Source organism: Enterobacter sp. RHBSTW-00901, assembly GCF_014103115.1.
Taxonomy (GTDB): domain Bacteria; phylum Pseudomonadota; class Gammaproteobacteria; order Enterobacterales; family Enterobacteriaceae; genus Enterobacter; species Enterobacter cloacae_P.
Genome location: NZ_JABXPB010000001.1, coordinates 3447044 through 3504714, shown reverse-complemented (window position 1 = coordinate 3504714; position 57671 = coordinate 3447044). Strand labels below are relative to the sequence as shown.

Here is a 57671-nt window from a genome sequence, read left to right as displayed (position 1 = left end):
CGTATTCCCGCGCTGCATGGCCTGCTGGTGGCCATCTCCAATACGGACGGCCTGCTGCCTGTTTCCCGTCCGAACTGGGAGCTAAGCGCGGAAGCGCCGCAGCATGATGAGCGCAGTTTAGCGCTCTACAGCCGCTGTTTTAACGCCCTGTCTCGCGCCATGCAGCACGAAAATAAACACCTGGTGCTGCGCGTTTTCCCGGCGGGGAATCATGATGTGGCTAACGTGCTGGATGCTATTCACCCGCTGCCGGAAAGCGTGAGCGTCTCCATCAAGCTGACGCCTGAACGGTTCTGGCCGTCGTTCCCGAATAACCCGGCGCTGCTGGCGGTACAGGAACGTGAAGTGTGGGCGGAGATCGATCTGGTAGGAGAAGAGGTGGGCTGGGGCGTGTTTCCGTTCCCGCGTATTGACGAACTGCAGGGGCGGCTGTTGTGGTGTCGCAGCAACCCGGCGATCCGCGGTGCAGTGTGCAAAGCCAGCTGGGAAGGGGTCGATAACCACTGGATCATCGGCACCCTGAGTGAATGCAATCTGGTGGCCTGTAGCCGCATGCTGGCGAGTGATGACACGCACCAGACGCAGGCGCAGCTGCTGACTCACTGGCTGGATGAGCGCTACGGCTGGCGGCCAGATGCGCAGACTTTTGAGACGTTCCAGGCGTTGCTGGAGCGAGCCGGACAGGTGCTTTACCAGGCTATCTACGTGCGCGATCACGTTTTTCATCGTCACAGCCAGGTACCCGAAAGCTACGGTCAGGCGGTGTGGAGCCTGTTCGGGCAGCTTAACCGCAACCACTGGCTGCCTGGTTCGGAGCGCGAGGTCTTTTTCAGCGCCCACGACGTTGAGGCGTCTGCCAGTTCCCTTTCGCGGATCGCTAAAGAGAAGGACGATGCGGGGGCGGCGTCTGCTGAATTGCGTGAACAGGCGCTGCGTTTTGCCGACACAGCGGCATTCCCGTGGGCGCTCAAACAGCGCTGACTGGAGGAGTGGCAGGGTTTTTCACTCTACTGCCTCCTGTTTTTACATGCGCAGAAAGCCTTCTTTACCCTGCGTTTTGCCCGTGAAGTGGAGAACAGCTGGAGCATGCGGGAAATTTGTCAGATCAACATTCAGGAGCTGTACCGCAGCGCCGCCGAGATGGACGACTACTGCGCAAAGCACGCTGATGCCTCCCCCGGCTTACACGTCTTGTTTGATGCATCCCGCGTTCGCGCCCTGGCCGATAGCCTGGGCGAGGAGCTGAAAGGGCTTAAGTAAGTCGACGGGCATCACATAAAAATCCCGGACTGGGGAGTTTGTGTGACGTTTGTCGCATCACGATTTTTCTGCCATCCGTCAGGTGTGATACCTGTCACGCTGTTCCCCCGGTGCCTGGCGGCTTTGTGATTGACCAGGCAGAACCTGATATTCGTCGGTGATGTTCCCTCGTTCTGTTTATCCCGTTCTCTGAAAATATCCGTGTTTTGTATGGATTCGTGAGATGAGGAAGCGATGTTCCAGGGTGAAAGGCAACTGACGCAGGGCGGGGCGCTGACGCGTTTTCGCGTATCTGCCGCAAAAGAAGAACGTTTTGCGGAATTTTATACCGGGGAAGTGTTTGACGAACGTATCCGCCATGCCCGCAGGGCACAGGATATGTCGTTTTGCCGCCGCATATTCCAGCACCGCTATGCCGGGCGGGGCATCGACCCGTTGCAGGCGTGGCCGCTGGATCATATTGCGGCGAGCGATGCAGACGGCGTTGTCTCTTTCTCCGCGTTTTGCCCTTTACCGTTTCATGTTCAGCGCTGGCTGGCGGTCGATGTTATCGCGCCACATGGCGGGGAATATGCATTTCGTCTCGGTACCTGCGGCGGCGTGCGTCTGTGGTGCTCCGGTACACTGGCGGCCTGCTTTACACCCTTTACCCGTAACGAAATGCAGTTTCTGGATGTCAGCCTCCCGTTTTGCCAGGGCGAAAACCGCGTGCTTCTCCATCTCGACCAATTGTTTGAGCGCGATACCCTCTGTGCGCTGAAAATGGTCTATCTCGGTGAACCGCCGCTGGGTGTTGTGTGGCATGAGGGTGAGGCACTTCCCCAAAGATCTGTGCCGCCGGAGCCTGACGCGGAGCGCCTGCTGACGCTGATGGCGCAGCGTGAATATGGCCCGGAGGCAGATGCCCTGCTGTATGGGCTGCTCAAACGGGTGAGCGCACGTGAGGAAGGATCTGTGTTTTCCCTGCTGACGCTGCTGCGGCTCTGGCAGGCGCACCGGAATGCCTGTTTCCCTGAACCGCTGTGGCGAAGGGTGAAATCGGCCATTCTGGGGTATCGCTACTGGCACGACGAACGGGGTTGCGATGTGATGGATTTTTGGGACCCAGGCCATGCTGCTGCGTTTCATACCGCCCAGCATCTTGCCGGACAGCTGTTCCCGGAGGCGCTTTTTATTGCCTCTTCACGTACCGGAGATCGGCAACGGCGGCTTGGCGAGATGCGGATGAAGGGAGGCAAAGCATGAACAACGAGCCGCTAATGAACACCCTGGAGCGCGTGGTACGTGGTTTTTGTCGCCTGAAAAATCTCGATGAAGTGGGCGCGGGGGACGGATTTACCATTCATTTCGAGGAGTGGGAATGGGAGGTGGGCGTGGGGCTGTACGGTTACTGGCGCTTTGCTGATTTCCGCAACGATACGGCGCTACAACGTGCCATTCTCGCGTGGTATGACGCGCAGATTGGCAAAGGTCTGCCGGAGGTGCAGATCAATACCACTGCGCCGATGATCGCGCTGGCGCTGGTGGCCGGGCACCATCAGCGTCAGGATCTGCTCGCCGTGGTCAACGACTGGGCCGATGCGTTGCTGCGTGAGTTACCGAAAACCGAAGAGGGCGGTTTCCAGCATGTGGTGAAGGAGCAGTCCAACACCGGGCAACTGTGGGACGATACGCTGTTTATGACGTGTCTGTTCCTCGGCGTGGCGGGGGTTGTGCTTGAACGCCGGCAGCTCATCGACGAAGCGGGATACCAGTTTTTGCTGCACACCCGTTACCTGAGCGACCCCGTCAGCGGTCTGTGGTATCACGGCTGGACGTTTATCGATAAGCACCATTTTGCTGGCGTATTCTGGGCGCGCGGGAACGCGTGGATCACCGTTGCCATACCTGAATTTATTGAACTGATGGGTGAGCATCTTGACGTGAGCGTACGCCGTTATCTGTCGCAGGTTGTGGCGCGCCAGGTGCGCGCGCTGTGCGAACTGCAGGCGGAGAACGGCATGTGGCACACGGTGCTCGACGACCCGTTGTCTCCGCAGGAATCTTCAGCAACAGCCGGTATTGCTTATGGAATGCTGCGCGGTGTGCGTATGGGGATCCTGAACGATGACGTGAGAGCACATGCTTTGCGCGCCTGCGACGCCGTGATGGCGCGTATCGACGACGACGGGCTGGTGCTTGAGGCGTCGCGCGGTACCATGCTCGGCTGGGATATCCAGTATTACTGCGATATCGCGGTTGCACCCGTGCCTTATGCACAGGCGCTGACCATGCTGCTGCTACTGGAGATGCAGCACCATCGGGAGCGGTAATGTTTCCATCCAATGTCATTTTCCTGACACGTTTATTCTTTACGGTGTTAGCTTCCCTTTATGGATGCTAACACTATGAAAAGAAAAATTATTCCCGCATTTATCGGTTGTGTTCTCTCTTCCTCTGCCCTGGCGGCGCAGCCCACTGCCGAACGCTATATCGTGAGTTTTCCCGAAGGTACACACGTGAAATACAGCGGTGCGTTTGCCAGTGCGTTCCCGAATGGACTCCCCGTTGGTATTGGTTCCGGCCTGCTGTTTACGGGCAAACAGGGTGATGCCCTGACCTTTGTCACCGTCACCGATCGCGGCCCGAATGCGGATTCGCCAAAGGTGGGTAAAAACGAAGCCAAAATCTTTGTGACACCGGATTTCGCACCGCTTCTGATGACAATTCGCGTACAGAACGGCAAAGCAGAGGCCATTGATGCCCGTCCTCTGCATGACGATAAAGGTGAAATTAACGGGCTGCCGCTGCAAAGCGGCGTGATTGGCTCCACCAATGAAGTGGCGTTCAGCGACACGTTAAAGGTGCTGAAGGGCGACAATCGCGGGCTGGATACGGAAGGGATTACGCCGGATGGGAAAGGCGGTTACTGGCTGTGTGACGAGTATGGCCCGTTTCTGATTAACGTCGACAGCAAAGGTAAAATCCTGACCGTCCACGGGCCGCAGGCGGCGGAGGGGGAAAAATCTGTCGCGGGTGGTTTGCCCAATATTATCAAATGGCGTCAACCTAACCGGGGCTTTGAAGGCCTCACCCGTATGCCGGACGGGCGTATTATTGCCGCAGTACAAAGCACGCTGGATATCGACGGTAAGAGTAAAAAACAGGCGCTGTTTACGCGTCTGGTGAGCTTCGACCCGGCAACCGGAAAAACTGCGATGTACGGCTATCCCATAGACAGTGCGGCCTACAGCAAAAACAGTGATGCCAAAATCGGCGATATCGTGGCGCTTGATAACCAGCACATCCTGCTGATTGAGCAAGGTGAGGGTAAAAATGAAGAGATGCGTAACCTCATCTACAAGGTCGATCTCAGCAAGGCGAGCGATTTAGCCGCTTTCGATAAGCCGGATGAGTACCCGGAATTTGATGATGAGAAGACGCTGGCGAAGCGCGGTATTACGCTTGCGGGTAAAACGCGGGTGACCGATTTGCGCGCGCTGGGCTGGCAACAGGAGAAGGCCGAAGGGCTGGCGCTGATTGACAATAAAACGCTGGCGGTGGCGAACGATAACGACTTTGGCGTGAAGGTTGCGATGCAAAACCCGGTCGAAGGTAAGAAGCTCAAGGATTATCGGGTGAATACCCAGGGGGCTCTCACGCTGGATGACAAACCGGTGACCACCACGCTCAGCGTGAAGCCGCTGAAGAAGCCGGAGTCAGACAGTGAACTGTGGATTGTGACGCTGCCGGAAGCGTTGAAGTAAGGACTGACCCTCACTCTAACCCTCTCCCCAAAGGGGAGAGGGAGCGCGGGGCGGTTATTTTTTCAGCCCCGCAAACTCTGCCCGGATCTCTTCTTCCGGCAGTTGCATACCAATAAACACCATTACACTGCGCGGCGTTTCCTCTCCCCACGGTCTGTCCCAGTCGGCGCTGTACAGACGCTGCACGCCCTGGAACAGCAGGCGGTTCGGTTCACTGTTGATCCACAACATCCCTTTGTAGCGCAGCAGTTTGTCAGCAAACGACAGCAGCAGGTTTTCCATTACGCGGGAGACGTCGCTGATATCCACCGGGTAATCCAGTTCGACCACAATCGACGACACATCGTTTTGTTTATCCGCCATAAAGTGGAAGCGCGGTTTTGAGGTGACGTTCTCTTCCAGCATAAAGCCGTTGGTGTTAAACAGCTGAGACAGGTCAATATCGCCGTGCGTGACGGTGTAAATCGGGGCGCGTGAATTAATGCGCGTCAGACGTTCGCGCAGTTTTTCGCTGGCACCTGCCACGTCGGTTTTGGTCAGCAGAATGCGGTCGGCGTAACCCACCTGTGACTGGGCGATAGTGAACTGGTTCATCTGCTCGTCGGCGTGAACCGCATCGACCAGGGCAATCACACCGTCCAGCAGATAGCGCTGGCAGAGGATGTCATGGGAGAAAAAGGTCTGAATAATCGGGCCCGGGTCGGCCATGCCGGTGCATTCAATCACCAGGCGGTCAAAGTCGATATCACCGCGATCGCGGCTGTCGAGCAGGTCGAGCAGGGCATCTTCTAATTCGTTAGAACGGGTGCAGCAGATGCAGCCGTTGGTCAGGGTTTTGATCTGCGTGGCGCGGTCGCCAATCAGCTGATCGTCCACCGGGACTTCGCCGAACTCGTTTTCAATGACGGCGATTTTGAAGCCATGCTGCGCATTCAGAATGTGGCGCAGCAGGGTGGTTTTGCCTGCGCCGAGGAAACCGGTCAACAGGGTGACGGTAATCGGGGTCATGATCTCTCCTTTAGCAGCAACGGATGCCGCCTTCTCCACTTCCGCCGTAGCGCGCTTCCTGGCGCTCACGGAAGAATTCGGTGTAGGTCATGTACGGCTTATCCGGATGGTTGGTCTTCATATGCTCAACGTAGTTGTCATAGTCCGGAATGCCAATCAGCATTTTCGCCGCCTGACCGAGGTATTTTTTTGCTTCGCCTAAGTTACCAAACATTGTACGTTCCAGACAGAAAAAGCCCGGTGGCGCTACGCTTACCGGGCCTACTGTACCGTTGTAGGGCGGGTCAGCGTAGCGCTACCCGCCGTTATTTTTAGTGGTGTGAAGAGGTCTTCACGCCGCCTTCCGGAACCGGTACATACGGAGTCTCTTTATCCGTACGACCTTCAGCGTTACGCACTTTCATCCAGGTTTTGATGCCGTAGAAGATGATGCTGTACACCACCACCAGGAACAGAATGCTCAGACCCGCGTTGGTGTAGTTGTTCACCACGATATGGTTCATGTTGGCAATCTGCTGCGCGGTCAGGTCACCGCTGCCTGCGGCAATCTTCTCTTTGTACTGGTTAGCCATGAAGAAGAAGCCTTCCAGCTGTGGGTTGGTGCTGAACAGTTTCAGACCCAGTGCCCAGGTGGTGCAGAGCAGCAGCCACATCGCAGGAACCACGGTCACCCAGATGTATTTGGTGCGTTTCATTTTCACCAGGACTACGGTACCGAGCACCAGAGCAACGGCTGCCAGCATCTGGTTAGAGATACCGAACAGTGGCCACAGGCTCTTCACGCCGCCCAGCGGGTCGACAACGCCCTGATACAGCAGGTAACCCCACAGGCCTACGCAGCCCGCCGTACCCAGCACGCCCGCGACCAGAGAGTCGGTTTTCTTCAGGAACGGTACGAAGTTACCGAGCAAGTCCTGCAGCATGAAGCGGCCTGCACGGGTACCGGCATCCAGCGCGGTCAGGATGAACAGTGCTTCGAACAGAATACCGAAGTGGTACCAGAAGCCCATGTCCGCCCACGGCAGCACTTTGTGGAACACGTGTGCGATACCGACGGCCAGCGTTGGTGCGCCACCGGCACGGTTTAGTACGGACGGTTCGCCAATGTCTTTTGCGGTCTGCATGATCTGCTCAGGCGAGATCACAAAGCCCCAGGAGCTGACGGTCGCCGCCGCATGGGCGCTGGCATCTTTAAGCTGCGCCATGATCATTGCCGCGTTGTCACCGCCCATCTCATGCAGGTTTGGCATGGTAATGCCCAGGCCCGCTGGTGGGGTGTTCATCGCGAAGTACAGACCCGGTTCGATGATGGAGGCGGCAACCAGAGCCATGATCGCTACGAAGGATTCCATCAGCATTGCGCCGTAACCGATCAGGCGTGCGTCGTTTTCATTCGCCAGCAGTTTTGGCGTGGTACCGGAGGAGATCAGGGCGTGGAAGCCCGAGACCGCACCACACGCGATGGTGATGAACAGGAACGGGAACAGCGCGCCTTTCCACAGTGGACCGGTGCCGTCGATATACTGCGTGACCGCAGGCATTTTCAGATCCGGGTTGAGGATCACGATACCCAGTGCCAGACCGACAATAACGCCGATTTTCAGGAAGGTTGCCAGGTAGTCACGCGGAGCCAGAATCAGCCAGACCGGCAGCAGGGCGGAGATAAATGCGTAACCGACCAGTGCGAAGGTGATGGTGGTGTCTTTGAAGGTCAGCGCCGGACCCCAGTACGGGTCGTGTGCAATCACGCCGCCGAAGTAAATGGACGCGACCAGCAGCACAATACCAATCACCGACACTTCGCCCACGCGTCCCGGACGCAGGAAGCGCATGTAGATACCCATGAACAGCGCAATTGGCACGGTTGAGCAGACGGTGAACACCCCCCACGGGCTTTCGGCCAGCGCTTTCACCACGATCAGTGCCAGCACCGCAAGGATGATGATCATAATCAGGAAGCAGCCGAACAGGGCGATCGTTCCCGGCACGCGGCCCATCTCTTCTTTGACCATCTCACCCAGAGAGGCACCGTTACGGCGAGAAGAGATAAACAACACCATGAAGTCCTGCACTGCACCCGCCAGCACGACGCCTGCGAGCAGCCACAGGGTACCTGGCAGATAGCCCATTTGCGCGGCCAGCACCGGGCCGACCAGCGGACCTGCACCCGCAATCGCGGCAAAGTGGTGACCAAACAGCACATAGCGGTTGGTGGGCACGTAGTTCAGGCCGTCATTGTTAATGACCGCCGGGGTAGCACGCGTCGGGTCGAGTTTCATGACCTTCTGCGCGATGTACAAGCTGTAGTAGCGATAAGCCACAAGATAGACGGAAACAGACGCCACCACGATCCACAGGGCGCTTACGTGTTCGCCCCGGCGTAATGCGACAACCGCCAGACAGAAAGCGCCGAGGATCCCGAGTAATGCCCAGGGCACGTGCTTCAGTAGTTTTTTAGTATCCATAGTAAGACCTGGTTTTTTATGTGAAGAAAAAAGGGTCAGGGTTCGTTGAGGAGGTATTGATTAATGCTGGAGCGATCGTGCCAGAGTGTCGCGTGTGTCAAGGACGGTAAATCGGTGAGTGGTTGAAAGCGATGAGTAAGCGGTCAAAGGTGGCGGCGAGTGGTTCAGACCCGCCGTCAGTGGATGAAATTATGTGATTGAGATCACCTGATTAGGGTGCAGACTCCTGTGCCAGATAGGCTTCCAGCGTCTTCACGAACTTCTCTTTCAGCCACACCGGCTCTAAAATCTGAATGTTCGGCAGCCAGTAGAAAAGCAGCGGCAGGATCTGGTTCTCATGTGCCGCCAGGCAGCGGAGCGTGACGCCACCGCTTTCCTCACCCAGTAGTTCTTGTTCTGGCAGTAAATTGCGGCGCTGGAAGTAGTGCGAAATATTACGATTGATAAATACTTTCACTTCGAAAGTACTCTCAGACACCCACGGATCGAGGCGTTTCTCCAGTAGCTCAATCACGTGCTCCTCAGGCATAAATGTGCTTTTCTGAATATCAAGCCAGCTAATCTGACTCAGGGAGAAGGATTTCAACCTGCTATTTTCGGTGGCTTGTAAATACCATATATTTTTTTGGTTAATGAGTTTGTATGGATTAATCAGACGGGTTTTGCCTTTATACACAATCTGGCAAACATTACGATTCTTAATCGATTTCTCAATTTTCGATAAATGGCGGCGAATATCACGCTGTACGGTATGCTCTGCATCATTTCCAAGAATAAGAATATGATTTTCGTCAACGCGGGATTCAAGTTTTTGCCAAAAATCTGTATGTCTTTCCGGGAAAAAATTATCAGCATTCAGGAAGTTAGAGATGGTGTGGTGCAGGCCTTGTCCATAAGTTGATTGTGCGGTGTGGATCAAACGATATAGCCCATTACCGGTATGTTCCACTATCGGGGAGAGCGCATTTAAATCACGGTAGACGGTACGCTCGGTAATTTTAAATTTTTCCATCAGCGCGCTGCGGTTTACCACACCGTTTAAATGTAGCTCCACCAGAATATCGACCAGACGTTCAGCCGAGCGGCTCCGCGTCGAATTAGCCATAAGGTATTCCTGTTTATTTAAGGGATATGCGCTGAATTATGCGGGTGGCACTGACAGGAAATGTCAGTATTCAGACACAGAAAATTTATCTTATGGTTATATAACGGCGTGATTTAGCGGAAACCTTAGTATTTTTTGCGGGAAACGCGCTGGCTGCGGGGTGCGCCAGCGCGTGGCAGATCAGACGGTTGCTTCTGACTCCATCATCACCGGGTGGAAGTTGCGTTTAAAATAGATCAGGCCGTGGCCCTCTTCGCTCAGAATGATGTTTTTAATTTCAACAAGATAAACCAGATGCGTGCCGATGGTTTGCACCTGGCTTATCTCCCCTTCAAGGCTTGCCAGCGCGCCTTTGAGCACGGGTTGTGTCAGCGGGCCTTTCTGCCAGCAGGAGAGGCTAAAACGCTCCTCCATCGTCATGCCGGTCATCCCGGCAAAATGGCGAGCCATGAGCTCCTGCTCATGGTTGAGCACGTTGACGCACAGTTTACCGTTCCCCTGAAACACCGGGTTCATCGCGCTGTTGGCGTTAATACAGACCATCAACGAAGGGGGCGTGTCCGTGACCGGGCAGACGGCGGTGGCGGTAATGCCGCAGCGACCTGCATCGCCCTCAGTGGTGATAATATTGACCGCCGCCGACAGGCTGGCCATCGCATCGCGAAAACGCAGGCGTTGTTCATTTGATTGCATTGAAACCTCCCGCTGCGTTATTTCAGCAGCTTATCCAGCATGTTGATATCGCTGTTGTTGTGCAGGTGTGGCACCGTCCAGCCGTGTTGGTCGTACTCGGACATGCAGCGGTCGACCATCGCCATCATCTTGTCCATGTTGCCGGAGCTCTGCGCCTGGCGCAGACACTGCAGGCGAATTTCATCCTGGCTGCCGGAGTAGTTGATCTCATACAGCTCGTGACGACCGCCAAATTCGCTACCGATGGCATCCCACATCAGTTTCAAAATCTTGATGCGTTCAACGTGATCCATGCCGTTGGAGCCACGCACGTATTTCGCCAGATACTGGTCAATCTGCGGGTTGTTCAGGTCGCGGGCGCTGGACGGCAGGTAGATAAGACCGCTGGTAACGTTACGTTCGATGATGTTCTTGATCTTCGCGTAGGCCATTGGGGCCATCACGCGGTAGGTTTGCAGCGCGGCATGATCCGGCAGATACGCGCCATTCACCCACGGGGTAGCTTCGGAGCACATGGAGTCACTCAGCGCCCAGAACATATTGCGCCAGGCCACCACTTCGCCCAGATCGGCCTGTACGCCGCGGAACTCCAGGGTGCCGGTACATTCCAGTGATTTTTTCAGCAGGGCGGTGATGAAGTCGAGTTTGACTGCCAGACGCACGCAGGCCTGCAGCGGGTACATCCGCGCAAAACCACCTTCCATCGTCCAGCGACGGCAGCGATCGAAATCGCGGTAGATCAGCACGTTTTCCCACGGGATCAGCACATGATCCATCACCAGAATGGCATCGTTCTCGTCGAAGCGGCTGGAGAGCGGGTAGTCGTACGGAGAACCGGTTGCGCCAGCCACCATTTCGTAGGAGGCGCGGGAGATGAGCTTCACCCCTTCGGCATCCATCGGTGCGACGAACATCAATGCGAAGTCCGGGTTTTCACCCATCACCTGCGCAGAGCCGAAGCCGATCATGTTGTAGTGGGTCAGCGCCGAGTTGGTCGCCACCACTTTTGCACCGCTGACGATGATCCCGGCATCGGTTTCTTTTTCCAGCTTGATGTAGACGTCTTTCACCTCGTCCGCCGGTTTATGGCGGTCAATCGGTGGGTTAACGATGGCGTGGTTGAAGTACAGCCCCGTTTCCTGGATGCGGGTGTACCAGTTGCGGGCGTTCTGCTCGAACTGGCCGTAGAAGGCCGGGTTGGCTCCCAGCGCGCAGCCAAACGCTGCTTTGTAGTCCGGCGTGCGGCCCATCCAGCCGTAGCTCAGGCGTGACCACTCGGCGATGGCGTCACGCTGCTGGCGCAGGTCGTCGGCACTTTTCGCCACGCGGAAGAACTTGTGGGTGTAGCCGCCGCTGCCGGTATCAGTGCCCCAGCACAGCGTATCCTGCATGTCGGGTTTGTGCAGCGCGTCGTACATCTGGGCGATGGAGGCTGCCGCGTTGCGAAACGCCGGATGGGTGGTGACGTCTTTGACGCGCTCGCCGTAGATATAAATTTCACGACCATCCTGCAGGCTTTTTAAATACTCTTCGCCGGTTAACGGACGTTTGGCATCAGCGCGGAAATCTTCAGGCTTCATAGGGACCTCGTAACGGAATAGGGTTGTTAAATTTATGTTTTGTTTTTGTTGTTTAATTGAAGCGTGAGAGAGGCGGCAGGTGAAGGGACGATTGGGACAACGACGGGTACTTTTCACGATAGATCGCAGAGTGTGATTTCCCTCACCCTAACCCTCTCCCAAAGGGAGAGGGGACGGTTACTCCCTCTCCCTTTGGGAGAGGGCAGGGGTGAGGGGAACAGGCGACACCGGTACTTTCTGCGCCCGATACGCGCTTGGCGAGCACCCTACCAGACGATTAAAAAACCGCGCGAAATAGGCCGGATCTTTAAACCCCAGTTGCCAGGCAATTTCACTCACCGGGCTGTCGGAAAACAGCAGCAGCCGCCTGGCTTCACGCAGCTGCCGGTCGAAGATCAACCGTTTTGGCGGCCGGTTGGCGAAGCGACGGCAGATATCGGTCAGTCGGGATTCGGTAAGGTGCAGCTCGCTGGCGTAATCCGGCACCGTCCAGTGTTCATGGTAATGGACGTCAATCAGCTGGTTAAAGCGCTGGAACAGCTTCAGCTCGCCGCGCATGCCGTTTGCGGCGTGGTCGTCGAGCTTCGCGTTGCGCAGTAGCAGAGTAAAAACTGCCTGTGCCAGAAGCGCCAGCGTATGCTCGCGCCCGGGCAGCTGTTCCGTGGATTCGCGCTCAATCAGCTGCCAGTAGTGTTTCAGTGCCGCCAGCTCGTCGGGTTTATCGGCCAGTGACAGGCAGATGCCCGGCAGGCCGAAGGCTTCCCGCGTGCCGGGGTAGAGCACCTCTAACAGCGGCCAGATCAGATCGTCGCGCACCGTCAGCACGTGCCCGTCACTGTCGGATTCGGTGATAAACGCGTGCGGTTCCGACGGTGGCGTTAAGACAAACAGCGGAGCCTGCACCGAGTAGCGGTGATCGTCGAGCTGCAGCTCAATCTGCCCGGTATCGAGAAAGTGCATCTGAAAATACTGGTCGTGACGATGCGCCTGCATGTCGCGGCCAAAAAAGGCCGCCATGCGGGCGAACGACTGGTAGTGCACATCGTCAGTACCCAGACTTTCGTCGTACTCTTTGCTGATGTCGATATTGGCGACAGGGCTCTGGCACATAACCGTTCCTCAGTGGATCTTCTGCGCGGCGATGTCCGGTTCATGCTCCAGGCTTTCCCGCTGCGTCATCGGGATCCTGGTCAACACCAGCGCGCCAACCACCAGCAGCCCGGCCACAAACCACAGACCAGAGCTGAAGCTGCCGGTCGTATCGCGCAAAATGCCTATCAACAGCGGGCTGACTGCAGATCCTACGTTACCGATGGCGTTGATCACCGCCAGCGCGACCGCCCGGGACTGCAGGCTAATAACCTGATCCGGCGTCGTCCAGAATATCGCCATAGCGGTAAACGATCCGGTTGAGGCCATGATGATGCCAAGCAGCTGGATCAGACTGTGGTCTGTCGCCGACGCCAGCATCCATCCCGCCGCCGCGAACAGATACGGCAAGATGGTGTGCTTTTTTCGCTCTTTTAGCCTGTCGGAGCGGCGACTCCACCAGATCATCCCGAGGATGGTGCAAAACTGTGGGATCGCCGCCAGCAGGCCGATCACGATGTTGCTGCTGTGGCTGTTAAAGCTTTGCAGGATCTGTGGCGTCCAGATGTTGATAGCACTCAGCGTGTTGGTCAGGCAGAAATAGGCCAGGGTGTAGAGCAGCACTGCCGGGGTCAGCACTTCGCGCAGCGTCGATCGTGGTGTGACGGAGCGGGCAATGGCGACTTCCTGCTCGCGGGCGATCATCGTTTTCAGCACCCATTTTTCGTCATCATCCAGCCAGCTGGCCTGATCCGGCGTGTCGTTAAGGAAGAACCAGGTCACCACGCCGAGCACCACGGAGGGCAGCCCTTCCAGCAGAAACAGCCACTGCCAGCCTTTCAAATTCCATAGCCCGTCCAGCGCCAGAATATAGCCAGAGAGGATCGAGCCGAGCATCATGGTCACCGGCATGGCGATCATAAACAGCGCGTTGGCACGGGCGCGGTGATAGGCCGGGAACCACCAGGTAAGATAGACCAAAATCCCCGGCAGGAAGCCCGCCTCCGCAATACCCACCAGCATGCGTAAAACGTAGAGCGTCTGCGGGCTGGTGGCGAACATGGTGCAGGTGGAGGCAATGCCCCACACCACCATGATCCCGGCGATCCAGCGGCGCGCACCGATTTTCGCCAGCATGATGTTACTGGGGATACCGCACAGCACGTAGGTGACGTAAAACAGCGTTGCCGCCAGGCCAAACATGGTGGAGGTGAGGCCCAGATCTTTGCCCATCGTCAGCCCGGCAAAGCCGATGTTGATGCGGTCGAGAAACGAGAAGACAAACAGGATAAAGAGAAACACGATCAAACGACGGAACAGCTTGTTTATAACGCGATGTTCAACAGCTTTATTATCTTGCAGGGTAGAGGTCGTCATGGTGCGCTCCAGATCTTACATTCAGTAGACGGATTTATTGTTATTAACTGACGTAACCGGGTTATCGATAAAACGTGCCGCCAGCGCTTCGGCGCTGCGGGCGAGCAGGGTGGTGTCCACGCCGACGGCGACAAACAGCGCGCCGAGTTCGAGATAGCGTTTTGCCAGCTGCTCATTGGCCATCAGGATGCCGGGCGCTTTGCCCGCAGCACGAATCTGCACGATCGCCTGCCCGATGGCGGCCTGTACTTCCGGGTGCTGCGGATTACCGGCAAAGCCCATGTCGGCACTGAGATCCGCCGGGCCGATAAACACGCCGTCCACGCCTTCTACATCCAGGATCTGCGGCAGGTTTTTCAGCGCCTCGCGGGTTTCAATTTGTACCAGCACGCACATGGCGTCGTTGGCCTGTTGCAGGTAATCGGGAATGCGGTTCCAGCGTGATGCACGCGCCAGAGCACTGCCCACACCGCGAATGCCCGCAGGCGGATAACGGGTGGAACGTACGGCCAGACGCGCTTCGTCAGCGTTTTGCACCATCGGCACCAGCAGGGTTTGCGCGCCCACGTCCAGCAGTTGCTTGATCTGTACCGGGTCGTTCCACGACGGGCGCACCACCGGCTGGCTGGCATACGGCGCAATCGCCTGAAGCTGGGTTAACACGGTTTGCACGCTGTTGGGGGCATGCTCCCCGTCGATCAGCAGCCAGTGGAAGCCTGCACCCGCCAGCAGTTCAGCGCTGTAGCTGCTGGTCAGTCCCAGCCATAAACCGATTTGCGGTGTTCCGGCTTTCAGCGCCGCTTTGAATGCGTTTTGCATGGTTGTCTCCTAGACAAAGCGGCAGCTGATGGAACCCATGTCGCCGTAGTCCACGTGGAAGGTATCGCCCTTACTGGCGGTGACCGGACGGGTAAACGACCCTCCGAGGATGACCTGCCCTGGCTCAAGCTGTACGTCGTACGGTGCGAGTTTGTTGGCCAGCCATGCCACACCGTTCGCCGGGTGGTTGAGTACGCCAGCGGCGACGCCGGTCTCTTCGATCACGCCGTTGCGATAGAGCAGGGCGGAGATCCAGCGCAGATCCAGCGCGTCGGGCTTAATCGGGCGGCCGCCGAGGATCACGCCTGCGTTGGCGGCGTTATCGGAGATGGTGTCGAACACCTTGCGCGGGCGCTGGGTGTCCGGGTCGATGTTGTGACAGCGGGCGTCGATCAGCTCCAGAGCCGGGATCACGTAGTCGGTGGCGTTGTAAACGTCGAAGATCGTGCAGTTCGGGCCGCGCAGCGGTTTTGCCAGCACGAAGGCCAGCTCCACTTCGATGCGCGGGACGATAAAGCGATCGACGGGAATGTCACAGCCGTCGTGGAAGAACATGTCGTCCAGCAGTGCGCCGTAGTCCGGTTCGCTAATCTGCGAGCTGGCCTGCATCGCTTTGGAGGTAAGGCCGATCTTGTGGCCTTTCAGCACCCGGCCTTCGGCGATCTTCAGGCTCACCCATTCGCGCTGTACGGCGTAGGCGTCGTCGATGGTGATCGTCGGGTAGTCGAGTGAGATCTGGCGGATCTGCTCCCGGGACTGTTCAGCCTGATGCAGACGATGAGCGATCAGGGTATGGGTATGTTTATCGAGCATGGCGATATCCTGTTGTAAGGTTTTCTCCCTCTCCCCGTGGGAGAGGGCCGGGGTGAGGGCATCAGGCCGCAGCGATTTCCCCTCACCCTAACCCTCTCCCAAAGGGAGAGGGGACGGTATTACTTAAACAAGGCGTGCACGTTGTTTTGTTTGTAATTGAGCGTCGGGTGCAGCTCGTCGAGCTCAAACGACAGCGCCAGATAACGGTTTGCCATCAGTTCCGCGAAGTGCGTTTTGATAAGCTCAAACAGCATCTCCCCCACGGCTTCCCGGCTCTCCAGGCTGCGCCCCGTGCCGATTTTCAGCGTCATATGCACAAACGCGTAATCGTGCTTACCGTCGGCCATCTGCCAGGTATCCAGCCAGTGCGCGCGGCTGCGGATACCGCCGAGCGGGAAGATGCCCGTGGCGGCAAGTGCGTCGTTCACTTTGGCAAACAGCCCCGGCAGGTCAGCCTGTTCGCGGATGTTGTCAGTACATTCAGCAATAAAGTGCGGCATAGGGGTTCCTTACGCGGGCAGCGGGAAAACGGCGTTGACCTGACCGGTACCGGAGCTGGCAAACAGCTCGGTGAGAAACTCCACCTTGCCGTCGTATTTATCCCAGCCGAGCATCCCCAGCAGCATCACTGTGTCGTGCATGTTGCCCTCGCCGTAGCAGTAGTCGGCGTACTCCGGCAGCATGCTGCAAAATTCTTTGAATTGGCCTTCGCGCCACAGCTTCACCACGCGCTCGTCCATCTGACGGTCGAACTCGCGGGTGTAGCTGTTCATCCCTTCTTCCGCGCGCTGGTCATCGATAAAACGGTGTGACAGCGAGCCGCTGGCGAGCACCGCCACGGTGCCGTCGTATTTTTCGATGGCGCTGACGATGGCCTCACCCAGCCTGCGGCTGTCGGCGAAGTCGTGCACGGTGCAGAACGCCGAGATGGAGATCACTTTGAAGTGCTTGTCGCTGTTCATGTAGCGCATCGGCACCAGCGTGCCGTACTCCAGCTTCAGGCTCGGGATGTTGTGCGCTTTGGCGCGCACGCCGAGCTTCACCGCTTCGTCGGCAATCAGCTGACCCAGCGCCGGATTGCCGTCGTAGTCGTAGGTCATGTCGCGGATAAAGTGCGGCAGCTCGTTGCTGGTGTAGATCCCTGCAAAGTGATCCGCACAGTTGATGTGGTAGGCGCTGTTCACCAGCCAGTGGGTGTCGAACACGATAATGGTATCGACGCCCAGCTCGCGGCAGCGCTGGCTGATCTCTTTGTGGCCGTCGATGGCCGACTGACGGCAACCGTGGTTTTTCCCCGGCAGCTCAGAAAGATACATCGACGGAACATGGGTAATTTTTGCCGCTAACGCTAACTTGCCCATATCAGACTCCCCATTTTGGAATGGGATGGTCGCCCATCGAGATGCAGACGTTTTTCATCTCTGCGAACACGTCGAAGCTGTATTCACCGCCTTCACGCCCGGTGCCGGAGGCCTTCACGCCGCCAAACGGCTGGCGCAGGTCACGCACGTTCTGGGTGTTGACGAATACCATGCCCGCTTCGATATTGCGCGCCAGGCGCAGCACTTTACTGATGTCCTGCGTCCAGATGTACGACGCCAGGCCGTATTCCACGTCGTTGGCCAGGCGCAGACCTTCCGCTTCGTCCTTAAACGGCAGCAGGCAGGCCACCGGCCCGAAAATCTCTTCCTGCGCCACGCGCATGCGGTTGTCGACATCTGCCAGCACGGTCGGGCGCAGGAAGTTGCCGCCTTTCAGGTGCGCGGGCAGATCGGTGGGTTTGTCCGGGCCGCCTGCCAGCAGGGTGGCTCCCTCTTCAATGCCGAGACGGATATAGCCGGAGACTTTTTCCCAGTGTTGCTGGCTTATCAGTGCGCCAACCTGGGTGTTCGGATCGGTCGGGTCGCCCACGCGCAGACGGTTGGCGCGTTCGGCAAAGCGCTTTACGAACTCCGGGTAGATGCTCTGTTGAATGAAGATGCGTGAACCGGCGGTGCAGCGCTCGCCGTTGATGGAGAAGATGGTGAACAGGGCGGCATCCAGTGCGCGCTCAATGTCGGCATCTTCAAAAATCAGCACCGGGGATTTTCCCCCCAGCTCCATTGAGTATTTTTTCAGGCCGGCGTTCTGCATGATACGGCGTCCGGTGGCAGTGCCGCCGGTAAAGGAGACGGCACGCACGTCGTGATGGCGTACCAGCGCGTCGCCCGCCGTTGCGCCATAGCCCTGCACCACGTTTAGCACGCCTGCCGGAATACCCGCTTCCAGCGCCAGCTCGCCCAGACGGTCAGCGGTCAGCGGCGAAAGTTCAGACATCTTCAGCACCGCGGTATTGCCCAGCGCCAGACACGGTGCGACTTTCCAGGTGGCGGTCATAAACGGTACGTTCCACGGCGACACCAGCGCGCAGACGCCAACGGGCTGCACCAGGGTGTAGTTGAGCATTTTGTCGTCGACCGGGTAGGTTTTGCCGTTCATCTGCTGGCACACTTCGGCGAAGAACTCGAAGTTATGCGAGGCGCGCGGGATCAGCACGTTTTTGGTCTGGTGGATCGGCAGGCCAGTATCGGCAGTTTCCATTGCGGCGATCTCAGGGACGTTTTGATCGATAAGATCCCCGAGACGACGCATCAGGCGTGCGCGCTCTTTCATCGGCAGATTGGCCCATTTCGGGAATGCCTCTTTTGCCGCCGCAACCGCCTGATTAATTTCTGCTTCACCGCCGGCGGCCACTTCAGCCAGCACTTCGCCGGAGGCCGGGTTAGTGGTGTGGAAGTAGTCGCTTCCTGCTACGTTTTTGCCGTTGATCCAATGGTTAATCTTTTTCATTTTGCCGTTTCCTCACTCACAATTCGGTTCACCAGGCGGCCAACGCCTTCCACTTCCACCACCACTTCGTCGCCAGGCACTACGTCGGAAAGGCCTTTTGGCGTGCCGGTGGCGATCATGTCGCCCGGTTGTAAGGTCATAAATTCGCTCAGGTACGCAATCAGGAACGGGATGCTGAAGATCAGATCCGCCGTGGTGCCTTCCTGGCGTAGCTCGCCGTTAACGAAGGTGCGCAGGGTTAAGTTGTGCGGGTCGGGGATAGCTTCTTTGGGCACCACGTTGGGGCTGATGGGGGTTAACCCGTCGCGGCTTTTCACCCGCAGGTTCGGGCGGTAGTAGTTTTCCAGGTAGTCGCGAATGGCGTAGTCGTTACACACCGTGTAGCCCGCCACATAGTCCATCGCCCCGGCTTCGCTGACCTTGCGTGCGGTTTTGCCGATCACCACCACCAGCTCCGCTTCGTAGTGCATGTAGTCGACGTTGTCCGGGCGTACCGACGTCTGGTTGTCGCCGTTAAAGGTGTTCGGTGCTTTGATGAACACCAGCGGTTCAGTCGGCGGCTTAAAGTCCAGCTCGCTGGCGTGATCGGCGTAGTTCAGGCCCAGCGCAAACAGCGTGGCGTGAGGGTGTGGGCGTTGAACGGTGGCGACGTCGCACGCCTCAACCACCGGGTTTTCCAGGGGCGGGAACCCTTTCGCCAGGATGCGCACGCGATCGCCGGGGCGCAGCGCCACGCGCGAGTGTGGCGTGCCAATCAGAATGGCATCGCCGGGGTTGAGGGTGGCGAATTCGCTCAGGGCGCTCAGCAGTTCGGCCGCGTTACGCTGCAGATCTGCGGTGTTCCAGTGGTCGGCTTCGCGGCCATTGATCTCGGTGATGATGGTCAGGTTATCGACGTTATCAACGGCGACAAGCTCACCCAGAGGGCAGAAGCCGTCACGGCATTTGGCTTTGATCGCCGGGCGGTAAAAGCTCTCTTCCGGCAGGCTCACCTCGTTGGCCAGCGCGTATCCGGCGATGTACTCCGCAGCGTCTTCCACGTGTACCTTGCTGGCCGTTTTGCCGACCACCAGAGCCACCGTTGCACCGCTTAACACCGTTTCCCCATGCGGAAACGGGATGGGTTCACCTGCGCGGATCACGGTGTTATGGGGTTTGATAAACCATACCGCCGTTTTAGGTGGGGTGTGATAAGGGGCTTTTTCAAACGCGTCGCCCCAGGCATCACGCTGGCTGCGATGGTTAAGCGCCACGGCAAAAACAGTACCTTTCATTGACTACTCCTCAGGCCGGGGATCCGGGTTGTGATTTCATTAATATGTTAATGATCTGATTTTATGCTTTTGCTGTTTGTTTCGCAATCAGAAGTGAAGAAATTGTGATATGAGTAACAATAAATTTACATATCAATTTTAAATTCTATATAAATCATTCTGTTAATAAAATTGACTGGTTTCTGTTAGACTTTTTGATGTAAAACGTGTTGTTTATAAAAACATCTTTTTTAAATTGTTTACTTGTTAATGATTGGCGGGGAGAGGCTATGCATGACTCATTAACCATCGCGCTGTTGCAGGCGCGGGAAGCGGCGATGGCTTACTTTCGCCCGATTGTGAAGCGGCATAATCTGACCGAACAGCAGTGGCGGATTGTGCGCGTGCTGGCAGAAAGCCCGTCGATGGATTTTCACGACCTGGCGTTTCGGACCTGCATTTTGCGTCCGAGCCTGACGGGCATTCTCACGCGCATGGAGCGCGACGGTCTGGTGCTGCGCTTAAAGCCGGTGAATGACCAGCGCAAGCTGTACGTGTCGCTGACCAAAGAGGGGAATGTGCTGTATGAGCACGCACAGGCGCAGGTGGAAGAGGCGTATCAGCACATTGAAGCGGAATATACGCCGGAGAAGATGAAGCAACTGACGACGCTGCTGGAAGAGTTTATCGCGCTCGGCAATCGCCATATTGCAGAGCGCGGGGAAGAGGAATAATTCAGCCCTCCGGTTTTGCCAGGTGGATCAACGTGTCGATACGCGCGGGGGAAAGGGGCTCGCGCGGTTGTGGCAGCGGCCAGCCGTACAGCCAGCGGGCGCTGGTGGCGCAGGTTTTTCCCTGGCAGGCACCCATCCCACAGCGTGATGCGAGCTTCGCCGCCTGCCAGCTTTCGGCATTTTGCACATCGCCGCAGCGCACGTCCTCGCAGCGGCAGAGCAGCGTATCCGCAGTGACAACCTCTTTTAGCGCGTCCGGTAAGGCAAAGGTGGTATGTAGCGCCCGGGAAAAACGTTGCCAGCGGGCACGGGCGGCGATGGCTTTTGCTGCCTTTTCGGGATTATTCGCCGCGATATAACCCGCTATTTCCCCTTCCGCCAGCGCCAGCTCGCTGCCGCCAAAGCCGGTGCATTCCCCTGCGGCGTAGATATCCGGCACGCTGGTGCGTTGCCCTGCATCAACCCAAATTGCCTGATTTTCCGTTTTGCAGCCAAAAATCAATCCGGGTTCAAGGTTCGGCACCAGTCCGTAACCGATAGCCAGCCTGTCGCAGGCGATCTCCCGGGTGTTTCCCTGATGACGTACGGAGACGGAGTGCAGATGTGAGACACCCTGCGCACGGATAACCTGGCTTGCCGGGTGATAGTGGGCGGGGAAAAGCTCGCCGAGCTGGCGCAGTTTTTCAGGCCAGCGCCAAAGCCCCGCCGCGAAGCGGGCCAGCGCGCTCACCGGAGCCTGTTCGATGATGGCAACGATATTTCCGCCCGCGCGTTTCACCGTGCTGGCGACCGCCAGTAGCAGCGGGCCGCTTCCGGCAATGATCACCCGTTCGCCGTTGAGCGACAGGCCATGTTTAATCTGTGCCTGTAGCCCTCCGGCTCCCGTCACGCCGGGTAACGTCCAGCCGGGAAACGGCAGCGAAAGCTCGCGCGCACCGCAGCATAAAATTAACCGCTGCCAGCGGATCTCTCCGCAGCCATCTGCGGTTTCAAAAACAATGGAATGCGCGTGAGGACGGGCAATCAGCCGCGCGCCGTTCAGCAGCGTAATGCGCGGCTGTTCTGCCACTGCCAGGCGAAGGCGACGGGCCCGTCGGGGCAGCGAGACCTGCGGGCCATCGCGCCAGATTTGCCCGCCAGGACGCGGGTTGTCGTCAAGAACCATGACCGATTTTCCGCAGCGTGCGGCGGCCAGCGCCGCCGATAGCCCGGCTGGCCCTGCGCCGAGGATCAGAATTTCGCAGTCAAACATTCGCATACTGGCTCCTTTCAATCACCATATCGGGCTGGCATTCCGTCTGGCAGGCCAGCACCCGGCATCCGTTTACCGTGACGCGACACTCCTGGCATATTCCCATTCCGCAGAAGGGCGCTCGCCGTTCGCCGCTGACCGAGTGGCGTGTGACACCGTTGCCCATCAGAGCCAGTGCTGCCGCGATGCTGATACCAACGGGAACCTCGCAGGGCTGGCCGTCGATAATCATGTTCAGGATCGTCATGCGATGGCCTCCTGTTTGTACAGCCGTGCGGGAAGCCAGGCGTTTGGGGAAACCGCCGGGCGCTCGCCCAGGATCTGCGCGCTAAGCAGCTCGGCGGTTGCGGGGGCCGTCGTGACGCCCAGCCCTTCATGACCCAGCGCCAGCCAGACACCCGGACGTGTGGGATGCGGGCCAATGAGCGGATTGCCGTCTGCCGATGCAGCGCGAAAACCGCTCCAGCAGCGGATGATATTCAGGCTCTCCAGCGAGGGTAAAAAATGACGTGCGCGCGCCAGCATTTGTGCCAGCAAGGGGAGATCCAGCTCGCGGTCCGTGTTATCGAACTGGCGGGAAGAGCCAATCAGTAACTGTCCGGTGGGGCGAGGCTGGATGTTAAACGCCACCGACGTTCCGCCTGCGTGGGCGCTGGCCCCGTATCCCAGCTCCACTAGCTGGTGGCTGAGCAACGGGCCGTAACGGTCGGTGATCGCCAGCTGGCCTTTTTTCGCCCTGAGCCAGTTTTCCTCCAGCAGCGTGTTGGCATTCAGACCACAGGCGATGACGATAGCGCCCGCACGCAGACGTTCACCGCTGCGCAGGGTGACGTAAGGAGCCTCGACAGAGAGGGCGCTATCACGAAGATGCGTGACGCCGGCATCGTCAATAAACCAGCGGGCGACGTTCGGTGCGTAGACGATACTGTCACCGGGCACCCACAGCCCGCCGGTGAGCCGGGAGGTGAGCAGGGGTTCGCGTGCGGCAAGCTGCTCGCGGGTGAGCATCTCGCTGGTGACCTGGACCTGTGCCATCCGCTGCTGTTTTTCCTCTGCCAGCGCAAGCTCCTGCGCAGTTTCCGCCAGCCACAGGGTGCCGCATCCGCGCCAGGCGCAGCTTTCCGGCATCCGGGGGGTCAGTTCCCGCCAGCGTGCCAGAGACCAGGCAGAGAGGGTGAGTTCGGCGGGGTCGTCATCCATACAGACCAGGTGACCCATACCCGCTGCCGTCGCCCCGGCGTTGCCGTCGTCGACCAGCGTGACCCGTTGCCCGCGCTTTGCCAGTTGCCAGGCGCAGGCCGCGCCGATAATCCCGGCCCCGATGACAATCACGTCACTTTCGATCACAGCGCGATCCCCCAGCGGAACGGATCGCCAGCATTGAGGATCAACCGGTTATCACCGCAGACCCACGCCTCACCGCGGATCGTCGGTACGATTTTGTCGCCATGCGGCACGTAGTGGGCGGTAAATTCGCTGCCGATGATACTCGCCTGTCGCCAGGTTTCTCCGGGCCTGAGTTTGCCATCCGCCGCCAGACAGGCCAGCTTGGCGCTGGTACCAGTGCCACAGGGCGAGCGATCCCAGGCTTTACCGGGGCAGAGTACAAAGCTGCGGCTGTCCGCATGGGTATCCTCAGCAAACAGTTCGATATGGTCGATAATGCCGTCATGTTCGCCGCGAATACCTGCATGTTCTAGCCCTTCACGGATTGCCCAGGCGTATTCGGTCAATTCAGGGAGCTTATCCGGCGTGACTGCAAACGGATGATCGCTGACGAGGAAGAACCAGTTGCCGCCCCAGGCGATATCGCCCGTGACCGTGCCGTGGGCGGTTTCTACCTGCACCTGCTTACGCCAGCGATAAGCCGGGACGTTTTCGACTGAGACGCTGCCATCTTCGTGCAGCGTAGCGGTAACGTCACCCACCGGGGTTTCAATCACGTGTCGGCCTGGCTGAATGCGCCCAAGCCAGGCCAGCGAGGCAATAAGCCCGATAGTGCCGTGGCCGCACATGTTCAGAAAGCCGCAGTTGTTGAAGAAGATGACCCCCGCCGTGGCCTGCGGTGAAACTGGCTCACAGAGCAGGGCTCCGACCAGCACGTCGTTACCGCGTGGCTCAAGGATGATGGCTTTACGCCAGTCGTCGTAATCGCGGGCAAAGCGCGCCCGGCGCTCGGCCATGCTGCCTGTTCCCAGATCCGGAAAACCGTCGATGACCAGGCGGGTGGGTTCGCCGCCGGTGTGGGAGTCAATTACTCTCAGTTCACTGTGCTGCGCTGTCATGGGATCTCCGGGAAGTTAAAATCTTGTTGCTAAATGCTGGCGTAAGCCTGACGTTCCGGCTTGATCGCTTTCGTCACCGGAAATGACGAAATCAGCACAGTGACCGGTTTCATTCTTAAGTGAAATTCATATTTATTTCTTATTAATCATTCTGTTGATGGTGTGGTAAGCCAAAAAAGGGGACTGCGCCAGTGGATGATACAGAGGAAATGACAAACCTGCGGCAGGATCGCAAAACGCAGCATGGGGGCTTGATGAGTTAATGAAAAGTTAATAAAGATCCAGCTCACTAATCGGGAGGAAGCGTTATGTCCTGTGTTATTGATGATGTGCTGGCTCCGTCGCCGGTGCTGGAAGTGTCTGAACTCAGCCAGATATGTGAAGGGCTGGCGCGCCAGCGTCCGGAAGATATCCAGATGTTGCTGAATGCGATAGCGTTGATTGCACCCTTGCTCAATGCCATTCCTGACGTGGTGTTTTTTGTTAAAGACGTGCAGGCGCGCTATCTGATGGTCAACATGACCCTGGCACGCCGCTGTGGGTTTAAGAACGTTGTTTCTCTGCTGGGCAAAACCTCTGCCGATGTGTTCCCTTCCGCGCTGGGGCAGGGGTATACCGAACAGGATATGCGGGTGTTGCGTGAGGGGGTGACCCTGCGCGATCAGCTGGAGATGCATCTCTACAATGGTCGTGAGCGCGGCTGGTGTTTGACTCAGAAGCTGGCGCTTCGGGATGCGCAGGGCCAGGTGATCGGCATGGCAGGCATTTCGCACGACTTGCAGGAAGCGCAGGCGCGTCACCCGGCGTGGCAGCGGCTGGCGATTGTCGATGAGCATATCCGCAACCATTACCACCGGCCAATCGCGATGGAAGAGCTGACCGCGCTGAGCGGCATGTCGGTGGCGCAGATCGAACGCTACTGTAAGCGCATTTTTCACCTCACCCCACGCCAGATGATCCACAAGGTGCGGCTGGAAAAGGCCACCGAGCTGCTGGCCGGCGATACGCCGATTACCGATATTGCCCTGCAATGTGGTTATACCGATCACAGCGCGTTTAGCCGCCAGTTTAAAGCGATGACCGGCTCTACGCCGCGTGATTTTCGCATCACGCTGGCCGGGTAAGACAAACTCACTGTGCTAATTTCGTCATCAAAGGGGAGGAAAACCACCAAGCCGTCGGTCGCCTGAAACGTCAATCTGTCAGTGAATGTTCACCATTCATTCACTTTGATTTAACAAATTGACGACAAGGAACTGAACATGAGCAAGAAAGCCATTCACTGGAGCGGTGTATTTCCGGCAGTCACTACCCAGTTTCGTAGCGATTACTCTCTCGATCTGGATGCCACCCATGCAGTGATGAAAAACCTGGTCAGGGATGGTGTTTCCGGCCTGGTGGTGTGCGGCAGCGTGGGGGAGAACACCTCGCTGACCACGCAGGAAAAGCTGCAGATTATCGAGGTGGCGAAAGACGCGGCGGGCGGTCAGATCCCGGTGATTGCCGGGGTGGCTGAATTCACCACCGCGTTTGCGCAGAAGATGGCGAAAGAGGCTGAGCGCGTGGGCGTTGACGGTATTATGGTGATGCCTGCGCTGGTTTACTCCTCTAAGCCGCATGAAACTGCCGCCCATTTCCGCAGCGTGGCGACCGCCACCGACCTGCCGATCATGGTGTACAACAACCCGCCAATCTACAAAAACGACGTGACGCCGGACATTCTGGCGACGCTCACCGACTGCGACAACATCGTCTGCTTCAAAGACTCCTCCGGCGATACCCGCCGTTTTACCGACCTGCGTAACGCCGTTGGTGACCGCTTTGTGCTGTTTGCCGGGCTGGATGACGTGGTGGTAGAGAGTATTGCCGTTGGGGCGGAAGGCTGGATCTCCGGGATGTCGAACGCTTTCCCACGTGAAGGGGAGACGTTGTTCCGCCTGGCGAAGCAGCAGCGGTACGAAGAGGCGATGGCACTTTACCGCTGGTTTATGCCGTTGCTGCATCTGGACGCGCGTCCGGATCTGGTGCAGTGCATTAAGCTTTGCGAAGAGTTGCTGGGACGCGGCAGTGCCATTACCCGTCCACCGCGTTTAGCGCTGGAAGGGGAGACCCGTGCGCACGTGGTGGCGGTTGTTGAGAAGGCGCTGGCGACCCGACCGCAGCTGCCGGACGTAGGCCTCTGAGAAAAGGAACGACGATGACTTTATCTCTCTGCATATCAGGCCAGCAGTTTATCGCCGGACGCCGCGTGGCAAGCGGTGAGGCGACGCTGCCGGGCCTGCGTGCCGCTGACAATGAGCCGACCGGATACCGTTTCTTCCCGGCCTCCCGCGAGGAGGTCGCCGCTGCGGCACTGGCGGCTGAGCAGGCGTTCCCTGTCTTTTCGCAGACCTCACCCGAGGTGCGCGCCCGCTTTCTCGATACCCTCGCCGACGAGCTGGATTTACTCGGCGAGGACTTTTTCGCGATAGCTCACCAGGAGACGGCGCTACCGCTGCCACGGCTGCAGGGAGAGCGCGCCCGTACCAGCAATCAGCTGCGGATGTTTGCGGGTGTGCTGCGCCGGGGTGACACCTTTGGCGTGCGTATTGATACCGCGCTGCCTGCACGCCAGCCGCTGCCGCGCCCGGATCTGCGCCAGTATCTGACCGCGCTGGGCCCGGTGGCGGTGTTCGGTGCCAGCAATTTCCCGCTGGCCTTTTCCACGGCAGGAGGCGATACCGCTTCTGCACTGGCGGCAGGCTGTCCGGTGGTGGTGAAAGCGCATCCCGGACATATGGCAACGGCGGAGTTGACCGCGCAGACCATTGTGCGCGCAGTTGATAAATCGTCGCTGCCTGCGGGCGTTTTTAACATGATTTTCGGCACCGACATTGGGGCTGAGCTGGTTCGCCATCCGGCTATTCAGGCGGTCGGTTTTACCGGCTCACTGCGCGGCGGCAAGGCGCTGTGGCAGCTGGCGCAGCAGCGTCCGCAGCCTGTTCCGGTCTTTGCGGAAATGTCAGCCATTAACCCGCTGATGATTCTGCCTCAGGCGTTAGCTACCCGGGCAGAGACGCTGGCAAATGAGCTGGTGGCCTCCTTCACCCTGGGCTGTGGGCAGTTTTGTACGAAGCCGGGGCTGATCCTCGCCCTGCGGGGGGAGGGTTTTACCCGCTTCACTCAGGCGCTGAAGGCGGCGGTGAATCAGGCTCCGGCACAGACCATGCTGAATGCCCCGACGCTGGCGCACTATCAGGAAGGCGTCAGCGCGTTTGAGGCGCATCCCGCTATTCAGCGGCTGGCGGGAGCTGACGGATCGGCCACAGGCTGCGCACAGGCCCGGCTGTATCAGGCTCCGGCTTCGCTGCTGCTGGCAGAGGATCCACTGTTACAGCATGAGGTGTTCGGCCCGATGGCGGTGCTGGTGGAGGTGGCTGACGAGGCTGAACTGTTGTCTATTCTGCGCGCCATCCCGGGCCAGTTGACTGCGACGGTTCACGCGGAATCTGACGACGGGCCGCTGGCGCAGCGCCTGCTGCCTGCCCTGAGCGAAAAAGCAGGGCGCGTGCTGTTTAACGGTTATCCGACCGGGGTGGAAGTGTGCGATGCGATGGTACACGGCGGTCCGTGGCCTGCCACCACTGACTCACGCGGTACTTCCGTAGGGACAAAAGCCATTGAGCGTTTTCTGCGCCCGGTGTGCCTGCAAAACGTGCCTGCCGCACTGTTGCCGCCTGCTGTCCAGGATGCCAACCCCCTGAACCTGCTGCGCCAGATTAACGGGCAGTGGACCCGGGAAGCCATTTCCCCCTCTGTTGACTGAAGGGCTTGACCATGACGATCCACTCTACGCATCAAACACAGTCCCGCGTTGTTGAGTCGGGGAAATTTAAAAAGCAGCTCACGCTCACCGACCTGACGTTTATCGGTCTTGGGGCGATCTTCGGCTCCGGTTGGCTGTTTGCTGCAAGCCATGTGGCATCCATTGCCGGGCCAGCGGGGATTGCCTCGTGGGTCATCGGCGGGATTGCGGTTCTGCTGCTGGGGATTGTCTATTGTGAGCTGGGGGCCGCGCTGCCCCGCGCCGGGGGGATTATCCGTTATCCGGTGTTCTCCCACGGTGAGCTGATGGGCTATCTGCTCGGCTTTATTACGCTGATTGCGTTCTCCAGCCTGATCTCTATCGAGATTGTGGCCGCGCGCCAGTATGCGGCAGCCTGGTTCCCGATGCTGACTCAGCCCGGGTCGAGTGACCCGACGCTACTGGGCTGGGGGGTGCAGTTTTTGTTGCTGTGTTTCTTCTTCGGACTGAACTACTACAGTGTGAAAACGTTCGCCCGCTCCAATAACATCATCAGTATTCTGAAGTTTTTGGTGCCACTGGCGGTCGTCGTCACCCTGTTTACCTTCTTCAGGCCTGAGAACCTGCACGTTCAGGGCATTGCGCCGTTTGGCATGTCGGGCGTGGAAGCGGCGATCAGCGCGGGGGGGATAATCTTTGCCTACCTGGGGCTGACGCCAATCATCTCGGTGGCGAGCGAAGTGCAGAACCCGCAGCGTACCATCCCGGTGGCGCTGATTTTGTCGGTGGTGCTGTCGACGATTATCTACGTGCTGCTGCAACTGGCGTTTCTCGGCAGTATTCCGACGGAGATGCTGGGTAGCGGCTGGGCGGAGATCAGCAAGCAGTTTTCGCTGCCGTACCGGGATATCGCCATTACGCTCGGGATGGGCTGGCTGGCATTTATGGTGGTGTGTGACGCGATTGTCTCCCCAAGCGGCACTGGCAATATCTATATGAACGCCACGCCGCGCGTGATTTATGGCTGGGCGAAAGCGGGGACGTTCTTTAAGGCATTCACCCACATTGATAAAGAGTCAGGCATTCCGCGTCCGGCGCTGTGGCTGACTTTCGCGATGTCTATCTTCTGGACGCTGCCGTTCCCGTCATGGGAACAGCTGATTAGCGTGGTGTCGGCAGCGCTGGTGCTGAGCTATGCCATTGCACCGGTCACGGCGGCGGGGCTGCGCCGTAATGCGCCGGATCTGCCGCGCCCGTTCCGCGTGCGCGCTTTCGGGGTGATCGGCCCGGTGTCATTTGTGATTTCGGCGTTGATTGTGTTCTGGTCTGGCTGGGGCACGCTGTCGTGGCTGCTGGGGCTGCAAATTGTGATGTTTGTGGTCTACGTGTTGTGCAAATCTAAAGTGCCGGTGCATACCGTCAGCCTGGCGCAGCAGGTGAAATCGTCCCTCTGGCTTATCGCCTTCTACGCGCTGATTATGCTCTTCTCCTGGCTTGGCAGCTTTGGTGGTTCGGGAGTGATTGCGCATCCGTGGGATACAGTCATCGTGGCGGTGATGTCGCTGGGAATTTACTACTGGGGCGAGCGAACCTGCCTGCCGCAGGCTAACTTTACCGGGGACGAAGAAGAGTAAGAGGTGTCGGTAATGGAGATGGTCAACCTCTCGTTAACAGAGGCTTATGCGCTGGCACACCGGGTGCTGCGCGGGAATGGATTCAGTGAGGCACATGCCGCCGTGGTGGCAAAAAATGTCACCCACGGTGAGCGTGATGGTTGTGCCTCGCATGGTTTGTGGCGGTTGCTGGGGATTGTTGCGACCCTGCACAAAGGGAAGGTGTCGCCAGACGCTGAGCCGGTTATCACCGATACCGCGCCCGCCATCGTGAAGGTGGACGCCGGTGGGGCATTTTCCCTGCTGGCGTTCGAGCGGGCGCTCCCGCTGTTGATGGAAAAGGCACGGCACAGCGGAATGGCTGCTCTGGCGATTAATCGTTGCGTACACTTTTCGGCGCTGTTTGCCGATGTCGAGCCGTTGACGGATGTGGGGCTGGTGGCACTGGCTACCACCCCCAGCCATGCGTGGGTCGCCCCCGCTGGCGGGACGAAGCCACTGTTTGGCACTAACCCGATTGCGTTTGGCTGGCCGCGCGGGGATAAACCACCGTTTATCTTTGATATGGCCACCAGTGCGGCAGCCCGCGGTGAGATCCAGCTCCATCAACGGGCGGGAAAAGCGGTACCGGAAGGGTGGGGGATCGACCGCGACGGCCAGGCCACCACGGATGCGCAGGCGATCCTCGACGGTGCGATGCTGACGTTCGGCGGATATAAAGGTTCAGCGCTGGCGGCGATGGTTGAACTGCTTGCCGGGCCGCTGATTGGCGACATGACCAGCGCGGAGTCGCTGGCGTGGGATAATGGCGCAGGCGGATTGCCCTATGGTGGTGAGCTTATTCTGGCGCTGGATCCGGATCGCTTCCTGGGTACGGACGCAGCGCGGCATCTGGCGCGTGCCGAGACGCTTTTTATCGGGATGCAGCAGCAAGGCGCTCGTCTGCCGGGTGAGCGTCGCTATTTTTCTCGTGAGCGTACGATCCGCGAGGGAGTGAATATAACCCATTCACTTTTCAGGGATATCTCTTCTCTGATCAAATAATCGTCGGCGTTATCAACATATCAGGAGGGATTATGTCCTTCCTGGTAGTACGTTTTTCGTAAAGTTTTCCTTTCCCAGGCCGAAAATTCTGTTATCTGTCTGATGGAAAGAGAAAACATGTTAAATCGTATCAAGATTGTCACCAGCTTAATGCTGGTTCTCGCTATTTTTGGCCTGTTACAACTTACCTCCGGTGGTCTTTTCTTCAATGCCCTCAAGCATGACAAAGAGAACTTCACCGTCCTGCAAACCATTCGCCAGCAACAATCCACGCTGAACGGCAGCTGGGTTGCGTTGCTGCAAACCCGTAACACCCTGAACCGTGCGGGCATCCGCTACATGATGGATCAGAGCAATATTGGCAGCGGCGCGACCGTTTCCGATCTGATGCACATTGCTTCTGCGTCTCTGAAACAGGCGGAAAAAAACTGGGCTGACTACGAAGCCCTACCGCGTGACCCGCGTCAGAGCGACGCCGCAGCGATGGAAATCAAACGTAACTACGATATCTACCACGGTGCGCTGGCGGAGCTGATCCAGCTGTTGGGTGCAGGCAAAATCAATGCGTTCTTCGATCAACCAACCCAGAGCTATCAGGATGGTTTTGAGAAGCAGTATGTGAGCTACCTGCAGCAGAACGACAAGTTGTACCAGACCGCGGTGGAAGACAGCAACAGCTCTTACAGCCAGGCTATCTGGGTGCTGATTAGCGTGCTGGTTGCCGTGCTGGTAGTGATTATTGCCGTCTGGCTGGGTATTAAGCAGGCGCTGATCTCCCCGCTGAACCGTCTGATCGACAGCATTCGCCATATCGCCAGCGGCGACCTGGTGAAACGCATTGATGTGGAAGGTTCCAACGAGATGGGGGTTCTGGCCGACACGCTGCGTCATATGCAGGGTGAGCTGGTGCGTACCGTGGGTGATGTGCGTAACGGTGCGAACGCCATCTACAGCGGCGCGAGCGAAATCTCGATGGGTAACAACGATCTCTCTTCCCGTACTGAACAGCAGGCTGCTTCCCTGGAAGAGACCGCTGCCAGCATGGAACAGCTGACCGCGACGGTTAAGCAGAACGCCGAGAACGCCCGTCAGGCGAGCAACCTGGCGCTGAGCGCGTCTGAAACCGCGCAGAAAGGCGGTAAAGTGGTGGATAACGTGGTGCAAACCATGCGCGACATCGCCGGCAGTTCGCAGAAGATTGCTGATATTATCAGCGTGATCGACGGTATTGCTTTCCAGACCAACATTCTGGCACTGAACGCGGCGGTAGAAGCGGCGCGTGCGGGTGAGCAGGGGCGTGGTTTTGCCGTGGTTGCGGGTGAAGTGCGCAACCTGGCACAGCGCAGCGCCCAGGCGGCACGCGAAATTAAGAGCCTGATTGAAGACTCCGTTGGCCGCGTGGAAGTGGGTTCTACCCTGGTAGAAAGCGCGTAAGCGTAAAGCCAGCACCGTATGTAGCCATTAAGCCAGTGCTGGTAACTTAGACGCCCACCTGTTACAGACGGACATCTAAGTATGGAATCCCAATCCTGGCGAAAAGAACCCCGTAAAAATTATCCCAATGACTTCAAGCTTCGTATGGTCGAACTGGCCTCCCGCCCCGGTGCCTGCGTTGCTCAGATTGCCCGTGAAAACGGCGTCAATGATAACGTCATCTTCAAATGGCTTCGGCTCTGGCAGGATGAAGGCCGCATATCACGTCGCCTCCCGGCAACGGTCGAAGCTTCACCATCACCGATGATGCTGCCTGTCGAAGTGATACCTAACCCAGCGCCAACAGGTGAGACGAACACAGCTCCGGATCAGCTCTCAACGTTGAATGCCACCTCCTGTTGTGTTGAGTTCCGTCACAGCAAAATGACGCTTGAGAACCCGTCACCAGAGTTGCTTGCCGTGCTGCTTCGTGAGCTGACCGGGAGAAGCCAGTGATATCCCTTCCGTCAGGCACCCGTATCTGGCTGGTTGCCGGGGTCACCGATATGCGAAAATCGTTCAATGGTCTGGGCGAGTTAGTACAGCATGCCCTTGAGGAAAACCCCTTCTCCGGTCACCTGTTTATCTTCCGTGGCCGCAAAGGCGATACCGTGAAGATCCTCTGGGCTGATGCTGACGGCCTGTGCCTGTTTACCAAACGGCTGGAAGAAGGCCAGTTCATCTGGCCTGCTGTACGCGATGGCAAAATCGCCATCACCCGCTCACAACTCGCCATGCTCCTCGATAAGCTGGACTGGCGTCAGCCAAAAACAGCCCGCCTTAACTCACTGACAATGTTGTAAAAAGAGCATGACCGCATTATAAATGGGGTCATGAGTCAGGACTATCTCGCCCGTATCGCCGCGCTGGAAGACGCGCTTCGCCAGAAAGACAGTCAGCTCAGCCTCGTTGCAGAGACTGAGTCGTTCCTGCGTTCGGCGCTGGCGCGCGCCGAAGAGAAAATCGAGAACGAAGAACGCGAAATAGAGCATCTGCGCGCACAGATAGAAAAACTGCGGCGGATGCTGTTCGGTACCCGCTCCGAAAAACTTCGCCGACAGGTTGAAGATGCAGAAGCCCTGCTGAAACAGCAGGAACAGCAAAGCGATCTCTACAACGGACGGGAAGACGATCCGCAGGTTCCGCGTCAGCTTCGCCAGTCTCGTCACCGCCGACCTCTCCCTGAACATCTTCCTCGCGAGATCCATCGTCTGGAGCCAGCAGAAACCTGCTGTCCGGGTTGCGGTAGTGATATGGCCTGGCTCAGTGAAGTCAGCGCGGAACAGCTGGAGCTGGTATCCAGCGCCCTGAAAGTGATCCGCACGGTCAGGGTGAAAAAGGCCTGCACCCGATGCGACTGTATCGTTGAAGCCTCAGCACCATCACGCCCCATCGATCGGGGTATCGCCGGGCCGGGTCTGCTGGCCCGCGTGTTAACGGCCAAATACTGCGAACACCTGCCGCTCTATCGCCAGTGCGAAATCTTTGCCCGCCAGGGCGTGGATCTGAGCCGGGCTCTGCTCTCCAACTGGGTGGATACGTGTTGCCGGTTGATGGCACCGCTGGATGAAGCCCTTTATCGCTACGTGATGGACTGCCGCAAACTGCATACGGATGACACCCCGGTGCCGGTGCTGGCACCGGGCAGAAAGAAGACGAAAACCGGGCGCATCTGGACGTATGTGCGTGATGATCGGAACGCTGGATCGTCAGACCCGCCAGCGGCGTGGTTCGCCTTCTCCCCGGACCGACAGGGGAAACATCCTCAGCAACATCTTCGCCATTATCATGGTGTGCTGCAGGCGGATGCCTTCGCAGGCTACGATCGGTTGTTCAGCGCAGAGCGTGATGGTGGTCCGTTAACAGAAGCCGCATGTTGGGCCCACGCGCGCCGCAAAATCCACGACGTCTATATAAGTACTCAGACGGCCACAGCAGAAGAAGCCCTGAAACGTATCGGCGAGCTGTACGCGGTGGAAGAGGAAATACGCGGCCTCCCGACAGCAAAGCGACTGGCAGCCAGGCAATCCCAAAGCAAGCCACTGCTGGCATCCCTGCATGACTGGTTGGTGGAAAAAAGCGCAACGCTGTCGAAAAAATCCCGGCTGGGTGAGGCGTTCGCATATGCCCTGAACCAGTGGGATGCGCTGTGCTACTACTGTGATGATGGCCTGGCAGAAGCTGATAACAACGCCGCTGAGCGGGCATTACGTGCAGTATGTCTGGGAAAGAAAAACTATATCTTCTTCGGCAGCGATCATGGCGGCGAGCGCGGAGCCCTGCTGTATGGTCTCATCGGAACATGCAGGCTCAATGGTATCGATCCGGAAGCCTACCTTCGTCATATCCTGAGCGTACTGCCGGAGTGGCCCAGCAACAAAGTGGCGGAACTGCTGCCATGGAACGTAGATCTCACCAATAAATAATCGTCAATACGGCGCTCACTTAACGCTTACACTTATTCAGCCTCAATCGCTGACTATATTTCAGGCCACCACTTAGTTCACATTTGATTTAAACCTAGTGATGCTAGGCAATGTCCGCTTCTGTCAAGAAGCGGACTCTAAGTCACCGTTTACAGTAATCTTGGTGAAGACTATGTCGATAGCAGACGAGCTTTAGAAGTTTGAACTAACTGAGAAGCAACAGAGATGGGTACCAGCATCGATATGTTCCTGTTTAACGGTTTCATCACTGAAAGGTGTGTCGTTTAGCGTCAGACCATAGTGCTGTTCAAGCAGATGAGTAAGTAATATTTGTCAGATAGCGACAGATGACGGGCATGACTTCGCTGCGCGCAGACTTGTTGCAGGTAGATATTTCATTATAGCTCTCATGAAGTAATTAACGTTGAGTGGGATAAACAGCGATATATACGTAACCACAACTACCAAGCGTATCGGCTGCGCAGGTGAATCCGTTGTGGTAAAGCGTGACGCAGTGCTGATTGCGGGGATTGAGCTCGCCGCTGATGAGCATTATTTCCAGTTGTTTGAGTATCAGGGGAAAAGCTTGGTCCAGGCGCAACACATCCTTGTCGCTGAAAGCACCGTTGAATCCGGCCCGGTCAGCGAGAAAATGCAGGCGGTTGCCTTCCTGCACCAGGCGAGCTCCAAAACAGGGTATGATCGTACTCTTTAGTCCCCACTGCTGGCAGGCGGGATTCTCCGGAGTGGTACCGGATACTGAGTGATTGTTCATTATTGTTCCTGATTAAAGGGAAGGATTAATTAAGAGTGACACTTCGAAGAATGACATAGGGACCATTGCGATCCTGATGGTGCTCAGCAAAGACGTCCAGAACGCCGCATATGTTCTCCACCTCGCGGCCTGCATAATGGCAGATACTGCCTGACCATTTATATTTGCCCGTACTGAAGCGAAACAGTCGAGGATGCTGTCGGTACAAGGTCATGGCCTGGCGTTTACTGATGATTTTCATATCCAGCCTCGCTCCGCGAACGACACAATGCCCTCTGAGCCGATGACCAGATGATCGAGCGTTTTCACATCAACCAGTGCTAACGCTTCTTTCAGCATGGTCGTGATGTTGCGGTCACAATGACTGGGCTCCGGATCACCGGATGGATGGTTATGCGTCAGTACGACAGCTGCAGCATTGAAGCGAAGCGCTGACTTCACTACCTCACGGGGATGGACCTGCACATGGTTAACCGAACCGGCAAATAGCGTTTCACTCTCCAGTAAACGATGCTGATTATCGAGATAAAGCACCATAAATACTTCCCGTTCTTGCCCTGCCAGCTGTAACCGAAGCCAGTCACGAGCAGCAGTACTTGAGGTAAAGGGTATGCCGGGCTGGCGCAGATATTTATCCAGCAGGTTGATAGCGCGGCGGATGGTCCGTTGGGCATAAGGTGTTAATCCGGATGTAGCAGGAAGCAGGCAACCCTGCCGAGGCATAATCGTCAGCGGAAAGAGTTCACGCTGTGAAGACTCCGGGCATAATACGGTATTCATGTCAGGTATTCCTCAGTCGATTAAATACATAATGGCACTGCACTCTGGATGGTTTAGCGCGAAGTCTCGTAAGCGATAATAGTGCTCTGTCATCGCGTCACATTCGGTACGGCAGGCATGATGGCTGTATACCATCAGACAGGCGACTATCCCTGCAGCTTCACCAGTAAGTTCCGCGCCGTTGCCATTCATACTGTTGAACAATGTCCACTTCTCATCCTGCTCTGACTCAGGGGCCATAAAAGCGCCGCCGTTGCTGAGCGTCGAAAAGCGCCAGATACCACCGTGATAATCAGTACACAGGCGGTCCATCCAGGCAAAAATTCTGGGCTCAAGGGTTATCCATTGTGGGATGGAGCCAAAGTGCTGCGGCCAGAAGCCGATGCGTAACTCGTCAGGTACCACCGAGGCCGTAATTGCTGCCTGTTCCGCGAACTGATGATTTTGTGTATTCATTAAACTATCTCCTTATGCCGGAACTGTTGTTTAACGCCCGAAAAACTCGAGCATATTTTCTGCCATCACCCAAAGAGCGCGATTGAGCTTCACATCGCCGTCAATGCCGGTAACGGCACGGGTGCGGCTGCTTTTCCCCTGAGCGGTTCGCCCTGACAGACCACCTTTCATCAGGTTCTCCTGCACGCGCTGGTAAACGGTCCACAGGTCATCGCTGTAGTCCTCCCGACGACGCGGAGTCAGCAACTGCGATTCCGTGACCGGCTGGTTGTCCTCACCAAATCGATACTTCAGTGCAGCATTCGCCAGTGCGTGACGGGCGGGTACATGTAGCGCCAGAGACTGCATTGCATCGCGTTTCTCATCCACCCGGTCAAAGACCCCAAGCACTTCGTAAGCCCCTTCAATCACCTTCTCGACGACATTACCTTTATGCGGTACCCGCACTTCTCCGAATGACTGGCCGCAAACCAGGCCGTTGGTACAGACGCCGCGAAATAGCCCCGGCAGCATCTGGTAGCTTGAGGAGCCGTCATGGCTGTTGAGCAGGATGATTTCCGGGACCTGATGCCCGGTAAGTTGCCCGGCACGACGCAGACGCAGCATATGCTTGGTGTGCTCCCGCCTGCTCTGGTCCCGGACCTTCGTCTGGCAGGCAAAGAACGGCTCAAAGCCTTCACGCTGTAGGCTTTCGAGAATGGTGATGGTAGGGATGTAGGTATAACGGTCTGAACGCGATTCATGTTTGTCACTCCCGAACACGCTGGGAACATGACTCATCAGTTCTTCATGGGTCAGAGGACGGTCACGGCGTATCTGGTTTATACGGCCAAAGCGGCTGGCTAATCTCATGAGTAATTCCTTTAAAAGAGGCAAAAGAAAACGCCCTGCTCGTTTGAGCAGGGCGTTCAGATAGAAAAGAAAGGTGGAAAAGCGCGCGGTGTCAGCTGTCAAAATCAAACTGCCATGCGCCTTCGCTTGTCTGGACAACCACTTCCAGTACATTACAGGGAACCATCAGCCCCTTGCCGGTAAATTCATGGGATACAGCACCGCCAAATCCCAGACGTACTGGTTTCCACGGGCTGGCGAATTCTGCATCCTGGCAGTTTCCCCGGTTGACAATGAGTTGTTTAATCACAATCGAATCGACTTTTGATGTAATCCGAATCGATGAGTAGTGGCTGTAGCTTCCGGGACTAACACTGACGCTGACCGGTGAAGAAGCGGCCAGCGAAGAAAATGACAGCAGACAGAGTGCTGCGACTGTGATGATTTTCTTCATTAAATTTCCTTTAACCTGTAAGAGTGAGGCACAACTACAGTGCAAATCCGGGCACGCAGCCGTTGTCACCGAAGGCAGGAAGAACTGCAGCAGCCCCCGCTAAAGTGAAAGTGACAGGTTTTACCCCGCTACCTGAAACCACAACACGTTTGCCGATGCGTAATTTGTTCCATGCCCACATCACATTGTCAGATCCCACATGAGACTCGCTTTCGCTGATATTCACTTCTTCAGCGTTATCAATTCTCATGGTAAGCGTCTGGCCACTGTCCATCCTGACCTTATGACCGTTCACGTCAGTGAAGATAATGGTCGCTGGCTGTGAGCCGGAACTGTCGCAGGCCAGGTAAAGTTGTGATTGCCCTTTACCGAGGATGGTGTATTCAGACGTTCCCTGCGCATAGCCACTTACCCAGCTATCACGGTTACCAAACGCATGCGAGACAGAAGGCGTCAGCACTGAAGCCAGTAAAAATGAAATAATCAGTTTATTTTTCATTGGAGTTTCCTGTCAGAAGCCAGCCATATTGCCCAGGGTGGTGATAATGAAAAGCAGGCAGGCCATAAAGATAATGAGGGTGATGTACCAGCGGGTGAATTTACCAAACAGACGCAGAAATATTTTCATGTGCGGTCCTTTGCAATAAGCCAGTACAGCAGCCCCGCCAGTATCGGGTCGATTATCAGACCGAGAATGAACCAGCCCCAGAACGAGCGTCCGTTAGCGGACGCCACGAAACCCAGCAACAGGGCCAGCGCGCCCCATAACAGAATTAACGGCATATACTTCCCTTAATGCGTGACAATCCCTGTGACACATCGCATTGATTTTGATGGTTAAAATTAACAAATCACATAATGCCCTGTGGATTATGTGGCTACCGGATTAATCATGTACAACGATGAATATCGATCGGCTCGATCGACAAAATCGATCGTAATGAAACAAGAAAACTTATCGAAAACGGCAAGGCCGCTCATCGAAAGCGAAGTGACTAACCGAAGAAAAATCCCCACAGGGAGCGTGCCGCGCGGGCGACAGTGTGTGTTACAACCTGTAGCGCACTGCGAGCCACCTGCGGCAACGGAGCTAGGTCAATAATCTTATCGATAACGTCCACCACGGCATCACCAAAGCTGCTGCTTGCGGTGCTGATGACGCTGGTGGTGCGATACACGTTCTGCAGGTGGGGAACCAGCGGGCTGCGGGCCTGCTTTGGGAGGCGGGTAATCATCGCTTCCACCAGACGTGACAGACGGTAACGCCCCCGGACTGAGACCGGCAGAATATCCTGCTCAGCAATCCCCAGTTGACGCGCCACCGCCTGCTGCTTCTGCGCAATACGTTCAGCCTGTAACGTCGAGGGCTGAGCGGACGGCCAGCTCCACTGCTCGGCAGGTTCAGTTTTATCCACCTGGTTGAGTACCCACAGCACAGGCGGCAGCGGTCCGCAGTACTGCGCAAAAACATCCTGATAAAACTGTTCTTCCACCGCATAAGCCCGGTCATCGGCCTTGAGCACCCACAATACCATATCGAGCTGTGGCATCAGTTCCCGGTAAAGTTCGCGGTATTCACCGTCACGGGTAACACTCTCGCCCACGCCGGGCAAATCCACGAGCGTCAGGAAGTGATTACCAAAGCGCAAGCGGACACGCTGTGGCTGGCGGGTGCAGGCTTCCACGGCATTCACGGCGCAGACTTCGCTGCGGAACAGCGTGTTACACAGCGAGGATTTGCCGACACCGGTTTTCCCCATGATGCCAATCACGGGTTCATACGTGACGAGACGGTTAAGCTCCTTGATAAGATGCTGGCGCAGCGCGTGCGGATAACGCCGAAGATGGCGACGGACAAGGGCATAGCCCGATAGATGTTTCATACTGGCCTCTTAATAAAAAAGGCCATCCGGTGATGGATGGCCAGTTGGAGTTAAACGGGAGGGAGTTCAGTAAGATGATATATAACTTAGATTTTTTTAATCCAGAACTTCAGCAATAGCCCTCGACCCTGCCAGTAATGAGTACTACATATCATCGTTCATTATACCCTCTGGAATCTCCCAGACCTCAGCAGAGGTGGCCTGATGTTCCCTGTTATCAGCGCTAATTACTTTATCTTCTCCACCATTTGAACCAGTTATTTTTTTGGGCTGTTTTCGTTCTTTCCGGGCGCGGTATCTCTCATTTGAGTATTGATTGTCATAAGTAAAGCTACCAGCCTGAGTAAAGGTCGTTATACCCGGTATTGCATTATAATTTTTTGCCACGCGGGCCATATAATTAAGATGATTTTTTTTATTTTCAGTTCGTTCCGTTATGCTTTTTAGCAGTTTATTCAACTCCTTAATTTGATTATGAACGCGTAACTGCCCATTGGTTTTCTTTTTAACCTGTTGATTTTGAAGGTATTCTTCAAGATGAACTATTTTTTGCTTAACTTCACTAATGGTTATAGCTGCTTCTTCGTCCCTGTTGGGATCTTCCGAACTAAACGGCAACAATACGTCTTTATAATGCAATTCATAGTCCGGGAGAGTATCGGCGATTTTCTTCATGACATGATTTGGAGGCTCTGCAAGTTCGCCGGTAAAGGAGTAGTAGTGAACTTTGACCCGGCAGCCACTGATAATACCCCAGGTTTTGCTAATATCATGAGCATACCATGTATTGAGGTCACCCTCTGAAAGGTAAAAAATAACATGCAGAAAAGGCTCAAAAGCCGTATCAGTTACCATGACCAGTTTTGAGTATCCTAAAAAACTAACATAGGGTGACCTGTGCCGAAGTATCTTCAGTACCTTTGGAAACTGCCTGGTAAGCAATGCCGCACGAGCTTTCAGCCGCTTATAAGCCGAACCAGCATCTAAATGCTCCATCTCTTCTCTCTCAAGAAAAATGGATAATGGAAGCAATGTCAGTTTCTTTTTCTTGACTTTGGCTTTTTCCTGCATAACGCAATAATGCTGCTGCAGGCTGGTGAAAACCTTCTTTTTGTCATTGAGCAAAATCTTGAGTTCGCGCCGATATTCAGCCTCAGGTGGGTGACTGAATTTATGTCTCCAGTAACTGTGATGGTATTGCCTGGCAAGGACCACTTCGTTGTCTGCTCTTTGCCTGGTGCTGAAGTTTTGTGGGGGTTGTCCCTTCGCTTTTTTTTCGTTTAGTTCTTTTCTGATATTTTCGCGCAGAAGCGTCAGAAGAAAATTTGCAGGTTCGTAGTCCCTCTCCCGGGAATCAGAATCCTGGACTGATTTCTTATTAAACTGAATCAGAGTATAGGCATCAGCGATGTCACCAAAGATAACGTCATTCCATCGTTTTCCCACATCAGCTGGTTCTACATTGAAAAATCGAAGCTCATCTAAAGGAAGAGGGGAAAGTCCCGTCGCAAAACTCTGATCCTTTTGCTTCTTTATGTCTCTCCATTTAGCATTTTCTTCTGAATCTGGCGTTTTTTTAATCACAGTCCTTTTCCTGTCTCTTCAACGACCTTCGCTGGATGCCGACATAGCGACAGCTTACTTTATGCAAATTTTCTTCATTTTCGCGTTCAATAATGATGTTTAAAATCTTGGTTTTTTATATATCAAAACCCCATAAAACATGTCTAAAAATACCGTTTTTCATGTCGAAAAAACATGCTTAAAATCTCATTAATCGCTATGTTTTGCCATTAACCTTCAATTTTTACTGTTTTCAATTGCTCCACTCATGATGCTCACGTACCGGTCTGAAGTTAGGCGGTCCTGCGCAAGCATCAATATCTTCCCGCAGGCCTCCCATAGAAGAAGTAAAGCATGTACAGTGAAGCAGAATATTTCACTACGTTTAGGTATTATTATTCTTACTTAAAGAAGTGCTGTTAATCACCTTTCCACCTTCCCCTTTAGAGCTCACTACCAGACATACCACTCCACATCTCCCTGAGTGATTCAAATCTGAAGTATCTCTCACATCCAGTGTTAACCACATTGAGAGAGACGACATGACATATCGAACCAACCCGAATTTCACCATAGATGATGAATTATTCACTGACCTGACAGACCACATGGAAAGTCTTCGGGAGCGTTACTCTGACATTATCCCGCTACGTATGGATTTCGCTTATAAGACGACCAGCAGACGTTATGCCAACCGTTATCGGGACCACTGGGATATGGACATGTACCGGTTGGCTGAAAGAGTACTGCGGGCTAATACCGTCATTGGCTATGCATGGGTGATGGAGTTCACCTGTCAGCATGGTCTTCATTTTCACGCGGTCTTCTACCTGGATGGCCAGCGTAAGCGGAATTCCTACCGTTCTGCGAGGGTGATTGCCGAAGAGTGGCGAGACGTTACAAACGGCGAGGGGATCTTTGAAAACTGCCAGAAAAAAATTTACCACAAAGTGAATGGCTCAAGATGCCTGCACTACTCAGACCGCAAAGGCTATCGTGATCTGGCGTTTATCGTGAGCTATCTGGCAAAGCTCGAGCAGAAAGAGATGCTTGCAAACCCGGCATGCTGGCTGAGTGAGATTAAGCCCAGGGGGCGTGGAGGAAGGCCACGCCTGACAAGGGGGAGGTGAGTCTCAGTTAAAAAATAACGCCATCGGTATATCGTTTGAAGAAGTCTGCACCATTCGATTACCTGACTTCTTCTCCCTTACTACCAACGGAGAAAAACGATGACCACACCTGCCAGCCTTCTTAACGACAAGTTTGTCGATATGGCGTTTATTACGCAACTAACCGGCTCAACAGACAAATGGTTCTACAAACTGATTTCATTGGGTGAGTTCCCAAAGCCCATTAAGCTGGGCAGAAGCTCCCGCTGGCTTCAGAGCGAAGTGGAGGCCTGGTTACAGCAACGCATCGCACAGTCCCGTCAGTAATCTCTCGAACGCGATCACATTCCCCATCTGATTTAACGCCACCAGTCGTATGACCTGTACTGCTGCCCTACCCGGGACGGCTTAGCCCTGTGCGTCATCCGGCAAAGGACCATTACTATGACGATTTACGCAAAATCTTTTATCGCGCTTGACGGCAATCAGCGCCTCACAGGGGCCACCACCGCACAGCTTTCCCCTTACGACGGCTACTCCTGCCACCTTTGCGGTAGCGCTCTGGTATTCCACCCTGAATGGGGTACCAACCGCCCGTGGTTCGAGCATACATGGGAAGACCTAACCGAGAACGGCCGTCACCATTGCCCGTATGTGCACCCGGAACCGAAAGAAGCGCGGCGGATACACATGCTGTGTCGCTATGTACCAGATGTCTTACCGATAGTACGTAAGGCCGACTGGCACTGTTCGGAGTGCGACAGCGATTACCACGGCGAACGGTACTGCATGAGTTGCCGTAATGGCGACCACAGTGTCGAAGTCACTGCTAACTAACCCCTTACCTTTTTCCCCGCCAGCAGCGACTGGATAGCCTACTGGCGGGAGGAGTTGTACCATGAGAATTCTGAAATGTTATCTGGCGAACAACACCCGTAATCAATTTGTTAATGCCAAAGAAGCCGCTAAGGCCAGTGATGACGCAGGGTACTGGACATGCGCCAGTTGCGGTTGTGAATTACTCCTGCGTACAGGCGAAGCAGGAGAAGCCCCCTGGTTTGAACACATACGGTATTCCATTCCCCACCAACGACTTATGAAATGCGCATGGGTGGATCCTGAGGAAAAAGCACGGGCCCGGGAAAAGAAGCTCCGTCAGGTAGTTTATTCCGTGGACAAAAATGTCAGACCGCCTCAGGAATGGCATTGTGTACTGTGTGATACCGCATATCAGGGGAATAAGTACTGCAGAAACTGTAAATCCGGGCTCTACAGTACGGAGCCGATACTCAGGGATACCCTGACGATGCCGGTGAGGTTTGCAAAATGAGGTGGGGTGTTTCAGCGTACCTCCTGTCTTGTTGTCTGCGTTTACTACGATGTTCGTGCTATAAGCTATGTTGAAGTGATCGCGGAAATTATCCAGCTAGCGAAACAGGAACAAAACAAAAAAATAAAGCTGTTTTTGTACCGGCACACATTGGTGGAAGCGCGTCATTTGGGTTGTATCGCAATCGCGTCCGGGATAAATCGAGTTTGAAGTATAGCTTTGAGGCAAACATAACACTCGGCAGTTTATTCCGAGGCATCAACAGTTTTAGCGATGTTTTTTTCTTTATCAAACTGGTAAGCAAGCTGTTCTAAAATTACTATCAAAAATAAGTTTCCCCTCGTAATTCCCTGCCTCAGCATTGTTACTTTACCTATCAAATCACTGGCATAGTCTCAACGCTTTCAACTTGGTAAACTCTTACCCAATTTCTCACGCCACAGGCAGCGTTTCAGCACTGGTGCTTGTTACCCCCTGTCGCGTTCTCAGTATTGTTTTCACCGGACACCATATGGCTATCAAGAAGAACGAACTTTACTCCTCCCTTTGGGCGAGCTGCGACGAGTTACGTGGCGGAATGGATGCTTCACAGTACAAAGACTATGTGTTGACCCTACTGTTTATGAAGTACGTCTCTGACAAAGCTAAGGGCAACCCTTACGCGATGATTGAAGTGCCGGAAGGTGCAAGTTTCGACGATATGGTTGCTCTCAAGGGCAACAAAGAAATTGGCGAAAAAATTAACAAAACCATCCGATTACTGGCTGAAGCTAATGACTTGAAAGGTGTTATCGACATTGCCGACTTCAATGATGAAGACAAGCTGGGTAAAGGCAAGGAGATGATCGACCGCCTTTCCAAGCTGGTAGCAATATTCGAGGGGTTGGATCTCTCAGCCAACCGCGTTGATGGAGACGATCTGCTGGGCGATGCCTACGAATATTTGATGCGTCACTTTGCTACAGAGTCAGGTAAATCTAAAGGGCAGTTTTACACTCCTGCAGAGGTGTCACGCATTCTGGCGAAAGTTATTGGCATCAGCAAGCAGACACCACAGGATGCTACCGTTTATGACCCTACCTGTGGTTCAGGTTCACTATTGTTGAAAGCCAGTGACGAAGCCGGTCCGAAAGGACTGACCATTTATGGCCAAGAGATGGATTATGCGACCAGCGCACTGGCGCGTATGAACATGATCCTGCATGACAACGCCACTGCTAAAATCTGGAAAGGTAACACCCTGGCCGATCCACACTGGAAAGATGGCAACGATAATCTGAAAACCTTCGACTTTGCTGTAGCTAACCCCCCTTTCTCCAACAAAAACTGGACCAGCGGGCTGGATGCTGCGAACGATACTTTTGACCGTTTTGTCTGGGGTACACCACCAGAAAAGAATGGCGACTATGCTTTCCTGTTGCACATAATCAAAAGCCTGAAAAGTACCGGCAAAGGTGCTGTGATCTTACCTCACGGCGTTCTGTTCCGTGGCAATGCTGAAGCACGTATTCGTGAGAATCTGCTCAAGCAGGGTTACATCAAAGGTATTATTGGTTTGCCTGCTAACTTGTTCTATGGCACAGGCATTCCGGCATGCATCATTGTCATCGATAAAGAAGATGCCCAATTCAGAGCGTACAATGCTAATGGCGAGAGTCAGCAAAGCATCTTTATGATCGATGCCAGTAAAGGCTTTATTAAGGATGGCAATAAAAATCGCCTACGCGCCCAGGATATCCATAAAATTGTCGATGCATTTAATCGTGAGCAGGAAATCCCCCGCTTCAGTCGCATGGTACCGCTGTCAGAAATTGCAGCCAACGACTTCAACCTCAACATACCTCGCTATATCGACAGCAGCGATCCGGAAGATCTGCACAACCTTTCTGGTCATTTGGCTGGTGGCATTCCCGATCGCGATATTGACGCTCTCAGTGCTTACTGGAAAATTTTCCCGACGCTACGACAGGATCTATTTGAACCCGCCCGCACTGGCTACAGCAATGCCCGAGTTGAGGCCGATAAAGTTAAAAGTACTATACTGGAGCACCCGGAATTTGCCGCATTCAAAGCGGGAGCACTGATACCCTTTAAAAAGTGGTTTGCAGGTTGTCAGCTTGAAGAAATTGCTCGCGGTGACTCACCGAAACAGCTAATTGAAGAAATTGGCGAGCGACTGCTCTCTGCATATTCGTCTGAAGCCACTGCTGATACTCCTTTGCTCGAGAACTACGCTATCTATCAGTTACTAATGGACTACTGGATGGATGTGATGCAGGACGACGTTTATGTCCTGAGCCAGGATGGCTGGCAGGCGGGCAAAGTGCTTCGTGAACTTATTATCGAAAAAGGAGATAAACTCAAAGAAACGCCGGATCTAAATAGCTGCGCCTAATACCGCTACACTTTTGCCTGACCATGTTTTCCTCCGGGGAATGGGCTGGCGGTTTCCATAAAATGGCGGACCTTTTTCAGTAACTGCCACATTGAGCGGCACTGATGATTACGGGTTATCGTGTCATGAAGTGCCTGCCATAGCCGTTCCACATGATTCACCCACGGCGAGTAAACCGGCTGGTAAATTACCCTGAACTTGGGATTTGCTTTCAACCAGCGCTGTGTTTCGCGGCTTTTATGGATAATGTAGTTATCAACGATCAGCGTGATTGTTTTCGCCCGCCGGTAAGTGGCTTTCAGGTGCTTTAGCAGAGCGATAAACAGCGCTGAACTTTTGCTGTTGCCGCCCACGTAGCTGACTTTACCCGTGCCACTGTGCAGTGCGCCGGCCAGATAGTATTTTTCGTTCTGCCCCGGCGTCACTACCCGTTTCTGCTGTCCGCGCAACTGCCAGTCCGCACCGATTTTAGGATTAAGGTGGATATCCACTTCATCTTCATAAAATACCGGATGCTCTGCGCTGCATTCATCCAGCGCTTTGTGGATTACCGCCATCTTTTCATCTTTATGTGGGTCACGGATACGCAGAGTTGGCGCGGCCCTGCGCCATACAAGCCCCGCAGATGGCAACCAGCGGCGAACGGTTCCTGCATGTAACTGGCAACCGGTTATCTCATTGATTTTTATTGCCAGTAATTCGGTGCTCCAGCGTGAACGTTGATAACCAAAATCGCCGGGAGAATGCTTTATCAGCTCACGTAACAGGGTGCAGATATGTTCAAAAGGCCAGCGTCGGGAGCGCCCTGCGGGTAAGGATTTCAGGCCTTCAATACCTGAGTGCGTAAACCAGTTAATCCAGCGACCAACGGATGAACGGGCACAACAGAGAGTTCTGGCAACATCGCTGACCCGTTCACCCCGATGAAGCATTAGCATGGCCGTGAGTCTGCGGGCATGATTTTTATCACGCGTTTTATGAATAGCTTTCTGCATCAGGCGTCGTTCGCCACGGGGTATTGGTACTATGATCGGCATCGCTCAGTCCGGTTGGTGATTTTGGTTGGTTTGGCGATTGATCAGATCGCACAATCCGGGCTGAGTTCCCTTTCAGTGATCTACTATTCCGCGCAGCTATTTAGTGATAGGCAGGAAAAAATATAAGGCTGAACTATTGCCGCCAGCACTTATAGTGGCTCGTTATTTTGCTACAGAGAAGCTGGAGCTTGATCAACTTCAGGGAGCATATGATGAAGCCGCCCAAGCACTTGAAAGCTTCCTTGAAGAAAACAGCGGTGAAGATGGACTACTTGCCGATGCAATGAATGACAAAGAAAAAGTAACAGCTGCCAGTGTTAAGGGTCGCCTTAAAGTTGCCACTGATGAAGAAGAAAAGGCGATACTGAAATCTGCTCAAGCATTGTTTGATACTGAAAGCAAAGCTAAAAAAGCACATAAAGAATTTCAGGAAAAAATGGATCTTGCAGTGTTTACTCAATATAAAAAACTTACTGATAACGACATAAAAATTCTGCTGGTACAGCATAAATGGAAAGCGAGCCTTACTGGTACTCTAGAAGCGGAAATTGAGCGTGTCACACAACGGTTGGCCAAACGAGTCAAAGAACTGGAAGAACGCTATAGCGTAGCTTTGCCCGTTCTTACTCAAAATGTTAATGAACTGGAAGCAAAAGTTGCAGCTCATCTCAAAGCTTTAGGCTTGGAGTAAATAGAATGAGTCTTTTGGAATTAAGTAAAAAAAAACCAGATGGTTGGATCAACTGCGAACTTGGTGAAGTACTCACCTTGCAACGTGGTTATGACTTACCACATCGGTTAAGAAATGATGGTGAAGTACCAATAATATCATCTTCGGGAGTAAGTGGGCGGCACGATAAAGCCATGGTATCTCCTCCGGGTGTTGTTACTGGGCGATATGGAACAATCGGTGAAATTTTTTATATTAATGAGCCTTTTTGGCCATTAAATACAACACTATATATTCGTGATTTTCGAGGAATGACTCCGGAATATGCATATCACTTTTTAAAAACAATAAATTTTGAAGCGCATAGTGGTAAAAGTGGCGTTCCAGGAGTCAATAGAAATGATGTTCATAAAGAAATTGTTTATTTTCCAATTAACAAAAATGAACAAACTGCTATTGTTAATATACTCTCCGATGCCGATGCGCTGATTACTAAGCTTGAGAAGTTGATCGCTAAAAAACAGGCCATCAAAACCGCCACTATGCAGCAACTATTGACGGGACGAACTCGCCTACCACAATTTTCTAAATATCCCAATGGGATTCTAAAAGGATATGCAACCGGTGAGCTAGGTCATATCCCGGTAGATTGGGAAGTTGTCACCTGTGGAGAAATTGGAAAGTTCCGTGGAGGGAGTGGATTCCCAACTAGCGTACAAGGACAAACAAGCGGAAAGTATCCATTTTATAAAGTCTCAGACATGAATAACGATGGGAATGGTATTTTCATGTCTGACAGTAATAACTGGATTTCCTCCAATATTAGGAAGCGGTTGGGAAGTACAATTTTTCCTGCTGGCAGTATAATCTTTGCTAAAGTTGGGGCAGCTATATTTTTAGAACGAAAAAAGATACTTACAATTCCTAGTTGCATTGATAATAACTTAGCAGCATTTGAGCTAGATCTAACTCGATGCGAGATAAGATTTATACATTACATATTGTTAAATCTAAATTTTGGAGATTATGTTAGCACAACAGCCTTACCATCATTAAGTGGTGCCGTGCTTTCAAAAATAAAGATTGTTTTACCTTCGATTAAGGAACAAATGGCTATCGCCTCGATTCTCTCAGACATGGATGCTGAGATAGAAATGCTGGAGAAAAAACTCGCCAAGTTCCACGATATAAAACAGGGCATGATGCAGCAACTGCTGACCGGACGTATTCGTTTACCATTGGGTCAACAGTCATGACACATACCCTTGATAAGACAGTTCTGTCGGTCAAGGGTCTATTGAGCCTGACTGACGTAACCATTCCAGCCTATCAGCGCCCTTATAAATGGACGGTGAAAAATATAAGCGAACTGTTTACAGATATTGATAGCCATCTTGATAAATCGGCTTACCGGTTGGGCTCAGTAGTGTTTCATCACACTGAGAGCGATGAAGAAAACAAGCTCGATATCGTCGATGGCCAGCAACGAACGTTGACATTAATACTAGCTGTATGGGCCATTATCGAAACCCGATTTGCTGCGTTAGAACGTCAGGATTTGCAAGAAACGCTAATCCAGCTAAAGCCCTCTGTTGAAGATTTTATGGTGCGACAACACTTTGCCAGTCAGGTGTCGGAATACAATCTGTACCAGAATTATCAGGAGCTAAAACGCCGGGTTAGCCACCGAGAATTTAGCGAGCAGCATATCGATTTTCTTCTAAATCGCTGCCAGGTTGTGGCCTTTGTACTAACTGACTTGTCTGAAGCCTTTCAGTTTTTCGACTCACAAAATGCCCGAGGGCGGGATCTGGATCCACACGATCTGCTTAAAGCCTTCCATTTACGTGAATTCGCCAGCCATGAGGCAGAACTAAAAGCTGCATCCGTTGCTCATTGGGAAGGATTAGCTAGTGATGATTTAGCTAATCTTTTCGCATCCTATCTCTACAGAGTACGTCAGTGGTCACAGGGGAATTCAGCTCGTTTCTTTGGTAAGGATGAGGTCGGCCTATTCAAAGGGATTAATCTTGACCAGATCGGTCAGTTCCCTTATGTGGAATCTTTGCGTATGGCTCACCATTTTGTAGATGACTATAACAATCAGTACCAGCGCAAGATTGATGGCCAGAAAATGCGTTTCCCTTTCCATCTGGATCAAATGGTTATCAATGGAAGACGTTTTTTCGAAATGGCAGAACACTACCAGCAACAGGTATCGGCAATTATCTCCTGTGAGCATGCCAGCACTCATACTCAAAAGCCGTTAATGATTCAGGGCATAGTCCTTGGTGAAATGGCAACTCAGATACTAAGAACGTTAAATAGCTATCGAAATCGCTATCGAACAGGGGATCAATATATACGCACTATGTTTGATTGTGCTCTGATCTTTTATATCGACAAATTTGGTGGGCAGTCGTTATCTGCAGCGATTGAAAAAAGCTTCATCTGGGCCTACAGGTGCCGAATCCGACAGCAGGTGGTACAGCTAGCAACTATGGATAAGTACGTGCTGGAAAATAATCTGTTCCGGGTAATCAAAGAAGCCAGAGTACCTGGTGATGTGCTATCTATACCATTACTCACAATTCGGGCTTCAGAAAATAATAATAACCGCCGTACCGGTAACCATGAGCAAGACGAGCTGGTGAGGCTGTTCAAGGAGATGAACTACTATGAGTGATGCAAAGGTAACATCCTTCACGGTCAGATCATTACTGGGTGATGCATCTCGTTACCTTATCCCCATGTACCAGCGTAATTATGCCTGGGGAGAGGGGGAGATCACTCAACTTGTGCAGGACATACTCGACTACCAACAAAAAAGCCTGCATAGCCTATACCCTCAAACTTACTACATCGGTACGTTAGTCGTGTTCACTCGTCCTGATGGGGACGCAGAGATAATCGACGGGCAGCAGCGTTTCACTACCCTATCCCTTCTTGCTAACTGGTTAAAAAAACATGTGGGCTCCACGCTAGATATGAACTGGTACCAGGGCATTAATCTGAGGTTCGAGAGTAGACCAAAATCCAGTGAGACCTTTGCACGCTTCTGGCAAGGCGTCAAACCACATAAACTTCGAAGCAAGGAATTTAATGAAGGGCTGATCAAAGGTTACGAACTTATTGGCAAGGTTCTACGCGACTTGAAATTAGTTGGTGAGTCATTAATTCATTTTTGTACCTATCTGTTCGACCATGTACAAATTGCCCGAATAGAAGTGCCTGCTGATACCGACCTCAATCATTTTTTTGAGGTGATGAACAATCGAGGCGAGCAACTTGAAAAACATGAAGTGGTGAAAGCGCGGCTGATGGCTGTGCTCAACGAGATAACGGACCAGCAAAATCGGCAGAGCAGCCTGAACACCCTCTCACGAGTTTGGGATGCTTGCTCCAACATGGAACGTTATGTCCAGTACGGTTTTACACCAGCCGAACGTCATCAATTATTTGGGCAGGAAAATTGGGGGCAATTTGTGCCTGCTGATTTTAATTCCCTAGCTGACATGCTTATCCCATCGGCTTCGGAGCTTGGCACAAGAGAAAACCAAACAAACCGCACACTGGCTGACATTATCAAGTCATCTTCAACCTTAAGTGGTGATAGAGGTGAAGAAGATGAAGGTAGCTCAGAGCGTTTTAATAGTGTTATCAATTTCTCCAACTTCCTACTCCATGTGTTGCGTGTCTGTAGCCAAACTGGAAAGGACAGAGTGGATGTTCCGCTTGATGACAAACAATTAATCGACCAGTTCGAACTTCGGTTATTAAAGCAGAATGACCCGGTTAAAGCGGTACAGAATTTCACCTTTGCACTTCTCAAATGCAAATATCTTTTTGATCAGTTCGTGATAAAACGAGAATTCGCTAAGGGTAGCGATGGGTGGAGCCTTAAGCGCCTGCGTTGGTATTCGGAAAAGAGCACCAGCTATACCAATACGTTTAATGAAGATGATGGTAGCTATGTAGACATCAACCGACAGATCTTGATGCTGCTTTCCGCATTTCACGTTTCAACCCCTACTCTGGTTTACAAACACTGGTTGAATGGGGCTTTGTTCTATTTGTTTAATGCCCATTCCGCTGTAAGCCAGATCGAAGCAAGGGAGTATCTCGAATATCTGGAGCATCTTGCCTCCGCATTTGTCTTTCAGAACTTCCTGTCAGAAGAAACGCCAAAATCATATTTTGAGATTATCTACAGCAATGAGTCACATATCCAACCTGTTGTACTGTCAGATCAGATTCAGAAGAAGATGCGCTTTGGTACGATAGCAAACAACTTGGTATTCAATTACCTGGACTACTTACTCTGGTGTCGTGACAGACATAAAGCTGAGGTAGTCAAACGTTTTGAATTTACCTTCCGAAGTTCGGTAGAGCATTTCTATCCTCAGCACCCCATGGATGGCTATAGGACATTACCAGATACATCGTTGCATACCTTCGGTAATCTCAGCTTGATTAGCCACAGCAAGAATTCGCGACTTAGTAATTTCCAGCCAAAACAAAAGCAAGAGCACTTCGAAGCGAGTCTTGAACGGAATGAAATTGATAGTCTGAAACTGCTCGCCATGATTGAGCTGATGAAGAAGAACAATCAGTGGGGGGAAGAAGAAATCGCCACTCACGAAGCGGAAATGCTGGCAGTGTTAACCAGTGCAGGTGGTAGTGATAGCGTATTTAGGGAGGTGTTATGAACAGTGTTGGTCAACGTGAACGCATAACACAAAAACGTGTTATCCAGTTATTCACCGATCATCTCGGTTATCACTATCTTGGTAACTGGCACAAAAGAGAAGACAACCGCAACATCGAGCCTGGCTTAGTTTCGGCCTGGCTAACAAAACGCGGTGTTTCAGAAGTCCTAATCGCCCGAGCATTACGGCAGCTGGATCGAGCCGCAAGCCTCGGTGAAGGTCGTATCCTCTATGATGCAAACAAAGAGGTGTATCGCCTGCTACGCTACGGCGTAAAGGATAAAGAAGGTGCAGGTGAGCAAAATCAAACAGTGTGGTTGGTCGACTGGAAAAATCCAGAAGCCAATGATTTTGCTATAGCTGAAGAAGTGACCTACAACGGCGAAAATAAAAAACGCCCGGATTTGGTACTGTATGTTAACGGTATTGCGCTTGGTGTCATTGAGCTTAAACGTTCTACAGTGTCAGTCTCAGAGGGAATCCGCCAAAACCTCGATAATCAGCAAAAAGCCTTCATCCGCAACTTCTTCACTACCATCCAATTGGTGATGGCCGGTAATGATTTAGAAGGGCTTCGCTATGGCGTAATCGAAACGCCGGAGAAATATTACCTTCAATGGAAAGAAGCCGCTGAATCACCTCACACCAACATGCTTGATCGTCACCTGGCTCAGATATGCAATAAACAGCGCCTGCTGGAATTGATCCACGACTTTATCGTTTTCGATGCTGGAGTGAAAAAAACCTGCCGTCATAACCAATATTTTGGCGTCACTGCAACAAAACCGTTTATTCAACGCAATGAAGGGGGGATTATCTGGCATACCCAAGGCAGTGGTAAAAGCCTTACAATGGTTTGGCTTGCAAAGTGGATCAGAGAAAATATTACCGACAGCCGAGTTTTGATCATTACCGACCGTACAGAACTTGATGAACAGATCGAGAAAGTGTTTAACGGCGTGGAAGAAGAGATCCTTCGCACCCGGAGCGGCGCGGATCTCGTGGCTCGCCTGAATCAAACTAAACCCTGGCTTATATGTTCGCTAGTACATAAATTTGGTCGTCAGGAGGAGGATGACAAAGACGCTGACACGGACGATTTTATCGAACAAATGAAACGAAACATCCCTGCCGATTTTAGCCCGAAGGGAAAATTATTCGTGTTTGTGGATGAGTGCCACCGAACCCAATCCGGCAAATTGCATTCGGCAATGACAAGCATTTTGCCAGATGCACAATTTATCGGTTTCACCGGTACCCCACTGATGAAGAAAGATAAGAAGAAGTCAGTGGAGGTCTTCGGGCCTTATATCCACACTTATAAATTTGATGAAGCAGTCAATGATGGGGTTGTACTGGACCTGCGCTACGAAGCTCGTGACATCGATCAGCGGGTCAAATCTCAGAAAAAAGTCGACCAGTGGTTTGATGCTAAGACATCTAAACTTTCTCGCCTTGGCCAACAGCAACTCAAGCAGAAATGGGCTTCGATGCAGAAGCTATTGTCGAGTCGCTCGCGGCTGGAACAGATTGTGGCTGACATCCTTCTCGATTTTGAACAAAAGCCACGACTCGCCGACGGCCGCGGTAACGCTATGCTGGTTTGTTCCAGCGTCTATCAGGCCTGCAAATGCTATGAGATGTTTAGTGAAGCTGGTTTTGCCGGTAAATGTGCGATTGTGACGAGCTACCAGCCAAATGCCAGTGAGATTAAAGGCGAGGAGAGCGGTGAAGGACTGACTGAGAAACTGGCCAAGTACAACATCTATCGCAAAATGCTTGCGGAGTATTTTGAACAGCCTGAGGCTGAAGCAGCCAAACGTGTAAGTGATTTTGAAAAAGAGGTCAAACAACGCTTCATTAAAGAACCGGGCCAGATGCGCCTTCTGATAGTCGTTGATAAGTTATTAACTGGCTTTGATGCTCCTTCAGCAACTTACCTCTATATCGACAAGAAAATGGCTGATCACAACCTTTTCCAGGCGATATGTCGCGTTAACCGGTTGGATGGTGAAGATAAAGAATACGGCTATATTGTCGACTATAAAGACCTTTTCCGCTCATTGGAAAAAACAGTTCAGGACTACACCGCAGAAGCCTTTGACGGTTACGACAAAGAAGATGTAGCCGGTTTACTGAAAGATCGATTGCAACAAGCCAAAATCGATCTTGATGGTGCTCTGGATGCCGTTCGCACCCTTTGCGAACCAGTAAAAATGCCACGCAATCAACTTGATTATCAGCATTATTTCTGTGGGGAAACAGGAGCATCGATAGAGCAGTTATCTGAGAAAGAAGCTTTACGTCTGACATTGTATCAATCCGTGGCGAAGCTTATCCGCGCTTTTACCAATCTGGCAGGTGAGCTAACAGATGCTGGTTATAGCGAGCAGCAGGCAAATCAAATCCGCATTGATGTTGAGTTTTATACAAAAGTCCGCGACGAAATAAAAATAGCCAGTGGCGATTTCGTGGACATGAAGCAGTTCGAGCCAGGTATGCGGCAGATGCTGGATCTTTGGGTGGATGCCGATCCTAGTGAAACCCTTATGGATTTTGAGGAACTAGGGCTGCTTGAGTTGATTATTGAACGCGGAGAAGAAGCACTGGATGGACTTCCAGCCGACATGCGTGGCAACCAGGAGGCGATGGCTGAAGCGATTGAAAATAACGTTCGCAGAACCATTGTTGATGAAAACCCAGTCAACCCGAAATACTACGAAAAAATGTCGGTGTTGCTTGATGAACTGATCGCACTTCGTCGTCAACAGGCGGTCTCCTATCAGGAGTATCTGGAGCACGTACGTGAACTGGCGAAGCAGGTTAAACATCCGCAGTCAGGTAGTAAAAGTACTTATCCAGCAAGTATTGATACCCTCGCCAAGAAAGCGTTGTATGACAACCTAGGGCAGGATGAAGTCTTGGTGACAAAGATAGATGCTGCAGTCCGTCATACCAAAAAAGCCGACTGGTATGGGGATCGTTTTAAAGAACGCGAGATTAGTTTCGCTATCGCGGAAGAGCTCAAAGGTTATTCAGTGACGGTCGCAGATGTAATGGCCCTGGTGAAGGCACAGAAGGAGTATCGCTGATGCCATTGGTTACCTTTGGTGAGCTCACTCTCGATTTGCAGCGTAAGCCAATCAAAAACTTGCATATCAGTGTACTGCCTCCGGATGGCCGAGTAAGAGTATCAGCTCCTGTCTCTCTGTCAGACACAGCTATCAGGATGGCTGTTGTCAGAAGGCTAGTATGGATCCGACAGCAGCAAGCACAATTTCAGGCTCAGCCGCGCCAGAGTGAACGAGAAATGTGTAGTGGCGAAACACACTACCTTTGGGGAAGAGGATATCGGCTGGATGTAGTTTTAGTAGATAAGCCCCCTGAAGTGAAACTACAGGGTGGCTGGATACGCATGAATGTTCCTCCACATTACGATACGGCTCAGCGGGAAATAGTTCTTAATCAGTGGTATCGCGGTATTTTGAAACAAAGACTGCCTAAGTTAATGGCAAAATGGCAGCAAGAAGTAAAGGCTGAAGCCAGTTTTGTTGGTATCAAGCGAATGAAGACCAAATGGGGAAGCTGTAACCCACAGACCGCACGTATCTGGATCAATCTCGAACTGGTAAAAAAACCACCTGAATGCCTTGAATTTATTGTGGTTCACGAACTCGTCCATCTACATGAACGCAAACATAACGAGCGCTTTATCGGCCTGATGAACATGTACCTCCCGAACTGGCGTGAACACAGAGCTAAGTTGAATAAGATGCCCTTGGCTTATAATCACTGGGGGTATTGATCAACAGGGAGCAGATCAGTGACAGAGCTCTCTAAATGTAAGATCCAGATGAATTATTTACTATTAGCTCCGTAAATTTCTCTATAGTCTAACAATCAAGAGTTTGGAATATAAACAGCAAAACTGGTATGTTAAAGTCATTGTGAAAATGTGGTCATTCGGGATATCTGGATATTACACAAGGAGTTCAAATGGGTATCAGTGTGCAAGTTCTACAAGCCAATCATGGTGACTGCATCCTAAATAGCTGCGCCTAATACCGCTACACTTTTGCCTGACCATGTTTTCCTCCGGGGAATGGGCTGGCGGTTTCCATAAAATGGCGGACCTTTTTCAGTAACTGCCACATTGAGCGGCACTGATGATTACGGGTTATCGTGTCATGAAGTGCCTGCCATAGCCGTTCCACATGATTCACCCACGGCGAGTAAACCGGCTGGTAAATTACCCTGAACTTGGGATTTGCTTTCAACCAGCGCTGTGTTTCGCGGCTTTTATGGATAATGTAGTTATCAACGATCAGCGTGATTGTTTTCGCCCGCCGGTAAGTGGCTTTCAGGTGCTTTAGCAGAGCGATAAACAGCGCTGAACTTTTGCTGTTGCCGCCCACGTAGCTGACTTTACCCGTGCCACTGTGCAGTGCGCCGGCCAGATAGTATTTTTCGTTCTGCCCCGGCGTCACTACCCGTTTCTGCTGTCCGCGCAACTGCCAGTCCGCACCGATTTTAGGATTAAGGTGGATATCCACTTCATCTTCATAAAATACCGGATGCTCTGCGCTGCATTCATCCAGCGCTTTGTGGATTACCGCCATCTTTTCATCTTTATGTGGGTCACGGATACGCAGAGTTGGCGCGGCCCTGCGCCATACAAGCCCCGCAGATGGCAACCAGCGGCGAACGGTTCCTGCATGTAACTGGCAACCGGTTATCTCATTGATTTTTATTGCCAGTAATTCGGTGCTCCAGCGTGAACGTTGATAACCAAAATCGCCGGGAGAATGCTTTATCAGCTCACGTAACAGGGTGCAGATATGTTCAAAAGGCCAGCGTCGGGAGCGCCCTGCGGGTAAGGATTTCAGGCCTTCAATACCTGAGTGCGTAAACCAGTTAATCCAGCGACCAACGGATGAACGGGCACAACAGAGAGTTCTGGCAACATCGCTGACCCGTTCACCCCGATGAAGCATTAGCATGGCCGTGAGTCTGCGGGCATGATTTTTATCA

Annotated in this window: 51 protein-coding genes and 5 pseudogenes (2 of these 56 running past the window's edge); 25 read left to right on the top strand and 31 right to left on the bottom strand. The window is 53.7% G+C overall.

Going from position 1 to position 57671, the window contains the following annotated elements; genetic code table 11:
* From HV318_RS16880 to HV318_RS16865, 4 genes and pseudogenes are all read left to right on the top strand, one after another.
* Positions 1-1260: pseudogene (locus HV318_RS16880) on the top strand (hypothetical protein); it begins 399 nt to the left of the window's first position.
* A 234-nt stretch (positions 1261-1494) separates the two neighbouring features.
* Positions 1495-2505, top strand: a complete 1011-nt coding sequence (locus HV318_RS16875) for a hypothetical protein (protein ID WP_182273613.1) — start codon at positions 1495-1497, stop codon at positions 2503-2505.
* On the top strand, positions 2502-3572 hold the full coding sequence (gene bglB, locus HV318_RS16870) for a beta-galactosidase BglB (RefSeq protein WP_182273612.1): 1071 nt from the start codon (positions 2502-2504) through the stop codon (positions 3570-3572). The genes HV318_RS16875 and bglB overlap by 4 nt, the downstream gene beginning before the upstream one ends.
* A gap of 75 nt (positions 3573-3647) precedes the next feature.
* A complete protein-coding gene (locus HV318_RS16865) occupies positions 3648-5006 on the top strand; it encodes an esterase-like activity of phytase family protein (RefSeq protein ID WP_182273611.1) in 1359 nt (452 codons plus the stop codon).
* A gap of 54 nt (positions 5007-5060) precedes the next feature.
* On the opposite strand, the gene yjiA is transcribed toward HV318_RS16865, so the two are convergent.
* The 14 genes from yjiA to hpaG form a co-directional block, all read right to left on the bottom strand.
* Entirely contained in the window at positions 5061-6014 is a 954-nt protein-coding gene (yjiA, locus tag HV318_RS16860) for a GTPase (protein ID WP_182273610.1), read from the bottom strand.
* Positions 6015-6024: 10 nt separating this feature from the next.
* Complete coding sequence (locus HV318_RS16855; protein WP_058840493.1) at positions 6025-6228, bottom strand: YbdD/YjiX family protein; 204 nt, start codon at positions 6226-6228, stop codon at positions 6025-6027.
* Positions 6229-6325: 97 nt separating this feature from the next.
* The gene (locus tag HV318_RS16850; RefSeq protein WP_182273609.1) at positions 6326-8479 is read right to left on the bottom strand and encodes a carbon starvation CstA family protein; all 2154 of its coding nucleotides are present in this window, start codon (positions 8477-8479) and stop codon (positions 6326-6328) included.
* Positions 8480-8690: 211 nt separating this feature from the next.
* Positions 8691-9584: a helix-turn-helix transcriptional regulator gene (locus HV318_RS16845; RefSeq protein WP_182273608.1), complete on the bottom strand. Its 894-nt coding sequence runs from the start codon at positions 9582-9584 to the stop codon at positions 8691-8693.
* A gap of 180 nt (positions 9585-9764) precedes the next feature.
* Positions 9765-10277 (bottom strand): 4-hydroxyphenylacetate 3-monooxygenase reductase subunit, encoded by a 513-nt coding sequence (locus HV318_RS16840; protein ID WP_182273607.1) that lies wholly within the window; start codon positions 10275-10277, stop codon positions 9765-9767.
* Between the two features lie 17 nt (positions 10278-10294).
* Positions 10295-11857 (bottom strand): 4-hydroxyphenylacetate 3-monooxygenase, oxygenase component, encoded by a 1563-nt coding sequence (gene hpaB / locus HV318_RS16835; RefSeq protein ID WP_014168483.1) that lies wholly within the window; start codon positions 11855-11857, stop codon positions 10295-10297.
* A 177-nt stretch (positions 11858-12034) separates the two neighbouring features.
* Positions 12035-12967 (bottom strand): 4-hydroxyphenylacetate catabolism regulatory protein HpaA, encoded by a 933-nt coding sequence (gene hpaA / locus HV318_RS16830; protein WP_182273606.1) that lies wholly within the window; start codon positions 12965-12967, stop codon positions 12035-12037.
* A gap of 9 nt (positions 12968-12976) precedes the next feature.
* Positions 12977-14323: a 4-hydroxyphenylacetate permease gene (gene hpaX / locus HV318_RS16825; protein WP_182273605.1), complete on the bottom strand. Its 1347-nt coding sequence runs from the start codon at positions 14321-14323 to the stop codon at positions 12977-12979.
* 21 nt (positions 14324-14344) lie between these two features.
* On the bottom strand, positions 14345-15142 hold the full coding sequence (hpaI, locus tag HV318_RS16820; RefSeq protein ID WP_182273604.1) for a 4-hydroxy-2-oxoheptanedioate aldolase: 798 nt from the start codon (positions 15140-15142) through the stop codon (positions 14345-14347).
* A 9-nt stretch (positions 15143-15151) separates the two neighbouring features.
* Complete coding sequence (hpaH, locus tag HV318_RS16815; RefSeq protein WP_182273603.1) at positions 15152-15955, bottom strand: 2-oxo-hept-4-ene-1,7-dioate hydratase; 804 nt, start codon at positions 15953-15955, stop codon at positions 15152-15154.
* Between the two features lie 119 nt (positions 15956-16074).
* Positions 16075-16455 carry a 5-carboxymethyl-2-hydroxymuconate Delta-isomerase gene (locus tag HV318_RS16810; RefSeq protein ID WP_182273602.1) on the bottom strand — a complete coding sequence of 127 codons (381 nt, stop codon included), beginning with the start codon at positions 16453-16455 and terminating at the stop codon, positions 16075-16077.
* A 9-nt stretch (positions 16456-16464) separates the two neighbouring features.
* Positions 16465-17316: a 3,4-dihydroxyphenylacetate 2,3-dioxygenase gene (hpaD, locus tag HV318_RS16805; protein ID WP_182273601.1), complete on the bottom strand. Its 852-nt coding sequence runs from the start codon at positions 17314-17316 to the stop codon at positions 16465-16467.
* A gap of 1 nt (position 17317) precedes the next feature.
* Entirely contained in the window at positions 17318-18784 is a 1467-nt protein-coding gene (gene hpaE, locus HV318_RS16800) for a 5-carboxymethyl-2-hydroxymuconate semialdehyde dehydrogenase (RefSeq protein WP_182273600.1), read from the bottom strand.
* On the bottom strand, positions 18781-20058 hold the full coding sequence (gene hpaG, locus HV318_RS16795) for a 4-hydroxyphenylacetate degradation bifunctional isomerase/decarboxylase (RefSeq protein WP_182273599.1): 1278 nt from the start codon (positions 20056-20058) through the stop codon (positions 18781-18783). Before hpaG ends, hpaE begins: the two co-directional genes overlap by 4 nt.
* A gap of 269 nt (positions 20059-20327) precedes the next feature.
* On the opposite strand from hpaG, the gene hpaR reads away from it, so the two are divergent.
* Positions 20328-20771: a homoprotocatechuate degradation operon regulator HpaR gene (gene hpaR, locus HV318_RS16790; RefSeq protein WP_182273598.1), complete on the top strand. Its 444-nt coding sequence runs from the start codon at positions 20328-20330 to the stop codon at positions 20769-20771.
* A 1-nt stretch (position 20772) separates the two neighbouring features.
* Here hpaR and HV318_RS16785 read toward each other — a convergent pair whose 3' ends face one another.
* From HV318_RS16785 to HV318_RS16770, 4 genes are read right to left on the bottom strand one after another with little or no spacing between them, the layout of a single operon-like run.
* Positions 20773-22029: an NAD(P)/FAD-dependent oxidoreductase gene (locus tag HV318_RS16785; protein WP_182273597.1), complete on the bottom strand. Its 1257-nt coding sequence runs from the start codon at positions 22027-22029 to the stop codon at positions 20773-20775.
* Positions 22016-22270 carry a (2Fe-2S)-binding protein gene (locus HV318_RS16780; RefSeq protein WP_182273596.1) on the bottom strand — a complete coding sequence of 85 codons (255 nt, stop codon included), beginning with the start codon at positions 22268-22270 and terminating at the stop codon, positions 22016-22018. The genes HV318_RS16785 and HV318_RS16780 overlap by 14 nt, the downstream gene beginning before the upstream one ends.
* The gene (locus HV318_RS16775) at positions 22267-23370 is read right to left on the bottom strand and encodes an NAD(P)/FAD-dependent oxidoreductase (RefSeq protein WP_182273595.1); all 1104 of its coding nucleotides are present in this window, start codon (positions 23368-23370) and stop codon (positions 22267-22269) included. Before HV318_RS16775 ends, HV318_RS16780 begins: the two co-directional genes overlap by 4 nt.
* Positions 23367-24308, bottom strand: a complete 942-nt coding sequence (locus tag HV318_RS16770) for a 4-hydroxyproline epimerase (RefSeq protein WP_182273594.1) — start codon at positions 24306-24308, stop codon at positions 23367-23369. Before HV318_RS16770 ends, HV318_RS16775 begins: the two co-directional genes overlap by 4 nt.
* Positions 24309-24616: 308 nt before the next feature.
* Here HV318_RS16770 and HV318_RS16765 point away from each other — a divergent pair, with 308 nt between their 5' ends.
* The 9 genes and pseudogenes from HV318_RS16765 to tnpC all read left to right on the top strand — a co-directional run bounded on the left by HV318_RS16765 (position 24617) and on the right by tnpC (position 34648).
* Positions 24617-25432: an AraC family transcriptional regulator gene (locus HV318_RS16765; protein WP_182273593.1), complete on the top strand. Its 816-nt coding sequence runs from the start codon at positions 24617-24619 to the stop codon at positions 25430-25432.
* 138 nt (positions 25433-25570) lie between these two features.
* Positions 25571-26491: a dihydrodipicolinate synthase family protein gene (locus HV318_RS16760; RefSeq protein WP_182273592.1), complete on the top strand. Its 921-nt coding sequence runs from the start codon at positions 25571-25573 to the stop codon at positions 26489-26491.
* Between the two features lie 14 nt (positions 26492-26505).
* Positions 26506-28113 (top strand): aldehyde dehydrogenase (NADP(+)), encoded by a 1608-nt coding sequence (locus tag HV318_RS16755; protein WP_182273591.1) that lies wholly within the window; start codon positions 26506-26508, stop codon positions 28111-28113.
* Positions 28114-28124: 11 nt separating this feature from the next.
* Complete coding sequence (locus HV318_RS16750) at positions 28125-29726, top strand: APC family permease (RefSeq protein ID WP_182273590.1); 1602 nt, start codon at positions 28125-28127, stop codon at positions 29724-29726.
* Positions 29727-29738: 12 nt separating this feature from the next.
* Complete coding sequence (locus HV318_RS16745) at positions 29739-30749, top strand: Ldh family oxidoreductase (protein WP_182273589.1); 1011 nt, start codon at positions 29739-29741, stop codon at positions 30747-30749.
* Between the two features lie 117 nt (positions 30750-30866).
* Positions 30867-32180: pseudogene (locus tag HV318_RS16740) on the top strand (methyl-accepting chemotaxis protein); the annotation flags it as partial.
* Between the two features lie 84 nt (positions 32181-32264).
* Positions 32265-32678, top strand: coding sequence for an IS66-like element accessory protein TnpA (gene tnpA, locus HV318_RS16735; RefSeq protein WP_182271313.1), 414 nt, complete (start codon positions 32265-32267; stop codon positions 32676-32678).
* On the top strand, positions 32675-33025 hold the full coding sequence (gene tnpB, locus HV318_RS16730) for an IS66 family insertion sequence element accessory protein TnpB (RefSeq protein WP_135699773.1): 351 nt from the start codon (positions 32675-32677) through the stop codon (positions 33023-33025). The genes tnpA and tnpB overlap by 4 nt, the downstream gene beginning before the upstream one ends.
* Positions 33026-33055: 30 nt before the next feature.
* Positions 33056-34648 carry an IS66 family transposase gene (tnpC, locus tag HV318_RS16725; RefSeq protein WP_182271314.1) on the top strand — a complete coding sequence of 531 codons (1593 nt, stop codon included), beginning with the start codon at positions 33056-33058 and terminating at the stop codon, positions 34646-34648.
* 222 nt (positions 34649-34870) lie between these two features.
* Here the strand turns inward: tnpC and HV318_RS16720 are convergent.
* The 11 genes and pseudogenes from HV318_RS16720 to HV318_RS16670 form a co-directional block, all read right to left on the bottom strand.
* A pseudogene (locus HV318_RS16720) lies at positions 34871-35047 on the bottom strand (TA system toxin CbtA family protein); the annotation flags it as partial.
* A gap of 19 nt (positions 35048-35066) precedes the next feature.
* Complete coding sequence (locus HV318_RS16715) at positions 35067-35423, bottom strand: type IV toxin-antitoxin system YeeU family antitoxin (RefSeq protein ID WP_182273588.1); 357 nt, start codon at positions 35421-35423, stop codon at positions 35067-35069.
* 25 nt (positions 35424-35448) lie between these two features.
* A complete protein-coding gene (locus tag HV318_RS16710; protein WP_182273587.1) occupies positions 35449-35664 on the bottom strand; it encodes a DUF987 family protein in 216 nt (71 codons plus the stop codon).
* A complete protein-coding gene (locus tag HV318_RS16705; protein WP_182273586.1) occupies positions 35661-36203 on the bottom strand; it encodes a RadC family protein in 543 nt (180 codons plus the stop codon). The genes HV318_RS16710 and HV318_RS16705 overlap by 4 nt, the downstream gene beginning before the upstream one ends.
* 12 nt (positions 36204-36215) lie before the next feature.
* Positions 36216-36659, bottom strand: coding sequence for an antirestriction protein (locus tag HV318_RS16700; protein WP_182273585.1), 444 nt, complete (start codon positions 36657-36659; stop codon positions 36216-36218).
* 30 nt (positions 36660-36689) lie between these two features.
* Positions 36690-37511, bottom strand: a complete 822-nt coding sequence (locus HV318_RS16695; RefSeq protein ID WP_182273584.1) for a DUF932 domain-containing protein — start codon at positions 37509-37511, stop codon at positions 36690-36692.
* Positions 37512-37602: 91 nt separating this feature from the next.
* Positions 37603-37944: a hypothetical protein gene (locus HV318_RS16690; protein WP_032616287.1), complete on the bottom strand. Its 342-nt coding sequence runs from the start codon at positions 37942-37944 to the stop codon at positions 37603-37605.
* Between the two features lie 34 nt (positions 37945-37978).
* Positions 37979-38443 carry a YfjT/YkfB family phage-associated protein gene (locus HV318_RS16685; protein WP_182273583.1) on the bottom strand — a complete coding sequence of 155 codons (465 nt, stop codon included), beginning with the start codon at positions 38441-38443 and terminating at the stop codon, positions 37979-37981.
* Positions 38444-38568: 125 nt separating this feature from the next.
* Complete coding sequence (locus HV318_RS16680; RefSeq protein ID WP_101706469.1) at positions 38569-38727, bottom strand: hypothetical protein; 159 nt, start codon at positions 38725-38727, stop codon at positions 38569-38571.
* A gap of 212 nt (positions 38728-38939) precedes the next feature.
* On the bottom strand, positions 38940-39827 hold the full coding sequence (locus tag HV318_RS16675; RefSeq protein WP_182273582.1) for a GTPase family protein: 888 nt from the start codon (positions 39825-39827) through the stop codon (positions 38940-38942).
* Positions 39828-39971: 144 nt separating this feature from the next.
* Entirely contained in the window at positions 39972-41411 is a 1440-nt protein-coding gene (locus HV318_RS16670) for a hypothetical protein (RefSeq protein ID WP_182273581.1), read from the bottom strand.
* 521 nt (positions 41412-41932) lie between these two features.
* Between HV318_RS16670 and HV318_RS16665 the strand changes: the two genes are divergently transcribed.
* The 5 genes and pseudogenes from HV318_RS16665 to HV318_RS16645 all read left to right on the top strand — a co-directional run.
* Positions 41933-42520 (top strand): inovirus-type Gp2 protein, encoded by a 588-nt coding sequence (locus tag HV318_RS16665; RefSeq protein ID WP_182273580.1) that lies wholly within the window; start codon positions 41933-41935, stop codon positions 42518-42520.
* A 99-nt stretch (positions 42521-42619) separates the two neighbouring features.
* A complete protein-coding gene (locus HV318_RS16660; protein WP_182273579.1) occupies positions 42620-42826 on the top strand; it encodes a helix-turn-helix transcriptional regulator in 207 nt (68 codons plus the stop codon).
* A 117-nt stretch (positions 42827-42943) separates the two neighbouring features.
* Positions 42944-43336 carry a putative zinc ribbon protein gene (locus HV318_RS16655; RefSeq protein ID WP_182273578.1) on the top strand — a complete coding sequence of 131 codons (393 nt, stop codon included), beginning with the start codon at positions 42944-42946 and terminating at the stop codon, positions 43334-43336.
* A 61-nt stretch (positions 43337-43397) separates the two neighbouring features.
* Complete coding sequence (locus HV318_RS16650) at positions 43398-43829, top strand: putative zinc ribbon protein (protein WP_182273577.1); 432 nt, start codon at positions 43398-43400, stop codon at positions 43827-43829.
* 511 nt (positions 43830-44340) lie between these two features.
* Positions 44341-46206 (top strand): annotated as a pseudogene (locus HV318_RS16645) (type I restriction-modification system subunit M); the annotation flags it as partial.
* Positions 46207-46229: 23 nt separating this feature from the next.
* Here the strand turns inward: HV318_RS16645 and HV318_RS16640 are convergent.
* Complete coding sequence (locus HV318_RS16640; RefSeq protein ID WP_001395480.1) at positions 46230-47261, bottom strand: IS630-like element ISEc33 family transposase; 1032 nt, start codon at positions 47259-47261, stop codon at positions 46230-46232.
* Positions 47262-47361: 100 nt separating this feature from the next.
* Between HV318_RS16640 and HV318_RS16635 the strand changes: the two are divergent.
* The 6 genes and pseudogenes from HV318_RS16635 to HV318_RS16610 all read left to right on the top strand — a co-directional run.
* Positions 47362-47952, top strand: a pseudogene (locus HV318_RS16635) (type I restriction endonuclease subunit M); the annotation flags it as partial.
* 5 nt (positions 47953-47957) lie between these two features.
* The gene (locus HV318_RS16630; RefSeq protein ID WP_182273576.1) at positions 47958-49187 is read left to right on the top strand and encodes a restriction endonuclease subunit S; all 1230 of its coding nucleotides are present in this window, start codon (positions 47958-47960) and stop codon (positions 49185-49187) included.
* Positions 49184-50617, top strand: coding sequence for a DUF262 domain-containing protein (locus tag HV318_RS16625; protein WP_182273575.1), 1434 nt, complete (start codon positions 49184-49186; stop codon positions 50615-50617). Before HV318_RS16630 ends, HV318_RS16625 begins: the two co-directional genes overlap by 4 nt.
* Positions 50610-52640 carry a DUF262 domain-containing protein gene (locus HV318_RS16620; protein WP_182273574.1) on the top strand — a complete coding sequence of 677 codons (2031 nt, stop codon included), beginning with the start codon at positions 50610-50612 and terminating at the stop codon, positions 52638-52640. The genes HV318_RS16625 and HV318_RS16620 overlap by 8 nt, the downstream gene beginning before the upstream one ends.
* A complete protein-coding gene (locus HV318_RS16615; RefSeq protein WP_182273573.1) occupies positions 52637-55732 on the top strand; it encodes a type I restriction endonuclease subunit R in 3096 nt (1031 codons plus the stop codon). Before HV318_RS16620 ends, HV318_RS16615 begins: the two co-directional genes overlap by 4 nt.
* Positions 55732-56445 (top strand): M48 family metallopeptidase, encoded by a 714-nt coding sequence (locus HV318_RS16610; protein ID WP_182273572.1) that lies wholly within the window; start codon positions 55732-55734, stop codon positions 56443-56445. Before HV318_RS16615 ends, HV318_RS16610 begins: the two co-directional genes overlap by 1 nt.
* Before the next feature lie 262 nt (positions 56446-56707).
* Here the strand turns inward: HV318_RS16610 and HV318_RS16605 are convergent, their stop codons facing one another.
* Positions 56708-57671 carry the 3' portion of an IS630-like element ISEc33 family transposase gene (locus HV318_RS16605; RefSeq protein WP_001395480.1) on the bottom strand. The gene runs 68 nt beyond the window's last position, so the window shows 964 of its 1032 coding nt (coding positions 69-1032); its start codon lies off the right edge, out of view; the stop codon is at positions 56708-56710.

Coding starts and splice junctions, on each gene's coding strand:
- HV318_RS16875 (WP_182273613.1), top strand. CDS start 1,495: ATGTTCCAGGGTGAAAGGCAACTGACGCAGGGCGGGGCGCTGACGCGT.
- bglB (WP_182273612.1), top strand. CDS start 2,502: ATGAACAACGAGCCGCTAATGAACACCCTGGAGCGCGTGGTACGTGGT.
- HV318_RS16865 (WP_182273611.1), top strand. CDS start 3,648: ATGAAAAGAAAAATTATTCCCGCATTTATCGGTTGTGTTCTCTCTTCC.
- yjiA (WP_182273610.1), bottom strand. CDS start 6,014: ATGACCCCGATTACCGTCACCCTGTTGACCGGTTTCCTCGGCGCAGGC.
- HV318_RS16855 (WP_058840493.1), bottom strand. CDS start 6,228: ATGTTTGGTAACTTAGGCGAAGCAAAAAAATACCTCGGTCAGGCGGCG.
- HV318_RS16850 (WP_182273609.1), bottom strand. CDS start 8,479: ATGGATACTAAAAAACTACTGAAGCACGTGCCCTGGGCATTACTCGGG.
- HV318_RS16845 (WP_182273608.1), bottom strand. CDS start 9,584: ATGGCTAATTCGACGCGGAGCCGCTCGGCTGAACGTCTGGTCGATATT.
- HV318_RS16840 (WP_182273607.1), bottom strand. CDS start 10,277: ATGCAATCAAATGAACAACGCCTGCGTTTTCGCGATGCGATGGCCAGC.
- hpaB (WP_014168483.1), bottom strand. CDS start 11,857: ATGAAGCCTGAAGATTTCCGCGCTGATGCCAAACGTCCGTTAACCGGC.
- hpaA (WP_182273606.1), bottom strand. CDS start 12,967: ATGTGCCAGAGCCCTGTCGCCAATATCGACATCAGCAAAGAGTACGAC.
- hpaX (WP_182273605.1), bottom strand. CDS start 14,323: ATGACGACCTCTACCCTGCAAGATAATAAAGCTGTTGAACATCGCGTT.
- hpaI (WP_182273604.1), bottom strand. CDS start 15,142: ATGCAAAACGCATTCAAAGCGGCGCTGAAAGCCGGAACACCGCAAATC.
- hpaH (WP_182273603.1), bottom strand. CDS start 15,955: ATGCTCGATAAACATACCCATACCCTGATCGCTCATCGTCTGCATCAG.
- HV318_RS16810 (WP_182273602.1), bottom strand. CDS start 16,455: ATGCCGCACTTTATTGCTGAATGTACTGACAACATCCGCGAACAGGCT.
- hpaD (WP_182273601.1), bottom strand. CDS start 17,316: ATGGGCAAGTTAGCGTTAGCGGCAAAAATTACCCATGTTCCGTCGATG.
- hpaE (WP_182273600.1), bottom strand. CDS start 18,784: ATGAAAAAGATTAACCATTGGATCAACGGCAAAAACGTAGCAGGAAGC.
- hpaG (WP_182273599.1), bottom strand. CDS start 20,058: ATGAAAGGTACTGTTTTTGCCGTGGCGCTTAACCATCGCAGCCAGCGT.
- hpaR (WP_182273598.1), top strand. CDS start 20,328: ATGCATGACTCATTAACCATCGCGCTGTTGCAGGCGCGGGAAGCGGCG.
- HV318_RS16785 (WP_182273597.1), bottom strand. CDS start 22,029: ATGCGAATGTTTGACTGCGAAATTCTGATCCTCGGCGCAGGGCCAGCC.
- HV318_RS16780 (WP_182273596.1), bottom strand. CDS start 22,270: ATGACGATCCTGAACATGATTATCGACGGCCAGCCCTGCGAGGTTCCC.
- HV318_RS16770 (WP_182273594.1), bottom strand. CDS start 24,308: ATGACAGCGCAGCACAGTGAACTGAGAGTAATTGACTCCCACACCGGC.
- HV318_RS16765 (WP_182273593.1), top strand. CDS start 24,617: ATGTCCTGTGTTATTGATGATGTGCTGGCTCCGTCGCCGGTGCTGGAA.
- HV318_RS16760 (WP_182273592.1), top strand. CDS start 25,571: ATGAGCAAGAAAGCCATTCACTGGAGCGGTGTATTTCCGGCAGTCACT.
- HV318_RS16755 (WP_182273591.1), top strand. CDS start 26,506: ATGACTTTATCTCTCTGCATATCAGGCCAGCAGTTTATCGCCGGACGC.
- HV318_RS16750 (WP_182273590.1), top strand. CDS start 28,125: ATGACGATCCACTCTACGCATCAAACACAGTCCCGCGTTGTTGAGTCG.
- HV318_RS16745 (WP_182273589.1), top strand. CDS start 29,739: ATGGAGATGGTCAACCTCTCGTTAACAGAGGCTTATGCGCTGGCACAC.
- tnpA (WP_182271313.1), top strand. CDS start 32,265: ATGGAATCCCAATCCTGGCGAAAAGAACCCCGTAAAAATTATCCCAAT.
- tnpC (WP_182271314.1), top strand. CDS start 33,056: ATGAGTCAGGACTATCTCGCCCGTATCGCCGCGCTGGAAGACGCGCTT.
- HV318_RS16715 (WP_182273588.1), bottom strand. CDS start 35,423: ATGAACAATCACTCAGTATCCGGTACCACTCCGGAGAATCCCGCCTGC.
- HV318_RS16710 (WP_182273587.1), bottom strand. CDS start 35,664: ATGAAAATCATCAGTAAACGCCAGGCCATGACCTTGTACCGACAGCAT.
- HV318_RS16705 (WP_182273586.1), bottom strand. CDS start 36,203: ATGAATACCGTATTATGCCCGGAGTCTTCACAGCGTGAACTCTTTCCG.
- HV318_RS16700 (WP_182273585.1), bottom strand. CDS start 36,659: ATGAATACACAAAATCATCAGTTCGCGGAACAGGCAGCAATTACGGCC.
- HV318_RS16695 (WP_182273584.1), bottom strand. CDS start 37,511: ATGAGATTAGCCAGCCGCTTTGGCCGTATAAACCAGATACGCCGTGAC.
- HV318_RS16690 (WP_032616287.1), bottom strand. CDS start 37,944: ATGAAGAAAATCATCACAGTCGCAGCACTCTGTCTGCTGTCATTTTCT.
- HV318_RS16685 (WP_182273583.1), bottom strand. CDS start 38,443: ATGAAAAATAAACTGATTATTTCATTTTTACTGGCTTCAGTGCTGACG.
- HV318_RS16680 (WP_101706469.1), bottom strand. CDS start 38,727: ATGCCGTTAATTCTGTTATGGGGCGCGCTGGCCCTGTTGCTGGGTTTC.
- HV318_RS16675 (WP_182273582.1), bottom strand. CDS start 39,827: ATGAAACATCTATCGGGCTATGCCCTTGTCCGTCGCCATCTTCGGCGT.
- HV318_RS16665 (WP_182273580.1), top strand. CDS start 41,933: ATGACATATCGAACCAACCCGAATTTCACCATAGATGATGAATTATTC.
- HV318_RS16660 (WP_182273579.1), top strand. CDS start 42,620: ATGACCACACCTGCCAGCCTTCTTAACGACAAGTTTGTCGATATGGCG.
- HV318_RS16655 (WP_182273578.1), top strand. CDS start 42,944: ATGACGATTTACGCAAAATCTTTTATCGCGCTTGACGGCAATCAGCGC.
- HV318_RS16650 (WP_182273577.1), top strand. CDS start 43,398: ATGAGAATTCTGAAATGTTATCTGGCGAACAACACCCGTAATCAATTT.
- HV318_RS16640 (WP_001395480.1), bottom strand. CDS start 47,261: ATGCCGATCATAGTACCAATACCCCGTGGCGAACGACGCCTGATGCAG.
- HV318_RS16630 (WP_182273576.1), top strand. CDS start 47,958: ATGAGTCTTTTGGAATTAAGTAAAAAAAAACCAGATGGTTGGATCAAC.
- HV318_RS16625 (WP_182273575.1), top strand. CDS start 49,184: ATGACACATACCCTTGATAAGACAGTTCTGTCGGTCAAGGGTCTATTG.
- HV318_RS16620 (WP_182273574.1), top strand. CDS start 50,610: ATGAGTGATGCAAAGGTAACATCCTTCACGGTCAGATCATTACTGGGT.
- HV318_RS16615 (WP_182273573.1), top strand. CDS start 52,637: ATGAACAGTGTTGGTCAACGTGAACGCATAACACAAAAACGTGTTATC.
- HV318_RS16610 (WP_182273572.1), top strand. CDS start 55,732: ATGCCATTGGTTACCTTTGGTGAGCTCACTCTCGATTTGCAGCGTAAG.